Below are 55,464 nucleotides of genomic sequence, written 5' to 3' on the forward strand. Positions count from 1 at the left end.
CCCCCCCGGCCCCCCCCCCCCGGCCCCCGCCCCCCCCCGGCCCCCAAACATCAAAAAACGCCCCCCCGGGGGCGCCCCCGGGCCCCCCACCCCCCCCCGGCGGCGCCCGTCTCCTCGTCGACGGGCGCCGTCCGCGGCGCTTTCTTTTGCGGAGCGGCCTGATAGACACGCATGGCGTGTCTCTACCATCTGTCGGATAATCGGGGGTCCGGCCGCATTGCGGCGCGAACCGATGTGACCCGATGGCAATCCATTCCTCCGTACTCGAACTCATTGGCAAGACCCCGATCGTCAAGGCCCAGCGCCTGGATACGGGTGTCTGCGAGCTGTATCTGAAGCTCGAAAGCGCCAATCCCGGGGGATCCATCAAGGACCGCATCGGCCTGTCGATGATCGAAGCCGCCGAACAGCGTGGCGATCTCAAGCCGGGCGCGACCCTGGTCGAGGGCACCGCCGGCAACACCGGCCTGGGCCTGGCGCTGGTCGCCCAGCAGAAGGGCTACAAGCTGATCCTGGTCGTGCCGGACAAGATGAGCCGCGAGAAGATCTTCAATCTCAAGGCCATGGGCGCCGAAGTGCGCCTGACCCGTTCCGACGTGGCCAAGGGCCACCCGGAGTACTACCAGGACATGGCCCAGCGCGTGGCCGAGGAAACCCCGGGCGCCTACTTCATCAATCAGTTCGGCAACCCGGACAACCCCGCCGCCCACGAGTTCGGCACCGGCCCGGAGATCCTGGAGCAGATGGACGGCGACCTGGACGCCATCGTGTTCGGCTGCGGCAGCTCCGGCACCATGACCGGCCTGTCGCGCGCCTTCGCCACCCTGTCGCCGAAGACCGAGCTGGTGCTGGCCGACCCGGTCGGCTCGATCCTGGCCGAGTACATCAATGACGGCGTGCTCAACGACAAATCGGGCAGCTGGCTGGTCGAGGGCATCGGCGAAGACTTCCTGCCGTCCATCGCGGACTTCAGCCGGGTCACCAAGGCCTATGCCATCACCGACGCGGAAAGCTTCCACACCGCGCGCGAACTGCTGGGCAAGGAAGGCATCCTCGGCGGTTCCTCCACCGGCACCCTGCTGGCGGCCGCGCTGAAGTACTGCCAGGAACAGACCACCCCCAAGAAGGTGCTGGTGCTGGTCTGCGACACCGGCAACAAGTACCTGTCCAAGATGTACAACGACTACTGGATGCTGGACAACGGCTTCCTGGAGCGCCCGCAGACCGGCGACCTGCGCGACCTGATCCTGCGCCCGTACGGCCAGCGCGACACCGTGGTGATCGGTCCGAATGACCTGCTGACCACCGCCTACCAGCGCATGAAGCTGTACGACGTCTCCCAGCTGCCGGTGATGGACGGCGACCAGCTGGTCGGCATCGTGGACGAAAGCGACGTGCTGCTGCATGTCTACGGCGACGAATCGCGTTTCCGCGACAAGGTCGCCACCGCCATGGTCAGCAAGCTGGACCGGCTGGACGTGAAGTCCCCGATCGAGGCGCTGCTGCCGGTGTTCGACCGCGGCCAGGTGGCCATCATCATGGACGGCACCAGCTTCCTGGGGCTGATTACCCGGATCGATCTGTTGAATTACCTGCGCCGTCGGGTGCAGTAACCGTACTCCTTGCCGTCGACGGGCCATCCCACGGCGCGGGTGGTCCGCTGGCCTTGTGGTCGCCACGTGTCGAAGTGACGCTGTTCCCATTTCAACCGTTCTGTTGTCTGTAGAGGTCATCCATGCCTGCCACCGTTGCTGCCGTCATTCCCAGCTACAAGGTCACCCAGCACATCCTCGGCGTGATCGCGCAAATGGGGCCGGAGGTCAGCCGCATTTATGTGGTCGATGACTGCTGCCCTGATCGCAGTGGTGATTTCGTGGAGGCCAACTGCACCGATCCGCGCGTGGCCGTCCTGCGCCATGAAGTGAATCAGGGCGTCGGCGGCGCCGTGATGACCGGCTACAAGGCAGCGATCGCCGATGGCATCGAGATCATCGTCAAGGTGGATGGCGACGGGCAAATGGACCCGGGACTCATCCCGAGTTTCATCGCCCCGATCCTGGCAGGCGAGGCGGACTACACCAAAGGCAACCGCTTCTTCGACCTGGAGCGGATCGCGCAGATGCCCAAGCTGCGCCTCTTCGGCAACGCGGGACTCTCTTTCCTGACAAAGCTCTCGTCGGGTTATTGGGATCTTTTCGACCCGACCAACGGCTATACCGCGATCCACCGCGACGTGGCCTGCCATCTTCCGCTGGAGCGTATCAGCCGCCGGTATTTCTTCGAGACGGATATTCTGTTCCGGCTGAACACCCTGCGCGCGGTGGTGTTGGACGTTCCGATGCATGCCAAGTACGCCGATGAAGTCAGCAACCTGAAAATATCCCAGGTGCTGACCGAATTCTCGTTCAAGAACCTGCGCAACTTCGGCAAGCGGATTCTCTACAACTACTACCTGCGCAATATGTCGCTGGCCTCGCTGGAGTTGCCCGCAGGCATCGCGCTGTTCTCGTTCGGCGTGATCTACGGTCTTCAGCATTGGTGGGCCAGCTTCGGCAGCGGCGAAGCGGCGACCAGCGGCACGGTCATGCTCGCCGCCATGCCGGTACTGGTCGGGGTGCAGTTGCTGTTGGCGTTCTTTGGCCAGGATATTGCCTCCGTACCGCGCAGCGCGATCCATCCTCGCCTGCGCTGGTCCGCGCTGCAGGAGCGTCGGGCATGATGCGGGTTGCCGCGCAGTCCGAACGTCCCGCACCCCTGCTATGGCCTGTGTACCTGGTGGCGGTGTTGCTGGTCAGTTTGATCTTCTCGGCGATTACCCCGCCGTTCCAGGCGCCCGACGAATTCGACCACGTCAAACGCGCCTACATGCTTGGCCAAGGCCAGATTCTGCTCACCTCGGTGGACGGATCGCCCTCTGGTGGGTACCTGGACAGCGGTCTGGTCGCGTACATGGAGAAGTTCACCCCGCTGAAGGGCATCGCCGCGCGGAAGATTTCCAGCGATGAGCTGCTTGCCGCCGGCGATGTGCGCTGGACGGGAGAAGCGCAATTCCAGACGGCCGTGGGCACCGCCTACTACTTCCCCCTGATGTACGCCCCACAAGCGTTGGGGTTGGGCGTCGGCAAGGCGTTGGATCTCAGCGTAGGCAAGTCGTACCGGTTGGCACGATTGCTGGAACTCATTACCTGTGGCCTGCTGCTGATGCTGGCCTTCCGCCTGCATCGCCCCTCGGCGGCGATGCTGGTGCTGCTCGCCCTGCCCATGAACCTGTTCCTGTTCGGCACGGCGGTCCTGGATCCGATGGCCACCTCGGTAGCCATGCTGAGCATCTGTGCCTTCATGCGCTTGGCCGTTGACCGCCAAGCGGCGCCCAGCTGGGCGATGGCGGCGCTGTCCATCGGTGTGCTGCTGCTCTGTGCCTGTCGCGCCAACATGTTGCCCATGCTGCTGCTGCCGTTCCTGGCGTGGTGGATGATGCGGGAACGTCGTCAGCTCTACATCGCCATCGCCATCGCAGTATTCGTGCTGGCCTGGACGTTGTTCACGGTCAAGACAACGGTATACCCGACCGGGGGACGACAGCTGGATCACGCCGGGCGGCTCCTGCATTTCCTGTCTCACCCGGGAGAGCTGGCGTCGATCCTGTTGGCGACCTGGACAGATCGCGGCCGCATGTCGTTCTATGCGGTGTCGTTCGTAGGCGTGCTGGGTTGGTTGGACACGCCGTTCGGTCCGGCCTTCTACAAGCTCACCGGCGCGGCGTTGGTCGCCATCGTCGCGCTGTCGGTAAACATCGAGGGCTGGCGTACCCACGCGATGCCGCGCCTGGCACTCGTGCTGGTATGTGTCGGCTCCATTCTGATGACGTTCCTCGCCCTGCTGGTCCAGTGGACCGATCCGGCCTCTCCAACGGTGGACGGCGTACAGGGGCGCTACCTGATGATCCCGCTGATGTGTACGGTCATGGCATTGACCGCGGATAACCGTCCGCGCAACAGCATCCCGTTCTATCTCAGCCACGTGCTGGCGGCACTGATGCTGTGTGGCATGGCGTATGCCTCGGCAAGCCTGCTGGTCCAGCGTTACTACACCGCTCCTATGCAGGTGGTATTGGAGACGCTGGAACTCAAGCCGTCCCCGCCGCTGACGGGCGATCAGAAGGTGCAGCTGCACTTCCCGCCGGCGCAGCAGAACAATCCGGCACGGCTGGATCGTATCGGCGTACGGTTCGGCACCTACATGACCCAGCACAGCGGGAAGGCGGAGCTTCGCGTCTGGACCCAGGATGGGCAGACCACCGTTGTGCCCTTCGATCTGATGCCACTCGTGGACAACGGCTACGCGGAGTTCGCTCTCGAGGGCAAGCCCTACGTGGGCGGTGAAGTGGTGGCGCGTGATGGCATGGGCGTGAGCGTGTGGGAGAGCCACGGCGAAAAGACCGTACTCAGTTGCGTCCTGATGCACACCCAGCAGCAGTCGGCACTGCTTACCCAGGGCTGCCCCGAGCCCTAACCGGAAACTCCCCTTCGTCTACGCGGGCGAAGGGGCAACGTCGGAAGTGAAGCCGGACGCGCCTATTGCGTCTGGCCCGGGTATTGATGGCGCTGATAGAATGTCGCCAATATCGGGGAAGAACCATGAAAGAACTGCAGCCGGCGGCTGAAAAGCTTGATGTCATCCAGGCGCTGCGAGGCATTGCCGCCCTGCTCGTGGTGTTCTACCACGGCGTGGGGTATCAGCCGCGGTCCAAGGAGCCAGGCATCGAGCATGTGTTCTCGATGATTGGCGCCTCTGGCGTCGATCTGTTCTTCATGATCTCCGGCTTCATCATGGTATATGCCACCCGCAACGTGTCCGGGGGCTTCAACGATACCGGGACCTTCCTCATCAAACGTATTGCCCGGGTTTTCCCGGTGTATTTCGTCGCCACCGGGCTATACGTTCCGCTGATGCTGCTGATGGGAAACTACGTCGGTCATGTGGACATCATGACCGACGTCAATCAAATCATCCGCTCGGCGCTGATGATCCCCACCAACTTCGGCTCGCGCGCGCCTTATTTCGGGGGCTCGGTGCTGCATGTCGGCTGGACCATCAATTACGAGGTTTACTTCTACGTCCTGTTCGGCCTGTCGTTGATGTTTGGCCGGTTGCGTTGGATCGCGCTCTCCGGCATCGCCGTCGCGCTTCTCATCGCGTTGCCCATGACGGTATCGCGGCCGTCGCTGGATGCGTATGTCGACTACGGCTTCAACGGCCCGCTCAACTTCGCCACCAACCCCATGCTGTGGGAGTTCTTCGTGGGGGTGGTCATCGGGCGCATCTACCTGTCCCGGTTCCAGATGGCGGCGCTGACGGCCAACCTTCTTTCCGTCACCTCGCTGGCCATCCTTGTGTGGTTCCTGCTCAATGACGTGTCGTCGAAGTTCGGCTTCACCGGCTGGGCCCTGCCCTACGCGCTGCTGCTGTTCGCCCTGACGATCGGCAGCAAGACCATGAATATCCGGTGGCCACGCAGCCTGGTATGGACCGGCAACGTGTCCTTCTCGCTGTATCTGGTCCATCCCTTCGTCATTCACCCGGCGTACCAGCTGTTCTGGGGCGAGGCGACGGCGGAGTGGATGAACAACGTCTGGTTCATGCTGGTTCTGTGCGCGCTGTCGCTGTGCCTCGCGGCCGTTTCCTACCGTTACCTGGAATTGGGTCTGAGCGAATGGGTCCGCAAGCGGGCGCTCGCCGCCTTCCGCCGCGTACAGGATGCTGCAGCAGCGACAAAACCTGTGGGTGCAGACGCGTAAGCCTGAAGGCCGCGGCAGCCGTGCGTGTCTCCTGGTTGCAGGGGGCACGCCGGCGAAGGGTGGCGGCGAAACCTTCGCCGCCTTGGGCTCAGACCACCAGCGCCGGCGCGCGCCAGTTGACTGGTTGGCGCTCGACCACTTCCAACAGATAGTCGGTCAGTTCTTCCGCCTGTTCCTCGAACAACCGCACCATGTCCGCGTGCGGATTGCGGTACCCATCCAGTTTCGACGGCGCCTCGAGCAGGTTGCGGATCGCGGCCTGCAGTGCGCTGCCATCATCGTCGAGCGGAATGATGTTGCCGTTCTCACCGTCTACGATGTCCTCGATCACGCCGCCCGCGTCCGTGGCAATGACCCATACGTCCCGGATCAACGCCTCGCGGACGGAAAGGCCGAAGCTCTCTTTCCACTGGGTGGGGAACAGCAGCACGTCGATGCTGCCGAAGAAATCGTCGATGGTTTCCTGGGTGTAGGCAGGGACAGGCTTGAATACACCCGGAATCTTCCAGTTCGACTCGAAGATCGAGCGGCGGCCCAGGTTCAGCTCATTGTCGACCACGTGGAGTTCGTAGTTGGTATGGCTGAGTCCCTGGAGCGCCTTCTTGATCAGCGGGCTGCCCTTGATGGGGCCTTCTCCGCCGACGAAGCCGAATCGAATCTTGCGCGAACTGGGTGCCGAGCGCTGGGGCATCGCGCGCGGCTTGGCAATGCCATTTTTGTTGACGCGCAGTCGTGAAGGATCAAAGCCATTGTCGGCATAGATGCCGGCAAAGAACTTGCTGGGCGAGAGCATCAACGCCGCACCGGTAAGCACTTCGTGCAGGCGATGCTGACGATACGGGTTCATCGCAGGATGTGGCACGCAGGTCTTGCATACGTCCAGGTCGACCTTGCGCTGGTAGCAGTAACTGCCCTTGTCGTTGACCATGAACTGCCGCGCACAGATCCACCAGGCATCGTGCAGCGTAACCACGAACGGGACGCCCTCGGCCTGGCAGGCTTCGGCAATCTGGATACCAATGCCCTGGATCGAATGGATGTGCACGACATCAGGCCGCCAGGCGCGCAGCACCTCACGGAAGCAACCGGTGGGGTAGGGGTTATCGAATTGCAGAGCAGGGTCGTGCTCGTGCGGCAGACCCATGGCAAACACTTCGCCTGCGCTGGACTGGTAGCGGACGACCTTGTACGCATGCACATCAGTTGCCGGCAGCGTCGTGAATGTCGCGTACTCGGCGCGACCGTCGGCATTGATGATGCGCTCCATCTGCTCGGCGACAATGGTCGCCCCACCGAAGCTGCGTGGTTCGAAGAAGATGTTCACGCCGAGAATGCGTGGTCGCGGCTGTGGTGCGACCGACAGCGATTCAAGCCACGGCTGCAGGCGATGCACGGCCACTGCCTGCGGGGTGTAATCCTCCTCCACATGCACGCGCGCAGCCTCGCCAATCTGGCGGCGCAGACCGGGGCTTTCGATGAGCGCCATCAGGCACGTTTCCCAGTCGGCCTCGGTCTCGGCGAGCATGCCGGTGACGCCGTGTTCGATGGTCTGCTGGTACTCGATGGTCGGGGTACAGACGCTGGGAATGGTAAGGATGCCCGCTTCGAGATACTTGATGTTCGATTTTGCATCGTTGAACGCCGTGCGCTCCAACGGTGCAATATTGATCTGGCATTTGGCCAGGCGGCGCATGTAGGTCGGGTAATCCGATGGCGGCAGGCGCTCGATCTGCGCGTCCAGTTGTTTGAATTCCGGCGGCAGGTTGAGGTGGCCAATGATGGTCAGGCGAACGTCGTATCGCTTGCGCAGGACGCGCAGGATCGCAGGCGCGGCGATCCGGAAGTCGGAATCGTGGGCCTTTGAGCCGGAGCCATAGACGATCCGCAGCAGCCCATCGCCGCGCGGCGGCGCCACCGCGATTTCCTCTGCCGCACGCAGAGTCTCGATATCCAGCGCGTTCTCGACCACCCACACATTCCTGGCGCCGGCGGCGCGCATCGCGTCTGCCATGGCCGTTGTCGATGCAATGCAGCCATCGCAGGCGAGCATCGCCTTGCGATACAGCGGCACACCGGCCAGGATTCCCTTGCGCAGCTTGGGGTCGAGGTCGTTGATGTTGCTGTTGTTACGATAGTGCTCAAGATCGAAGATGAGGTCGTCGACCTCCCAGAAGGTGCGAACGCCGAGTTTCCGGGCAAGTTCGATCGATTCCAGTTGATCCGTATACCCGGGAACTCGGTAGAACACCGCGACATTGTGGGTTGCCAGCAGGTCGCGTGTGGAGACGCTGTCGCTCCAGTTGACCACGGTGCAGTCGTACCCGAGCCCCTCGATCATCTGTTGCTTCTGCAACACGCGGTACTTCAGGCATTGCGCGATGCCCATTTCGGCCACGAGCAGAACGCGCAGGCGCTGGGAGGTGCTTGCGGGTACGGCCGCAGGCAGCGGATATTCCGGACGCAGCTTCCAATGGCTGCTGCTACTCGGCCGCAGCAGCGCCGACGGCTGCTTCAGCTGGCTGCCTATCCGGCGGCCAGCCTCGCGAATGCCATTTTGTCGCGCGACGCGGACCGCTGCCCTGGCCAGGTTGAGCAGGTGGCGCACCAGCTTGCGAACCTTGATGAGTACCAGATGCAGTCCGCGCAATGGTGCGGTCACGCGCCAGGAGCGTGACCGCAGAAGCGCGCCGATCTGCCCGTTGGCGGCGTGAAGATTCTGGACAGTGGCGTGCGCCGTTACCCCCGCAGTTTCCAGCGCCCGGCGAAGCGAGGCGACTCTGCGTTCGGCACGCGCCAAGGCCTGCAGCGCCCCATCCAGGTCCGCGCGCTGGCTCCCCAGTGATTCCTGCAGTTGGGTCAGTCGCAGGCGCTGCACATTGAGCAGCGCCTGCGCATCCTCGAGGGTCGACACCTCGTCTTCCTGCTGGGCGCCTTCCGGCAGACCGCCAAGACCCAGCCGAATGCTGGCGTCGGGGGTGAACAGCCAGTGCAGACCATCGTCAAGCGGCTGACCGGCGATCACGCTGTCCCGCGGCGGCGGTCCTTCGAGAAGCACGGCGCCACGGTCACCCAGGCGTCGAATCCAATCCATCAGCTGCCAGCCGTCACTGATCCGGTCGGGTGAAAGCAGGACCAGCGCGTTGGTGGGTTCATCTCCCAGGTCTGCCGGGCCCGCTGCCTTGCGCAGCGGCAAGCCAGATGTATCCGCACCTGGCCCGCGCAGTTCCGAGAACAGCGGCGAGCGTGCCTCGCCAGCATCCACCAGTTGATCCGGGCGTAACGACTCCAGCAACCAAGCCGCCACACGCTTCGGAGAAGCTGCTTGCGGGAGGGCCGAAGGCGCGATGGGATCAAATGGATGCTTCATTAAGGTTCCGGAAAAGGTGGAGTTGATGTGGACGGCGGCCGCGGGTCAGTGGGAATTGACGAACTGCTCGTATGCGGAAACCACCTCTTCGGTGTCACCGAACATCCGGACAGATCCGTTGTCCATCCAAATTACCTTGTTGCAGACCCGTCGAATCTCTTCATTGGAATGCATGGCCAGCACCACAATGTCAGAGCGGCCGTGCAGGTCTTCAAGGCGCTGCTTTGCCTTGTGCATGAAGCCAGCATCGCCGACGCCCATCACCTCATCCAGCAACAGGATCTGCGCGTCCACTGCCGTGGAAATGGCGAATGCCAGGCGCACACGCATGCCGCTGGAGTAAGTCCGGGTGGGTAGGTCGAGGTAATCGCCAAGTTCACTGAACTCCGCGATGCTATCCTGTTTTTCGATGATTTCCTGCTTGGTCATGCCGAGCAACAAGCCGCGCAGGCGGATGTTCTGCCAGCCCGTGGAGTTGTCGTCCATTCCGAGGCTGATGTCCAGCAGCGGAACCACCTTTCCATCCAGTTTAACCGTGCCGCCCGTGGGCGCATAAATGCCTGCGAGGACGCGCAGCAGCGTCGATTTTCCCGCGCCGTTGTGGCCGATGAGACCCACGCGGTCGCCGGTCTGGAGGCGGACGCTGACGTCCTGCAATGCACGGACGACAACAACACCGTCGTTGCTGTCTGCCACGGCGTTGGAACGGCCCAGTCGCATCACCTGGCGCTTCAGCGAACGGCCATGCACCTCGTAGATGGGCAGGTCAAGACTTACGTGGTCGAGTTCAATAAATGCCATGAGAAGTCCTTACACCCAGTAGGAGATGCGCTTGTGGTACCGATTGATCATGATCAGGGCGGCGGTCCAGCCAACAATCGCCATCACGATCGCCACCGTCCACGTCAGTGCGGACGGCACCTCGCCCAGCAGGGGCTGCCGTACCGCATTAAGCAGGTAGGCCATCGGATTCAAGTTGACGATGAATGCGTACTTGGTCAACGCCTCCGGCTTGTACATGATCGGCGTCACGTAGAAGGCGACCTGCATGACGGCGGCGACGATCTGCGGGAAATCGCGGAAACGGGCCGAAAGTATGCCCGACAAGGTGGCCATCCAGGTGGCGTTCAAGATCAGCAAGACGATCCCGGGGATGACCAGCGGAATGGTGTCCCAGCGCTTCACGCCGAAAATGGCGAGCAGCAGCACGACGATGACGATGTTATGGGCCAGGATCAGCAGATTCCGCCACGGCACCTGCAGTATGTAGATGAATTTCGGCGTGGCCACTTGGCGAATGTAGGACGCGTTCGCGATGAAGGCATTGCTGCCTTCCTGAACCGTGCTGGTGAACATCCCCCACATGACCAGGCTGATGGCCAGGTAGGGAAGATATTCGCTCAGTTTCTGTCCAAACAACGTGCCGTAAACCATGCCGATGGAGGCGATGATTACGCCCATGCTGATGGTCAGCCAGAACGGCCCGACCCGTGAACGGGCGTAACGCTGACGGATTTCAAGCCAGCCAAGTAGTGTCCACAGGCGCCATGAAACCAGGCTGCGCCTAAGGTCGGATAGAGCTTCATTCATTGTTGATTCTCATGGATTTCGGAGCGATCGCGTACAGCGCGTGGCAGGGCCAACGCCGCGAGCAGTAGGGTTTCAGCGCCCGAGGGCGGTATCCAGTTCGCGACGGAGGTCGGCCAGGTCTTCAACGCCCACCGACAGCCGGATCAGGTTGTCCGTGATGCCCAGGCGCTTGCGCTGCGCCGGTGGGATTGAGGCATGGGTCATGACGGCAGGCAGCTCGATCAGGCTTTCCACGCCGCCCAGCGATTCCGCCAGCGCGAACAGTTCGCACTTCTCGAGCATCCGGCGCGCCTTTGCCTTGCCACCCTTGACCCGCATGGAGATGATGCCGCCGAAGCCATCCATCTGGCGCTTGGCCAGCGTGTGCTGCGGGTGGCTGGCAAGGCCGGGGTAGATCACCGATTCGACGCGGCTGTCGCGCTCCAGCCAGCGAGCCAGCTCAAGCGCGCTCTCATTGTGGGTGCGCATGCGAAGGTGTAGGGTCTTCAGGCCACGCAGGGCGAGGAAGGAGTCGAACGGGCCGGCGACCGAGCCGATCGAGTTCTGCAGGAAGGCCATCTGCTCGGCCAGTTCGTCGCTGCCGGCAACGACGATACCGCCCACCATGTCGGAGTGACCATTGAGATACTTGGTTGCCGAGTGCAGCACCAGGTCCGCGCCATACTCCAGCGGGCGCTGGATCATCGGCGAGCAGAACGTGTTGTCCACCACAAGCAGCAGGCCGTGCTTGCGGGCGAACGCCCCCAGCTTCTGCAGATCAACCACCTTCAGCAGAGGGTTGGTCGGCGTTTCGGCCCAGATCATACGGGTATTGGGGCGCAGTGCCGCACGCACGGCGTCCAGGTCATTCAGGTCCGCATAGGTGAACTGCAGGCCAGCGGAGCGCTGGCGGACCCGCTCGAAGAGCCGGTACGTACCGCCGTAAAGGTCGTCCATGGCAATGACGTGATCGCCGCTATCCAGCAGTTCCAGCACCGTCGAGGCAGCCCCGAGGCCCGAACCGAACGCGAAGCCCGCCTTGCCGCCTTCCAGGCTTGCCACACACGCCTCGTACGCACCCCGGGTCGGATTCTGGGTACGCGAGTACTCATAGCCCTTGTGCTTGCCCGGGCTCTCCTGGACGTAGGTCGAGGTGGCATAGATCGGCGTCATGATGGCGCCGGTGCTCGGATCCGGTTGCTGTCCGGCATGGATGGCGCGGGTGCCGAGGCCGAGCGCGTGCGGGGTCTTTGCCATTCTGGTTAACCTGGGGTCAGGGCTGGAGGGACGCCCATTCTAGGGCAAGGCGTGGCCCCGGCCTGACGGGCAGGTTCAGGATATTGAAAAGGACGTACAGGGAAAGCGGGTGATGTCAGGCGGCGGGACGCTGCCGGAATATCACCTTGGAGAACACGGCATAGTTCCAGACCGCGACCATGACCATGACGACCAGCTTGGCCAGCAGCGGATGCAGGCCGGCAGGGCCGACGAGCAGGCCAAGGGCGAGGTTGCCCAGCACAAGGTTAATGGCGGCCAGTGCCCCGTACTTTGCCAGGTCGCCACTCCATGAACCGGCGCTCTGGAATACCCATAGGCGGTTCAACAGGAAACTGACTGCGAAGCCAGCGGCGAAACTCACCGACTGGCTGAGGACCAGCGAGTCCTGGCCCGGCAACTCCTGAAGAGCGATGAAGACAAGATATTCGGTGGCGGCGGCCGAACCGCCGGAGATCAGGAAACGCAGGACGCGACTATTCATGGTGTAAGTCAGGCAACGGGCCGGTACGGCAGACGTCATCGTGACGTCTGCCGCAACCGCTGACGCCCGTCAGCTCAGAGTGCCTTCTCCAGCTCCGGCAGCAGCGTGAACAGGTCACCCACCAGCCCGATATCGGCAATCTCGAAGATCGGCGAATCCGGGTCCTTGTTGATCGCCACGATGGTGCCGGCGTCCTTGATCCCGGTCAGGTGCTGGATGGCGCCGCTGATGCCCACGGCCACATACAGTTCCGGCGAGATGATTTTGCCGGTCTGGCCCACCTGCAGGTCGCTGGGCACGTAGCCGGCGTCCACGGCGGCGCGCGAGGCACCCACGGCGGCGCCCAGCTTGTCGGCCAGCTGGAAGATCACCTTGAAGTTCTCTTCCGAGCCCACGCCACGGCCACCGGAGACCACGCGCTTGGCGCTCTGCAGGTCGGGGCGGTCGGTGGCACCGGCCGCCAGTCCGATGAAGCGGGTATGGGCGGGCAGGGCCGCGTCGACGCTGGCTGCTTCCACCGCGGCGCTGCCGCCCTTGGCCGCTTCCGGCCAGGAGGCCGCGCGCACGGTGGCGACCACGATCTGGTCGGCCGGCACGTCCACGGTGATGATCGCGTTGCCCGCATAGATCGGGCGCTTGAAGCTGTGGCTGCCTTCCACGGTCATCAGGTCCGAGACCTGGTTGACGCCCAGCAGGGCGGCCACGCAGGGCATCAGGTCCTTGCCGAAGGTGGTCGAGGGGCCGAACACGTGGCTGTAGCCGGTGGCCAGCTGCGCGATCTGCGGGGCCAGCACCTGGGCCAGCGCCTGCGCGTTGGCGGCATTGGCCACGGTCAGCACCTTGGCCACGCCGGCCAGCTCGGCGGCCTGGGCGGCCACGGCGGCCGGGTCGGCGGCCAGCACCAGCACGTCGATGCTGGCGCCGCTGATGGCAGCGGCCGCGCTCACGGTCTTGGCGGTGGCGGCGTTGAGCTTGCCGTCATGATGTTCGGCAACAACGAGGATCTTGGTCATTACAGCAACCCCTTCTGCTTGAGTGCAGCGACCAGTTCGGCCGCGTCCTTGACCATCACGCCCTTGCTGCGCTTGACCGGCGCGGCGTAGTGGGTGGTCTTGAAGGTATCGGCGGCGTCCACGCCCAGGTCGGCCAGCTGCAGGGTCTCCAGCGGCTTGGCCTTGGCCTTCATGATGTCGGGCAGCTTGATGAAGCGCGGCTCGTTCAGGCGCAGGTCGGTGGTGACCACGGCCGGCAGGTCCACTTCCAGCGTTTCCAGGCCGGCGTCGACCTCACGGGTGACCGTGGCCTTGCCCTCGGCGATGTCCAGCTTGCTGGCGAAGGTCGCCTGCGGGCGGCCCCACAGCGTGGCCAGCATCTGGCCGGTCTGGTTGGCATCGTCGTCGATGGCCTGCTTGCCCAGGATCACCAGGTCCGGCTGTTCCTTCTCGACCAGCTTGAGCAGGGTGCGCGCGGCGGTCAGCGGCTGGATGGCCTGGTCGGTGACCACGTGGATGGCACGGTTGGCACCCATGGCCAGGCCATTGCGCAGGTGCGCCTGGGCGTCGGCCGGCGCGATGGTGGCGACGATCACTTCGGTGGCGATGCCCTTGTCGCGCAGGCGCAGGGCTTCTTCCAGGGCGATTTCGTCAAAGGGGTTGGGGGACAGCTTGACGCCGTCGGTGACCACGCCGGAACCGTCCGGCTTGACCTGAATGCGGACGTTGTAGTCCACCACGCGCTTGTACGCGACGAGGATTTTCATCTGGTGCGGAATCCTTCAATAACGGGGAAACGTCCGGCGCTGACAACGCTGCCGGTTCGGGGGTGGGACATGGATTCTAACTGGCTGCGCGTCACCATGCGAATGCGTATGGTGGGGCGGGGTGGGGGCCGCCTTTCGGCCGCTTCGTGCCGGCGTGTTTCCCGGGCACCGACCCGCTGTATGCTCCGGGGTCTGTGATTCTCCCGCCAGCCAAGACCATTGCGTGGATTCCGATGGAAACCGCCGGCGACGTAAGTGCAGAGTTCCTGGATGGATTCAGTACCTAAACGGAGGCGACATGATTCAGGTAGGGGAGCAGTGCCCCGGGTGCCATCGGATGATGGCCAAGGGCTTGCAGGCGTGGCACCGCATCTGCGCGTGCGGCTACGAGGGAAGCACCTTGGCCGTGGACATCGACGTGGACGGCGGTCGTGAGGTCGTGGACGAAGAGATGCGGGAAGAGGGGCTTGGCCCGTTGCGACAGCGCAACTTCCAGACCCTGGTGGCCGATCTTGCCCAGCGGGTGAAGGGCAGCGGCGGTCGCCGCCCCAAATTGCTGGACGTGGGCTGTGCTCATGGGTGGTTCCTCGAGGCCTCACAGCCGCACTTCGACGTGACCGGTATCGAGCCGGACGCCAGGATTGCCGCCATTGCCACGCAAAAGGGCTTCGCGGTGCGGAAGGGGTTCTTCCCGGACGTGCTGGATTCCGACGAACGCTTCGATGTCATCGTCTTCAACGATGTGCTGGAACATATTCCGGATATCGATTCGGCCCTGCGCGCCTGCGCCCACCATTTGAATGACGGCGGCTGGGTGGTGGTCAACGCCCCCGCGCGGACCGGTGTGCTGTATCGCATTTCCAAGGGCATGGCCCGGGTGGGGCTGCCGGCATCGTTCGACCGCATGTGGCAGAAGGGGTTTCCCTCGCCGCATGTGCACTATCTGGACGACTCCAGCATGGCCGCCATTGCAGCCAATACCGGGCTGCGGGTTTCCGCCATCCGGCCGCTGCCGTCCATGAGTGCGCGGGGCCTCTATGCCCGTATCCGCACCGACCGCAATGTCTCATTCGCCAAGGCGGCGGGCATCGCCTCCGTCCTGACCGTGGCGAGCCCGGCGCTGAGCATGATGCCGGCCGATATCAAGGTCTGGTTCCTCCAGGCGGCACCCTGACCCGGACCCGCTGGTCCTGCCGGCGGGTAACGTCCACGCGTTCACACTTTCCACGCCCCGTGCAGCCAACGTCTGTATGCTTATCCGTTCGAGTCCGCGCCAGTTTCAGACTGGCCGGGATGGAAACATGAACAGGAGAACGGGTAGTGCCCACATGGCTTGTCACCGGCGGAGCCGGATTCATTGGCGGTAACTTTGTCCTCGAAGCCGTCGCCAAGGGCGTACGCGTCATCAATCTCGACGCGCTGACCTACGCGGGCAACCTGAAGACGCTGGCCCCGCTGGAGGGCAATCCCGACCACGTGTTCGCGCACGGCGATATCGGCGACCGTGAGCTGGTGGCGCGCCTGCTGGCCGAACACCAGCCCGATGCGGTGCTGAATTTTGCTGCCGAAAGCCACGTGGACCGCTCCATCGACGGCCCCGGCGCCTTCATCCAGACCAACGTGGTCGGCACCTTGGGCCTGCTCGAGGCGGTACGCGACTATTGGAAGGCGCTGCCGGCCGAAAAGGGTTCGGCGTTCCGCTTCCTGCACGTCTCCACCGATGAGGTGTACGGCACCCTGGGTGAGACGGGCAAGTTCAGCGAGACCACGCCTTTCGCGCCAAACTCGCCGTACTCGGCGTCCAAGGCTGCCTCGGACCATCTGGTGCGTGCGTTCCACCACACCTACGGGCTGCCGGTGCTGACCACCAACTGCTCGAACAACTACGGCCCGTACCACTTCCCGGAAAAGCTCATTCCGCTGGTGATCGCCAAGGCACTGGCCGGCGAACCGCTGCCGGTCTATGGCGATGGCAAGCAGGTGCGCGACTGGCTGTTCGTGTCCGACCACTGCGAAGCGATACGTACCGTGCTGGCCAAGGGCCAGGTGGGCGAGACCTACAACGTGGGCGGCAACTCCGAGAAGGAGAACATCGAAGTGGTGCACGCCATCTGCGCCCTGCTCGATGCACGCCGCCCGCGCGACGACGGCCAGCCGCGCAGCAGCCAGATCACATACGTGGCCGACCGCCCCGGCCATGACCGCCGCTACGCGATCGACGCAAGCAAGCTCAAGGACCAGTTGGGCTGGGAGCCGGCGTATACCTTCGATCAGGGCATCGCCTTCACCGTGGACTGGTACCTGGACAACCAGGAATGGGTCAACGGCGTGCTGGATGGCAGCTACCGCCTGCAGCGTATCGGCACTGCGGATTGAATCGAGGACCCAACATGACCCAGCGCAAAGGCATCATCCTCGCCGGTGGTTCGGGCACCCGCCTGTACCCCATCACCAAGGGCGTCAGCAAGCAGCTGCTGCCGGTGTATGACAAGCCGATGATCTATTACCCGCTCAGCGTGCTGATGCTGGCCGGCATACGCGACGTACTGATCATCAACACCCCGCATGAGCAGGCCCTGTTCCAGACACTGCTGGGCGATGGCTCGCAATGGGGCATGAACATCGAGTACGCCGTGCAGCCCAGTCCGGATGGCCTGGCGCAGGCGTACCTGATCGGCCGCGACTTCGTCGACGGCAAGCCAAGCTGCCTGGTGCTGGGTGACAACATCTTCCACGGCCATGGCCTGACCGAAGTACTGCGCAATGCCGACGAGCGCGATCACGGTGCCACCGTGTTCGGTTACTGGGTCAATGACCCCGAGCGCTACGGCGTGGCCGAGTTCGACAAGGCCGGCAAGGTGATCGACCTGGTCGAAAAGCCGGCCAACCCGCGCTCGAACTACGCAGTCACCGGCCTGTACTTCTACGACGGTAATGCCAGTCACCACGCGGCCGAACTGAAGCCGTCGCCGCGCGGCGAGCTGGAAATCACCGATCTCAACCAGCGTTACCTGCGCGAAGGCAACCTGCATCTGGAAGCCCTCGGTCGTGGCTACGCCTGGCTCGACACCGGCACGCACCAGTCGCTGCTCGAAGCATCCAACTTCATCGAAACCATCCAGACCCGTCAGGGCCTGCAGGTCTGCTGCCCAGAGGAAATCGCCTTCGGCCAGGGCTGGATCAACGCCGAACAGCTGGAAGCGCTGGCGGCACCGCTCATCAAGAATGGCTACGGCCAGTACCTGCATAAACTCGCGCTGCGCGGAGTCGTTCCATGAAAGTGATTGAAACCAAGCTGCCCGGCTGCGTGGTGATCGAGCCGGCCGTGTTCGGCGATGCCCGGGGCTACTTCTTCGAAACATGGAATGCCGAGCGCTTCGCCGCGCTGGGGCTGCCGGACCGTTTCGTGCAGAGCAACGTCTCGACCTCGGCCAAGGGCGTACTGCGCGGTCTGCATTACCAATGGCCGCGCCCGCAGGGCAAGCTTGTCAGCGTGCTGGAAGGCGAGGTCTACGACGTGGCCGTGGACATCCGCCGTGGCTCGCCGACCTTCGGCCAGTGGGAAGCCGTGGTGCTGAGCGCGGAGAACAAAAAGCAGTTCTGGATTCCGGAAGGCTTCGCGCATGGTTTCGCGGTCTTGTCCGAGCGTGCGGTGTTCAGTTACCTGTGCACGGAGGTCTATCTCAAGGACTTCGATGCCGGTGTGCGCTGGAATGACGCCGATATCGGCGTGGACTGGTCGATCAGTGCGCCCACGTTGTCTGCCAAGGACGAGAACGCGCCGTTCCTGAAGGACATTGCCGAAGACCGTCTGCCGGTCTTCGTGCCATGAGGGTCCTGCTGTTCGGCGGCAACGGCCAGCTGGGCCAGGAACTGCTGCGCGCGCTGGCGCCGCTCGGGACCGTCGTGGCGACGACCCGCAGTGGCAGCCTCGCCGACGGTAGCCCGTGCGAGGTAGCGGATTTCGATCAACCCGAAACCCTGGTGGCCGTGCTGGACCGTGTCCAACCCTACGTGGTGGTCAATGCGGCCGCGTATACGGCCGTCGACCGCGCCGAGGGTGAGCGCGACGCGGCGTGGCGGACCAACGCCGACGCGCCGGGAGTGATCGCGCGCTGGTGCGCTGCTGCCGGCGTACCTTTCGTGCACTATTCAACCGACTACGTGTTCGATGGGCAGGGCAAGCGCCCCTATGGCGAAGAAGATCCCACCGCACCGCTGGGTGTGTATGGCGAGAGCAAGCTGGCCGGTGAAGATGCCGTGCGCGCTGCAGGTGGCCGCCACCTGATCTTCCGCACCGCGTGGGTGTACGCCCCGCACAGCGCCAATTTCCTGCGCACCATGCTGCGCGTCGGGGCCGAGCGCGATGTGCTGCGCGTGGTTGCCGACCAGGTGGGCACCCCGACACCGGCAGCGCTGATCGCCGATGTTACCGTGCAGGCGCTGCAGCATCCCGCTGGCCTTTCGGGCACGTGGCACCTGACTGCGCAGGGCGAGACAAGCTGGCATGGGTTCGCCGAAGCGATCTTCGCCGAGGCCGTGGCGCAGGGGAAACTGGCCCGTGCGCCTACGGTGGAAGCGATCACCACGGCGGAATATCCGACGCCTGCAAAGCGGCCTGCGTATTCGCACCTGGACGTGGCCAGGATCCAGTCGGACTTCGGCATCGTGCTGCCAGGCTGGCAGGATGGGTTGAAGCGGGTGGTCGCACAGATCTAAACAAAAAACCCGGCAATGCCGGGTTTTTTGTTGGTTGCTACCGTGTAGGTCAGCTGCGCCCGTACGTATCCTCGAACCGCACGATGTCGTCCTCGCCGAGATAACTGCCCGACTGCACTTCAATCAGCTCCAGCGGCAGCTTGCCCGGGTTGCGCAGCCGGTGGGTCACGCCCAGCGGAATATACGTGCTCTGGTTTTCGCCCAGCAGAATCACCTCGTCACCGCGGGTGACCTCGGCGGTACCACTCACCACAACCCAGTGTTCGGCGCGGTGGTGGTGCATCTGCAGGCTGAGCGTGCCGCCGGGTTTCACCGTGATGCGCTTGACCTGGAAACGCTCGCCGTTGTCGATCGAGTCGTAGGCGCCCCACGGGCGGTACACCTTGCGGTGCCAGGTCGCTTCGGGGCGCGCCTCGGCCTTGAGCTGCGCCACCACCTGTTTGATCTCCTGCATGCGGTCGCTGCGGCCGACCATCACCGCATCGTCGGTCTCGACGACGATCACGTCATCCAGCCCCACCAGCGCAATCAGCCGCTCGCCGTAGGCGTAGGTGTTGCGGCAATCGATGGCGATGACATCGCCGTGGTGCGCGTTGCCGTCGGCATCCTGCGGCGACACATCGCGCAGCGCGGTCCACGAACCCACGTCGTTCCAGCCTGCATCCAGCGGCACCACCACGGCGTCTGCTGTCTTCTCCATCACCGCGTAGTCGATGGAGTCGGCCGGCACGGCCGCGAATGCGTCCTTGTCCAGGCGCGTGAAGTCGGTATCGCGCCTTGCCAGTTGCCAGGCATTGCGGCTGGCCGCGAGCATGGCCGGCTGGAACGTTTCCAGCTCGGCCAGGTAGCGCGAGGCCTTGAACAGGAACATGCCGCTGTTCCAGAAGTACTCGCCGGACTGCACATACTGCAGCGCAGTCTCCGCGTCCGGCTTTTCAACAAACCGGTCCACGGCGCGCACCGCGTCACCCGAGGAGGCCTTTATGTAGCCGTAGCCGGTCTCCGGCCCGGTCGGCACGATGCCGAAGGTGACCAGCTTGCCTTCCCGTGCGGCCGGCAATGCGCTGAGCACGGCGGCGCGGAAGGCGGCCTCATCGGCAATCACGTGGTCCGACGGCAGCACCAGCAGCAGCGGGTCGCCTTCCTCCAGCGTGGCTTCCAGCGCGGCCACGGCAATCGCCGGTGCCGTGTTGCGCCCGACCGGCTCCAGCAGGATGGCCTGCGGCTGCACGCCCAGCTGCTGCAGCTGTTCGGCGGCCACGAAGCGGTGTTCCTCGTTGGCCACCACCAGCGGTGCGCGCCCGGCGATGGGTGCCACGCGCTGCCAGGTGGCCTGCAGCATGGTCTGTTCGCCGGCCAGGGCCAGGAACTGCTTGGGGTAGGCCTCGCGCGACAGCGGCCACAGCCGTGTTCCGGAGCCGCCAGACAGAATGACCGGAAGAATATCGTTCATCGCGCTACGCCTCAGGATGCCTTGAGCAGCTGGGAAATCTCATCGGTGCGCTGCTGCAGCAGGGCGGCATCGCCACGCGTTTCCACGTTCAGCCGCAGCAGCGGCTCGGTGTTGGAGCTGCGCAGGTTGAAGCGCCACTGGCCGAAGTCGGCGCTGATGCCATCGGTATGGTCCAGCGCCGGTGCCTGCGCGGCATAGTGGTCCATCACGCGTGCCACGGCCGCCTTGGCGTCGGTGACCTTGAAGTTGATCTCGCCGCTGCAGGGGAACTTCTGCATGCGCGCCTCGACCAGGTCGGCCAGCGAGCGGCCGGACTCGGACACCAACGCGGCAATCAGCAGCCACGGAATCATGCCGGAGTCGGCATAGGCGAACTCGCGGAAGTAATGGTGCGCGCTCATCTCGCCGCCATACACGGCGTTCTCGCTGCGCATCTTTTCCTTGATGAAGGCATGCCCACTCTTGCACAACACCGGCTGGCCACCGGCCGCTTCAACCATTTCCACGGTGTTCCAGGTCAGGCGCGGGTCATGCACGATCTTGCCGCCGGGGTGGCGCGCCAGCGCGGCCTGTGCCAGCAGGCCAACCAGGTAATAGCCCTCGATGAAGCGGCCGGTGTGGTCGAAGAAGAAGCAGCGGTCGAAGTCGCCGTCCCACGCAATGCCGAAATCGGCCCCATGCTCGCGCACGGCCTGCGCGGTGAGCTCGCGGTTCTCCTGCAGCAGCGGGTTGGGAATGCCATTGGGGAAGCTGCCATCGGGCTCGTGCGCAATGCGCACGAACTCGAACGGCAGGTGCGGTGCCAGCAGGTCCACGATGATGCCGGCGCCGCCGTTGCCGGCGTTGACCACCAGCTTCAGCGGCTTCAGCGCGGCGCGGTCCACGTAGCTGAGCAGGTGCTCGATGTAGGCGCCCTTGTCCGGGTGCGACTGGATGCCGGCGCGCGGTTCGGCCGCAGGCGCGGTGTCGGCCTCGACCGCATCGGAGATCGCGAACAGGCCGGTGTCCGAACTGATCGGGCGCGCCTGCTGCTTGACCAGCTTCATGCCGTTGTAGTCCATCGGATTGTGGCTGGCGGTCACCATCACCCCGCCGGCGGCGTTGAGATGGTCCACCTGGAAGTAGACCTCCTCCGTACCGCACAGCCCGATGTCGAGCACCTCGCGGCCGGCGCCACGCAGGCCGGCGGCCAGTGCGTCCTGCAGCGCAGGGCTGGTCAGGCGTACGTCATGGCCGACCACGACGGTGCCCGGGTCCAGCTGCGCGGCCAGCGCCACGCCGATGCGGCGCGCCAGGTCTTCGTTCAGCTCGTCCGGCACCCGGCCGCGGATGTCGTATGCCTTGAATGCGGGGAGGGTCATCGTGAGTCCTATCCTGAGTCAGTGGGCAAGTTTAGCTGCTGTCATGTATGGGAATCGTTTTCAGCCTCGCTGGCGGTTTAGCCAGGGCTGCGTCTGGCAATGGCTACAATGGCGGCTTACATCAACGAGGTGAGGGCGTAGATGAGCAAGTCCCCAGACAACGGCGGTCGGCGCGGCAAGCGCTACGCCAGCGCCGCCGAGGCGCTGCAGGGCGTGGTGGCCGATGGCCAGACCCTGGCGGTCGGCGGCTTCGGCCTGTGCGGCATTCCCGAGGCCCTGATCGCCGCGCTGCGCGACAGCGGGGTGAAGGGCCTGACGGTGATCTCCAACAATGCCGGCGTGGACGGCTTCGGCCTGGGCCAGCTGCTGGAAACGCGGCAGATCCAGAAGATGATTTCGTCCTACGTGGGCGAGAACAAGGAATTCGAGCGGCAGTTCCTGGCCGGCGAACTCGAACTGGAATTCAATCCGCAGGGCACCCTGGCCGAGCGCCTGCGTGCCGGCGGCGCGGGCATTCCGGCCTTCTTCACCGCCACCGGCTACGGCACGGTGGTGGCGGAGGGCAAGGAAACCCGCGAATTCGACGGCAAGCACTACGTGATGGAAACCGCCCTGCGCGCCGACGTGGCGCTGGTCAAGGCGTGGAAGGCCGACGAGGCGGGCAACCTGGTGTTCCGCAAGACCGCGCGCAACTTCAACCCGGCCTGCGCCATGGCCGGCAAGCTGTGCATCGTGGAAGTGGAGCAGGTGGTGCCGGTGGGCGACATCGACCCGGACCAGGTGCACCTGCCGGGCATCTATGTGCACCGCATCGTGCACAACCCCACCCCCGAAAAACGCATCGAACAACGCACCGTGCGTGCGGAGGGCAACTGACATGGCATGGACCCGCGACGAAATGGCGCAACGCGCCGCCCGCGAGCTGACCGACGGTGCCTACGTGAACCTGGGCATCGGCCTGCCGACGCTGGTGGCCAACCACATTCCCGAGGGCGTGGACGTGTGGCTGCAGTCTGAAAACGGACTGCTCGGCATCGGCCCGTTCCCGACCGACGGCGAGGTAGACGCAGACCTGATCAACGCCGGCAAGCAGACCGTCACCGCGCGTGCGGGCGCGAGTTACTTCGGCAGCCATGACAGCTTCGCCATGATCCGCGGCGGCCACGTCAACCTGGCCATCCTCGGCGCCATGCAGGTCACCGACAACGGCGACCTGGCCAACTGGATGGTGCCCGGCAAGATGGTGAAGGGCATGGGCGGCGCGATGGACCTGGTGGCCGGCGTGCAGCGCGTGGTGGTGTTGATGGAGCACACCGCCAAGAGCGGCGAGCACAAGATCCTGCCCGAATGCACGCTGCCGCTGACCGGCGTGGGCGTGGTGGACCGGATCATCACCGACCTGGCCGTGTTCGACGTGACCGACGCCGGCCTGGTGCTGGTCGAGGCGGCGCCGGGCGTGAGCACGGACGAGTTGAAGGAAAAGACCGGGGTCAGCTTCCGCTGATTCGACCGGGTGCGGGTCCGCTCGCCTTGCTGGCGGGCGGATCAGCCGCGTTTGGCGTACGCGTAACCAGCGCCGTCCGTGGTATCCCCCAGCGTGGACACGCGGTACCCGGCTTCCACACAGATCGCGCCCAGTGCGCGCTCAAGAGCATGCGCCAGCGTGCCATCGATCTGGCCCTGTTCGGCCTCGAACGCGCTCGGCGGCAGGTGTGCATCCAGCAGCGGCCGTAGTGCATCCAGCCGCACCCAGAACATGCTGCCAGCGCTGAAGTCGGCCTCCAGCACGTCCTTGCGCAGCCCCAGCCGCACCTGCAGGCGTTGCAGTGTGGCGACATTGGCACCCGGGTAGTCGCGGACCGGCAGCAGGTGGCCGGCCGGTGCCAGCAGACCCAACTGGCGATCCGCCGCGAACATCGCCACCGCCTGCGCGCCGCGTCCTTCGTCCAGCAACTGCCGCAGCAGTTCCTGGCGCCATTGCGCCCCCTGCTGCATATGGGTGGAGCGCTTGGTATGCAGCTTGAGCACCACCGTTTCGCCCTGGTCCGCCAGCCGGTTGGCCACGTGCAGGAACGGCAGGATGTCGCGGCCGTGGTTGGCGAAGGTCATCACTTCGCCGGAAAGGCCCGAGGCCTGTAGCAGCGTCTCCACGCGGTCGCGATGCTCGCCGGCGGTGGTGATGATGAGCCGGCATTCCAGCGCGCTCGCGCGCACGTGTGCCAACAGTTCGCCCAGCTCCTCCAGGTACCACGTGTGGATCACCACGCAGGGTCGTTCAATGGGGGGCGTTATCGTCGGCGCATGCAGCGCCTGCCGCGTGGCCTCCAGGTACGCGTGGCCCAGCCGCATGTCCGGCTCCAGCACCGCGCCTTCGGCCCACTCGTTCCAGGCGTTGATGAATACCAGGCGCTGGTCCGGCGGCACCGGTGCCAGCCGTTGGTGGATCGTGGTCGAGAGCCAGTCGCGGTAGCCGCGTGGGGATGCGTGCAGGTACACGCGCCCACGCCCGGAGCGGCGGGCCTCGTTGTCCCAGCCGGGATTGACGCCGGGGTACAGCGGGTACTCCGGAAGCGCACGCGCGCCGATCTCGCTGGCCAGTTCGCGCCAGTCGCGCACGTCGCCGTGGAAGTCGGGGTTGATCAGGTACTGCTCAGCGGTGAGCGAGCGCGGGTTGCTCATGTTCGGCGGGAATTCGACCGCCGCATCGAAGTCGATATCACGCGGGTCGGGGCGCTCAAAGCCCTGCACGTAGGCCAGGTGGATCTCGCCGATATCGTGCTCGCGGCACCACTGCCGCCAGCGCTGCGCGGTGGCGCGCGCGTCGGGCAGCAGGTGCGGGCGGTACACCAGCAGCATCGGCTTGCCGTTCACCTTCAACGCACGGCGGTCGCGCAGGTAATCGGCCACATGCGCGATGAAGGCGATATCGTCTTCGGCACTGTGCTCCTGGGCGATCAGGATGTCGTCGCCGCGCCCGTCCCAGCGCCGCGCCCAGTTTTCATTGGCCCAGCACAGGCAGAACGGCAGTTCGATGCTGTCGTCGGCCAGCCACTGGCGCAGCGGCGACTCCAGCAGCGTGGTGCCGCTGAACCAGTAGTAGTAGAAGCAGAAGGCGCCGATGCCGTACTCGCGGGCCAGCGCGGCCTGGTCGCGCATCACCTGCGGGTTGCGCAGGTCGTAGAAGCCCAGATCGGCCGGCAGCCGCGGCTGCACATGGCCTTCGAACTGCGGCAATGCACGGCTCACGTTGCGCCATTCGGTGAAGCCCTTGCCCCACCACGCATCGTTCTGCGCGATGGGATGGAACTGCGGCAGGTAGAACGCAATCAGCGTGGCGGGCAGGGTCTCAGGCAGGGGCTCGGCCCGGTACGGCACATGCCCGATGGCGGCCTCATCGGCGCGTACCAGTGGGCGGCGCGCGCTGCCATCGCCTGCGGCGTCCACCCGGCCACGCGGCGGCGGTGGGATCCAGTCGGCGTGGCGGTCCATGAACCGGCCGCGCAGGCGGTCGCGCTGGCCGTCCGAGAGCGGCAGCGCCCGGAAGCCGGTGCGCAGCACCAGGTAGACCGCGGCGCGCAGCCGGTCCTTCAGCGCAGGCATGAACGGCAGGCCCCGGCCTGATCGAGCGCGGCAGCAGGCATTTAGAGCTCCGAGGTGACGTTAATAACGCCATTCTCGGGGTTTGACCGTGCGGCGGCAACCGGGCGGAAGGAGCTACCCCGTCTTGCCTGCGGAAACCGTGCCGCGACCGGTAAAGGCGTCTTCAGTACCCAGCAGGCCGAGTGGGGTGTGTGCATCCCACCGTCCGCTGCCAATGCAGTGCAGCGGGATCTGTACGCCCAGCGGGTCGAACTTCAACCCGGAAATGTCTTCGCCAAGCGCGGCACAAGCATGGTCGATGAATTCCAACGCACCTGCATGGACGTTGGCCAAGACCTCGATTCCCTCGGTGGACAGTTCAACGGGACCGAAGCGCGGCTGCAGTGGGGCGTTGTCTTCGCAGACAAACCCCTCGAATTGGCCGTGCGGCGCGGCCAGGAGGGACTCCAGCAGCAGGTCATAGGCAAGAATGCTTGAGCCGGGCTCGCCATGAGTGGTCCGTCCATCGGCATAGCGCGCATGAGCCCAGCCGCTGTCGGGCAATGCGAGCGCACCGTATCGCAGGGCCATGTAATAACCGCCCTGTGCAGCCCCTAGAATCCGTGCGAGGTTGCACTGGATACTGCCGGCATAGCCGATGTCCACCATCATTGCGGTGGAATCGCCGACGGTGGCGTGGTGATACACCTTGTAGGCCTCGCGCTGCTGGGCCGCCAGTGCCAGCAGGTCCGGCATTGCAGGAGCTAACCAATGCGCAACCTCATCGGACATCTCCGGCAAAAACACGCTCTGGTCCATGCGTTCCGGTGCATGCGCCCGCACCGCCTTCGCCGCCATATCGCCTAGTCGCGCGCGTAGAAATGCGTCGAAATCACCGTTGAAGGTTCCTTGGACCAGCCGCGAAAGATCGTGTTCGTCGAACAACGAAGGGAGCAGGGTGGCACGACGAGAGGCAAGGAAGTACCGGCCCGATATGGCCTGCGCCGTAGCGTGGGAAGGCTGCAACCGACCAAAGGCCTGCTGCAGCAGGTACCCTTCACGGCTCAGGAACAGAAGGGTAGTGACGCCGTTTTCCCGTGCCGCGTTGATCGTGGCAAGCAGGAAGTCCAGCACCAGCGGACCAAGCACCACGTAACCCAGTGTTGCGGCATCGAGTGTCGGCGGCCCCTGCAGGCGCCTGGGCGTTGTATCTGCTACGCCCGCGAATCGATTGGCGAGCAACCCGCGCCAGAGCTGTTCCGGCCAGGGCGCGCGCGCGCCCTGTGGATGCCGCAGTACCCGCAGCCCAGGCACGATGTCGAACAAGGCAGAAGGCCGCAGTATATGTGCCGGCGCGATCAGTCCTGCCTGCTGCGGTAGCTGCACGTCGGAATGTTCATTGTCACCAATATGCAGCCAGCGACCGTCCGCGCGTCCCGCTTCGTGGGCGACCTGTTTCCAGGTGGCGATACTGTCCTTGCGACGCCCGGTTTCACAGGATATCCGCCAGTGACCGATGTCCCGAACCACGGCTGCAGGCAATACCGCCTGCATGTCGTCCCGCGACAGGTACATGTCTGAAAACACGCACAGGGGGTGCGCCCCAACGCGTTGCAGCGCCGCCAGCACCCCTGTGCGCGGCTGCAGCAGGGCTTGCTCGTGTGCGCGTTCAAGGTCCGCAAGCGAGGTGGCGTCCAGGTCGGGGTGCGCAATGTGCTGTGCAAGCAGATCATGGATTTCGGCCAATGCCGGGTCGCGGCCGAGTCGCGCCCGCAGCGCGGCCTCGGCGTCATCGCGCTGGGTGGCGAATCGCTCTATGCCGAAGCGCTGGTGCAGCCGCCACGCGAGGTGTTCACGCGCGGCAGCCGGTGTCAGGAAGGCGCGGGTGACCAGCGTGTCGAACACGTCCACGGTCACCAGCTCCGCTTCCAGCGAAGCCATCTGCAGCCGCTCAAAAACATTGGCGTCCAAAGCGGATGCTGCATTGCGCTGTCCCTCTACCGGCAATGCGAGGCGGCCATCTGCTGGCAGGATGCCCAGCCTGTACCCTTGGTGGCGGGTGACGGTGCCCAACAGACGTTCGACTGCGTGCTGCAGCGTACCGTCGATCTGTCCGTACTCGACCGGGAAGTCCTCCAGGCGCAGGCGGAGGTCATATAGCGGGCGCAATGCAGGGACGCGTGCCCAGAACATCGAGCCTGCGGGGAAGTCGATGTACCGCTGCCGATCCATGACGATGCCCATGCGGTTGGCCAGCGCTTCACAGACTTCTGCGTTGCTGAGCAGGGTATGGCCCCACAGCGGCATGCCTACGTGGCTCTCGGGATAGACCATGCCAAGCTCTTCGTCGGCTTGGAACATGCCGAGGATCCACGCCAGCCGTTCGGAAGAACCGAACAGGCTGTCGAGTAGATACCGTCGCCAGTCGATCTGCTCGCTGCCGGTATAAAGCGATTTCTTGGTGTGGATATGCCCGACAAGATCCAGCGACAGGATCTCATCATGGAACGCGACCAGTAGGGGCGCGATGTCGCGACCACGGTTCTCAACGCGTTTTACGACCAGACGGGACAGGTTGGGCAGCGCGCCGAAGCTCAGCCGTGCGAGCGCTTCGGCATCCGCATCCACAACCGATACCAGGAGGTCAAACGGGACAGGTAGCAACGACAGTGCTGCTGCGAATTCTTCGATCAAATCGGGATAGTAGACGTGCGCCATCACGCCAACCCGAAGGTTGAAAGCGCCCAGAGGCACAGGGTCCATGAGCGTCGGTGCATCGAAAGGCTCGGCTACCGGGGTGTGTACCGTGCTGGCCGAACGCAAGCGGCCGACCAGACCGCTCAGACCCATGGCCCGGACGACTCGCAATGCACGCCGCAGGACCAACCACAGACCGGCGGCGCCGCCGCCATGGCGGGCAATCGAGCGCCTGGCCGTGGCCACGTAGCGACGAAAGCTCAACGCCTTGTCCCCCGGTTGTGAAACGCGTTCTGTCGTACTGCTTCACGCATGTGGGCATCGGCCATCCACATGCCGCGCAGTTTGATGCAGGGGATCATGAAGCAAGGCATCCGGTATTTTCCTCCACGCAGCGTTCGGGCTCGACGCCACACCATGCGCCCCGCGTGACAGTACCAACAGCAGTCCTTCGCTGTTGGTATGCGCATCTTCGTCGACGCCACTTATGGATATGACGTAATGGGCATTTGCGGCGCCCGAAAGGGTTGCGGGATGGGCATGCCACGAAACAACGTTGAATATGAAGCTCGGGCTGCTCTACCCGATACTGAGCCGATTGCGGCGAAGCCCGAGGTGACGGTTATGGCGTCAAGTTCGTTGTATCGCGCGGGGTGCCTGAAGCCGATAACGCCTGCGTTTGATCGGCCGCAACGCAACCGACACCGCCGGGTCGGGCATGCGCAACAGAATGGCACCCTCGTAGACTTCGACCTTCAGGCGGGTGCCCGCCGCGATCCCTGCCTCGCACAGCCACATGCCACGCAGTTTCAGGCAGGGAATGAGCAGCTCGCCGGGCTGCGGCTGTTCCGGCCCCAGACGGCCCACCAGCACGCTCTTGGGCGTGTGCCAGTGGAAGGTGACGCGGGGCGCGGTGGCGGTGGAAGCATCTTCGTCATGGGAATGCATGGTGGCGCTCTCCAGAGAATCTCCCTCGCCGGGATGGCGAGGGATGTCGGGAGGTTGAAAGCCGTTCACAAGCGCACGGTGCGACGTATTTCCGCGAGGGTGTTGTATTTCGCCACCCTCCCGACGCAGAACGCAAAGACTACTTGTGAGGAGCTTTCAAACTCCGAGTGTTCACCTTGCGTACGCTGCGACGGTAGCGGAAGTTGGTTGTATCTGTTGAAGCACGCGGGTTCGTTGATGCCATCAATAGTGGTGGCGCGATCAACTCGATCGATGCCTGGAAGCGTTACGGAGCAGTGCAACTCTCGAAGGGCGGTGGTTCCTGGTGGGAGGGGCTTTGGCTGCTCCACCTTGGAAATGAATGATGGTCGCGATGGCGTTTATGGCACTCGATGCGCGGTTTTGCGCGTGCGGCGCAAAGGCAACGGCCTGGCACGCGTCATCTGTCGTCCCGGCACGTCTGATCGAACTTTTCTATATGAGTAAGCGGAGCTACGCAGGTCTCAGTTTGTCGCGTACCGGATGCCTAAACTCAGCCCGCGCATTTCGCGCACCAATCTATGGAGAGGGCTTGAGTGAACAGGATGCTTATCGTGGGTTCGATCATGGCGGCATTGGCGGGGAGCGGTTCTGCGTCTGCGCAGGAGTCACTCTATTTGGGTGGAAGTGACAGCATTCAGCGCGGCGCGAGCGTCGGGACGTCATCTGTACCAGCAGGTGCTCAACTAGTAGATCTGGAACGCTGGTTCGGTCGAAATATCACCTTCTCGGTACGTCCTGCACCGCCGTATCAGACGCATCCGGGCAGGCGTCAAGGCGTGCTTGGCTTCATCTCCAGCACGCCCTTCCCGGGAGGCGCGACGCTTTACGGATGCATGGCGAATGACTACAGCGACCGGTTTACGTCACGCGAAGCAAACTGTGAGGGGCACTTGCCTATGCCTCAGATTCCAATTACCGGTTACGTAGCGGCGATCCAGCTTCCGGGTACTGTTCCGTTGTACCGCTGCATGCGGGTGGGTGGGCTTCCGTCGGGTCGCTGGGGAGACCATTTCGACACCACAGACGCAAACTGTGAAGGGAAGCCAGCCGTGTTCAACGGGATTTTGGGCTACATCTGGCAATAGTCGGGCTTGCCGACATCGGCGGGAACGTTTCTGAGGCCTTCCCGCCGAATTGCATGCAGCGGTCGGGGCCGTAGTCGCTCGGTAGGCACCCCCAGCTGCGTGACGTAGCGGAGCAATGTTGCTTCCAGCCACGCAGGGCGTGGCTCTACGCCAACGCCCGTATGGCGCAATGCTAGAATTTCCGGCTTGGCCTTGGTAACTCTGGAATGCTGCCGTGATAAAGCCCAGGAAGGGGAACCCCTCCGTTCTGCAACGTTGGCTGGCCGGTCTGGTGATCGGGGCGGCGCTGGTAGTGGGGCTGCGCGGCATCGCCAAAGACGTCGATTTCAGCGGATCGCTGCTGCGCCAGGCGTTTGTTGCCGACGCCGGCTGGACCGAGTCGGTGCCGCCCGAAGTGGTCGAAGCCCGCGAGCTGCTTCGGCACGAGCCTAGCGGCGAGCCGGTTGCACTGGCATCGGGCCTCTGGGAAGACCCCTTGGTGCGCGAGCGCCTCTGGGACGGGCTGTACCCGCGCCGTGTGCATTGGGCCGACAAGGGCCTGATGCTCTGGCGCGCGCCCGGGCCCCAGCAGCCCAACTGCACCGAAATCGCAAGGAGTGAGCGCATTGTTCTCGTTGACTGCCACTGACGCGGGCGCCCGCCCGGCGCTGGGCATGCTGGCCGGCGTGCTGCTCTGTTATGCCTTCGCCGCGTTCGGCTGGGTTGGGCTGCCGGCGCAGATCGCCTTCATCGCCGTGCTGCTGTGCGCGCTCTGGTCGCTGCTGGCCCTACGCGACGGCCGCGCGGCCTGGATGCTGGGCATCGTGGCCGTGCTGCTGGTCCTCGCCCTGGGCAGCCCCACCGACGAATGGGACCCGCGCTCGATCTGGATGCTGCACGCCAAGCGCATCTACCTGGAGGGCTCGCTGTACGCCCAGCTGGACGGCTATGCCATCTTCAGCCACAACGACTACCCCTCGCTGCTGCCGCTGTGGTCGGCCACGTCGGCCAAGGTAGTCGGCCACTGGAACGAGATCTTCCCCAAGGCTGCGGCCACGCTGCTGCTGTTGCCGGCGCTGCTGCTGATCGCGCGCAGCCTGCGCACGTGGTGGGCCGCCGGGCTGTTCGCGGTGGCCGTGCTGGAAGTGGGCGGCCGGTATCTGGTTGACGGGTACATGGACGCGTTCCTGGCCGTTTACGCGGTTGCGGCCTTGGCCGTGGCGATCCAGCCGCGCAGGGACGCCGCCGAACGGCCGTGGTTCAACCTCGCCGCGTATGCGGCGCTGTCGGCGGTGCTGACGCTGATCAAGAACGAAGGGGCGGTGCTGGCCATTCTGGTCGGCGTCGTCGCGGTGGCGACCCTGCTGCTGCGCGACCGCCGCATGCCTTGGGCGGTGCTGGCCGCGTTCGCCGTGTCGATGCTGCCGCTGGTCGCGTGGAAGCTGGCCGTGGCCGGCGCCGACCTGGGCAACGACCTTGCCCAGAGCGATCTGAAGGGGCAGCTCCTGGCGCGCCTGCCCGACCTCGCACCGACCCTGCTGATCCTGAAGGCCCTGCTGCGCAGTGCCGTCTGGGTACCACTGGTGCTGCTGCTGGTACTGTGGACTCGCACCTGGCGCGTGCCCGCCGCCCGGGCCGGGCTGGCTGTCGCCGCGGCCTACTTCGGCGTGCTGTTCATCGTTTACCTGAGTACCCCGCACGACCTCGCGTGGCACCTGGCCACCAGTGCCAAGCGCGTTGCGCTGCCGGTGCAGTTGCTGTTGATGTACGCAGTGGTGATGGTACTGGACCAGTGGAAACAGGCCGCCCCGCGCAATGCTGCAGGAGAACAGAATGGTTGAGTCCAGCGAGTCGTTCGTGGTGGTGACACCGGTCTATGAGGACCACGTGGCCTCCACCCGGTTGTTCACCGAGCTGGCGCGCCTGTATGGCGACCGCGTCTTCGTGGTGGCCGTGGACGACGGCTCCATCCGCGAACCGGTGCAGCCGTTCCAGCTGTCCGGTTCCGGGGTGAGCGGCGTGGTGCTGAAGCTGCGCCGCAACGTCGGCCATCAGAAGGCCATCGCGGTCGGTCTGGGCTATGTGGAAGAGAACCTGCCGGATGCCACGCGGGTGATCGTGATGGATTCCGATGGCGAGGACCTGCCCGAGACCATCGCCACGCTGCTGGACGCGGTGCGCGACGAGGCGGTCGACGTGGCGGTGGCGCGGCGCCGGAGCCGGGTGGAAACGCTGCGCTTCCGCGCGTTCTACGTGGTCTACAAATTCATCTTCCAGCTGCTCACCGGGCGCACCATCAGCTTCGGCAACTTCATGGCGATCAAGGTCAGTGCGCTGCACCGGCTAAACGCGATGCATGAGGTCTGGACCCATGTGGCCGCCGGCCTTATCGCCAGCAAACTGCGCCTGGCGGTGTGCCCGATCGACCGGGGGCCGCGCTACGCCGGGCAAAGCAAGATGAACTTCGTGGGGCTGACCCTGCATGGGTTCCGCGCGCTGATGGTGTTCGCCGAAGATGTGCTGGTGCGGGTGGGCCTGATGTGCGTGCTGGTGTCCTCGGCCTCGATCGTGCTGGCCGTGGTGGCCACCCTGCTCAAGCTGGCGGGCTACGCCACGCCGGGCTGGTTCTCGATGGCGCTCGGGGTGCTGTTCCTGGTGTTCCTGCAGACCGGCACGCTCACCCTGATGACGCTGATGCTCAGTGGCATCGTCCGCGGCACCATCCAGAAGCCGGGTGCCTACCGTGAATACCTTGCCGGTGTGATCGAGGTTCCCGCCGATGTCGCGCAGCGCTGATATCCGCCAGCTGCTGCGTTACGTCATCAATGGATTGGTGGCGACGGGCGTGCATTTTGCGGTGCTGACCCTGCTGGTCGAAGTGGTGCATGTGCCTTCAAAGGGCGTGGCCAATCTGTTGGCGGCAGCGGTGGCCATCGGTGTGTCCTTCCTGGGCAACCGGTTCTTCGTGTTCGCCGCCACGCAGGCGCGCGCCAGTGGCCAGCTGTGGCGGTTCGTGCTGCTGTATGCCGCCATCGCGCTGGTGAACGGCGGGTTGATGGCGTTATGGTCGGACCTGCTGAAGTTCGATTACCGCGTGGGCTTCGTGCTGATCAGCATCATCCAGTTCATCCTTTCGTTCCTGGGCAACCGCCTGCTGGTATTCAAACCATGAAAACCCTGCGCAACGCACTGCTGCTGACCGCCGTCTACGTGATGCTGCTGCTGGGCATCCATTTCCTGCACGTGCGTTTCTTCAGCGTGGACGTGGTGTTCTACGCAGCGATGGGCGATGCGCTGCTGGCAGCCGTGCTGACCGGGCTGTTGCTGCTGATGCCGGCGCTGCGCCGGTTCACACTGACAGAGAAAGTGCTGCTGGTGATGGTGTGGCTGCTGGGCGGCTATGGGTTCGCCATTTCAGTGCCAACGGTGATCGACCGTTCGCTGTCGTTCTACATTCTGGAAAAGCTGGACCAGCGCGGCGGTGGCATCCGCCAGGACGCCTTCCAGGATGTGTTCACGAAGGAATACATGGTGGAACACCGGCTGGTGGACGTGCGGCTGACCGAACAGGAGAGCTCGGGCACCGTGCGCATTGAGCACGGCTGCGTGCTGCTCACCGACAAAGGCCGCCGCGTGGCGGCCATGAGCCGCTTCTACCGCCAGCATTTCCTACCCAAGCAGCGCCTGCTGCTCGGCACATACTCCGACGACCTGACCGACCCGTTCCGCCACAGCCGCCAGGACGTCACCTACCACTGCCGGTGATGCCGTCACCCAAAAACCCATCAAAATACGCAATCGTCCGCCGCAACCCATCCTCCAGCTTCACCTGCGGCTCCCAGCCATCCAACCGGCTCTTGGCCAACGTGATATCCGGCTGGCGCTGCATCGGGTCGTCCTGCGGCAGCGGCTTGAACACCAGCTTGGAACCGGAGTTGGTCAATGCGATCACTGTTTCTGCCAGCTCGCGGATGGTCATCTCGGCGGGGTTGCCCAGGTTGCACGGCCCGGTGAAATCGGTGCCGGTGGCCATCAGGCGGATGAAGCCTTCAATCAGGTCGTCCACGTAGCAGAACGAACGCGTCTGCTGGCCCTCGCCGTAAATGGTGATGTTCTCGCCGCGCAGCGCCTGCACGATGAAGTTGGACACCACGCGCCCATCATTGGGGTGCATGCGTGGGCCATACGTGTTGAAGATGCGCGCCACCTTGATGTCCAGCCCATGCTGGCGGTGGTAGTCGAAGAACAACGTCTCCGCGCAGCGCTTGCCCTCGTCGTAGCACGAGCGCGGCCCGATCGGGTTGACGTTGCCCCAGTACTCCTCGCGCTGCGGGTGCACGCTCGGGTCACCGTAGACTTCGCTGGTGGAGGCCTGGAAGATCCGGCAGTTCAGCCGCTTGGCCAGCCCCAGCAGATTGATCGCGCCATGCACCGAGGTCTTGGTGGTCTGCACCGGGTCATGGCTGTAGTGGATCGGCGAGGCCGGGCAGGCCAGGTTCCAGATCTGGTCGACCTCGATGTACAGCGGGAAGGTCACGTCGTGGCGCAGGAACTCGAAGTTCGGGTTGCCCAGCAGGTGCGCGATGTTGCGCTTGCTGCCGGTGAACAGGTTGTCCGCGCAGACCACCTCGTGGCCCTGCTCAAGCAGGCGCTCGATCAGGTGCGAGCCGAGGAACCCGGCACCACCGGTGACCAGGATGCGCTTGCTGCTGTCATGACTTCTCATTGCGGGTTCTCTGCCTGTAGGCGGCGTGGTCCAAGCGGCGGGCGCAGGAACCGTGCATGCCGCTGATCATGCTGGGGGAGGGAGGATTGTAGGCCAATGGCGCCCAGTCGTAGAGCGACGCCATGCGTCGCTGCTTTCCGGGCCCGAACCGGCAGACGCTCACCGCAGGGACTGCAGCCGATAGCGCCGGCGCTTGAGCGGCCGCAGCGCGACTGACACCGCCGGATCGGGAACGCGCAGCAGAATGGCGCCGTCGTAGACCTCCACCTTCAGGCGGGTTCCGGCCGCGATGCCGGCATCGCAGAGCCACATGCCGCGCAGTTTCAGGCAGGGAATGAGCAGTTCGCCGGGTTGGGGCTGATCCCGGCCCAGCCGGCCGACCAGCACGGTCTTTGGCGTGTGCCAGTGGAGGGTGATACGCGGGGCGGTGGCGGGGGAGACTTCTTCGTCATGGGAATGCATGGTGGCGCTCTCCAGAGAATCTCCCTCGCCGGAATGGCGAGGGAGTCGGGAGGCTGAAAACCGTGCAGCAACATTCGGTGCGGCGTATTCCCACGAGGGTGTTGTATTTCGCCACCCTCCCGACGCAGAAGTCCAACTGTCGCTGCGGAGTTTTCAGACTCCAGGGCTCACCATGTGGCCACTGCAAAGGTAGCGGAAGTTGGTTGTATCTGTTGATGCATACAGTCGCCTTGACGGCATCAATAGTGGTGACGTGATTTACCCGCCACCGGTTGGAAACCGTTGGTGGGCACCGGCTCCGCAGAATGCGATGTGATTAGCAGTTTGGCGGGCTGTCCGTCATTCCGAGGCTCCCACGACGCAATCGTTGATGGCGCTTATGGCATCGACTGCGCCGTATCGCGCTCGACGGTCATTCCGACATCGCCCATTCCAGGCAGTTTTCATGCGCCGCGAGGTTTTCCCACGCCTCCTTGTCCGGCGGCGCGGTGATCCTGCCCATGAGCTCCCGGGTCTTGGGCTTGTCCAGCGCGCCACAGGCGAACATGGCGAAATTCTGCAAGTTCCAGTCCGACGGGTACTGCGCCAGTACGTCATCGATGCCGTGGCGCATCAGCGTCCAGTCGACGAACGAGTCGGTGAAGAAATCGCGCCCGTAGTAGAACTGCGACGCAACCCAATAGATGCGGGTATACAGGGCGGCACGCTCCTTGCGCGGCACCTTCTTCAGTGCGCCCTGTGCAAAGGTCTCGATGGCCTCGGCGCTGCCGCCCCATTTGGGGGTGAAGTTGCTCACTGCGGCGAAGTAGAGTGGATAGAAACGCGGATAGCGGTTGGTGGCTTCATCGAATATCGCCATGAAGGCGGCATCATCTACGCTGCTGCGTTGCGCCACCAGTAGCGAGAGCTCGTACCAGTAGGGGTCCCGCATGCCGACGGTCTTGTTTTTCTGGAGAAACTCTCCCGCCTCTGCGTTCAGGGCTTTGAACACGGCCCAGCGTTCCTGGGGCACGGTGCGGGCATATCCACTTCCACGATGGCTCCAGGCCGCGTTGACCAGCAGCTTTGCTCTCACCAGCCGCGCTGTCGGCGAGTCCGGGTACGCCTCAAGCCAGGCGTTCGACAGCTCGCTGCGGCGCTTCCAGACGTCGGGGTCCTGGTCGCGGGTGCTGAAGACGTCCGATACCCCGTCGTAGTATTGGGTCAGCTTCCAGACGCCGCTGCTCGTGCGCGCTTCCGTACGCCGGTACTCCTCAGCCAGCTGCTCCAGGCGTGCGAAATCTCTTGCGTCCATGAGGGTGCGGACGTTGTCCATGATTGCCGCGCGCTCGGCGTGCTCATCGGCGTGTACCGGCATTCCCCATAGACAGCCTGCGAGCAACACCAACAGCACACGCATGTTCCGAAACATCGACATCGCACCCTCCCTGTGATTGATCGCCACCGAGTGTAGCCGAGACCCGAACGGCCCGCGCCACGTCGCGGTCCCAGGTGATCCAACGCCATGCTAGCGTTCGGTCATGGACCTCCATCTTCCCGATGCCTCGGTGCACTGGCACCGCCACTGGTTGGCCGCTCCGGCTGCGGATGCGCTGCAGCGCCAGCTGCGCGGCGAGGTCCCGTGGGAGGTGCACAAGATCCGCATGTTCGGGCGGCAGGTGGATTCGCCCAGGCTGAGCTGCTGGATGGGCGACCCGGCCGCACGCTATCGCTATTCGGGCACCGATTTCGTGCCGCATGCCTGGCACCCGGCGCTGCTGCCCCTGCGTGATGCGCTCGCCGAGTTCTGCGGGCAGGCCTTCAACAGCGTGCTGCTCAACTGCTACCGCGACAACGACGACGGCATGGGCTGGCACAGCGACAACGAGCCGGAGCTCGGGCCTACGCCGGTGATTGCATCATTGAGCCTCGGTGAGGCGCGGCGGTTCCTGCTGCGGCGGCGTGATGACCACGCGCGCAAGGCGCAAGTGACCCTGGGCCACGGCGATCTGCTGGTGATGGGGGGGCGTACCCAGACCTTCTATCAGCACGCTTTGCCGAAAAGCGCGCGGCCGTTGGCTGAGCGTATCAACCTGACGTTCCGCTGGATCAATGGTGCTTGAAGGCCGCGGATGTCTGACGAGCGGCTTCGGTTGGGGTTCAACGTCGGTCGGCAATGGGTAGCTGGCGGTGAACGGCTTCGGGCGATTGTGCCGCGCTGCGCGCGGTTGCCACGCATGGCGTGGCACTACGTGCACCCGACATTTTCCGTAGAGCCACGCCATGCGTGGCTCACCCATCACCGCAACCGCGTCGGCGTGACCTTGGCCTGCGCGTAATCGGCCTGGCCGGTTGTCAGCGTCCAGCCCACCAGCTCGGTGGTGATCCCCTGCAGGCCCTTCTCGAAGGCCTGCGCCACGTCGCCCGTGGTCGTGCTGCCCACCGGCTGTTCCTGGCGGAACGTGCGGTCGGCGACCACGCGCTGGTCAACCACATGGATCAGCTTGGCGTTGATTTCGATGAAGGCGGTCGGCGTGGCCTGTCCGCGGTAATCGGATTCGAAGCGGCGTACATCGAGCGCCAGCTTGTAGTCGGCGCGGATGCCGGTGGTGGCGCGGGCCACACCGCCAATACGGCCGGAATCCTCGAAGGCGCGCACCAGCGCATCGTCCACCATGTCGGTGGCCGGCTGCGCCCAGCTCACGCCCTTGTAGACCTCCAGCTCACCCGGGTTGGGGCGCACGTTGATGCGCGGGCTGTCCACCACGCGTGCGGCGGTCGGTTTGACCAGCACCAGCTGCCAGTCCACCTTGGGCCAGCTTTGGTCCGGCTGGATGCGTACCACCGGCGAATAGATGGTGACCGCGCTGCGCTCGTTGCTGCCCAGCAGCGAACACGCGCCCAAGGCGACCATCAGCGCGGCCGGCAGCAGCAGGCGGGGCAGGGCGGCAGGCAGGAGAGGAATGTGGCTCATTTGGGTTCGAACTCCTTCGGCGCGTCACGGCCCAGCAGGTAGCGGGCCGGGTTGTTGTCCAGTTTGTCGCTGACCCGGCGCAGGTCGCGGATCAGCCCGCGCAGCTCGGTCAGCGTCGGGCCCAGCTGGGCCAGGCCATCGTTGGCGAAGCTGTTGATGGCCGCGCGGTTCTCGCCGAGGATCGAATCGGCATTGCCGGCCGCCGAATCGAGCTTGGTGAGCGTGGTTTCCAGCTTGTCCAGGATAGGCGGCAGCTGCTGCACCAGGTTCTTGTCCAGCCGCTCGATGGTGCCGTTGGTGGTCTTGAGCGTGACGTCCAGGCTCCGCGCGGCGTCGCGCGCGCTGAGCAGCAGCGCCTGGGTGCCCTGGTCGCGGTCGGCCAGGCCGCCGCTGATGGTTTCCAGGTTGGCCAGGGTGGCGTTGATGCTGGCCACGTTGCGGTCGCTCAGCACCTGGTCCATGCGCTCGACGATGCGGTTGGCCACGTCGGTGATGTTCTGCAGCGCCGACGGCGTGGTCGGAATGATCGGCGCCGGGTCCTTGTTGACCGCCGTCAGCGCCTGCGCCTGCGGGGTGCCGCCGCTGAGCTGGATGATCGACGGGCCGGTCAGGCTGGTGATGGCCAGCTTGGCGCGGGTGTCGGTCTTGACCGGGGTATTGGAATTGAGGCGGATGCGCGCGACCACCTGGCGCGGGTCGTCCGGCACCAGGTTGAGCTCGGTGATGGAACCGACCGCGATGCCGTTGTACTGCACCGGGCTGCCCACCGACAGGCCGGTGACGGCCTCGCGGAACACCACCCGGTATTCGGTCCAGGTGCGGTCGGAGGAGTACTTGGCCGCCCACAGGCCGAAGGCCAGCAGGGCCAGCCCCACGATCAGGGTGAACGCGCCGATCAATACGTAATTGGCTTTGGTTTCCATGGCTTACTCGCTCTCAGGCTTTGCGGCGCGCGCGGCACGTGCGCGCGGTCCGTGGAAATATTCCTGGATCCACGGATGCTCCAGTTGTTCGATCTCATGCAGCGGTGCGTTGGCGATCACCTTGTGGTCGGCCAGCACCGCCACCCGGTCGCAGATCGCATACAGCGTGTCCAGGTCGTGGGTGATCAACAGCACGGTCAGGCCCAGCGCTTCCTGCAGGGTCTTGATCAGCCGGTCGAAGGCGGCCGCGCCGATCGGGTCCAGCCCGGCGGTGGGTTCGTCCAGGAACAGCAGCGGCGGGTCCAGCGCCAACGCACGGGCCAGGCCGGCGCGCTTGCGCATGCCGCCGGACAGCTGCGAGGGCAGCTTGTTGATCGCGTCGGCCGGCAGCCCCGCCAGCTTCACCTTCAGCAGTGCCAGTTCGTAATGCCAGCGCTCGGGCAGCTCGCCGTGGTGCTCCTTCAACGGCACCTGTACGTTCTCGCCGACGGTCATCGACGAGAACAGCGCGCCGTCCTGGAACAGCACGCCGGTATTGCGCTCGATGTGCAGGCGGTCGGCGCGATTCTCCGAGCGCGCATCCACGCCTAGCACCTCGATCTGCCCGGCATCGGGCGTGCGCAGGCCCAGGATGCTGCGCATCAGCACGGATTTGCCGGTACCCGAGCCGCCGACCACGCCGAGAATCTCGCCGCGGCGTACGTCCAGGTCCAGATTGTCGTGCACGGTCTGGCTGCCGAACCGGTTGGTCAGCCCGCGCACCCGGATCGCCAGCCCGGCGTCGTCGGCCAGCGTGGTGAGGGTGTCTTCGTCGGTAGCGGTCGCAGTCGTCATCACCAATCCATGTGCATGAACCACAACGCGGCGAACGCGTCGATGATGATGACCAGCGAGATGGTCTGCACCACGCTGGAGGTGGTGCGTTCGCCCACCGACTGCGCGGTGCCTTCCACCTTCAAGCCTTCCAGGCAGCCGATCAGGCCGATCACCGCCGCGAAGACCGGCGCCTTGGACAGGCCTACCAGCATGTGCCGCACTTCAATGGTGTCGTGCAGGCGCGCCAGGTACATCTGCGGCGGAATATCCAGGTCGAACGCGCCGACGGTGACGCCACCGGCCAGGCCGGCGATCATCGCCACGAAGGTCAGCAGCGGCAGGGTGATGAGCAGGGCGATGATGCGCGGCAGCACCAGCAGGTCGACCGGGTCCAGGCCCAGGGTCCGGATCGCGTCGATTTCCTCGCGGGCCTTCATGGAGCCGATCTGCGCGGTGAACGCGCTGGCCGTGCGGCCGGCCAGCACGATGGCGGTGAGCAGCACCGCGAATTCGCGCAGGAAGGCGATGCTGACCAGTTCGACCACGTAAATTTCCGCGCCGAAGTCGCGCAGGATCGTGGAGCCCAGGAAGGCGATCACGGCGCCGACCAGGTAGGACAGCAGCGCCACCAGCGGCACCGCGTCCAGGCCCACCTGCTCCATGTGGTGCACGGTGGCGGTGAGGCGGAACCGGCGTGGCTCGCGCAGCAGGCGGCCGCCCTTGACCAGGTTTTCGCCGAGGAAGCTGGCCAGCGCCACAATGTTGTGGCCGGTGGCGTGCACGCTGACACCCAGCCGCTCCAGCGCGGCCAGCACGCCGAAGTCGCGCTTGGGCTTGGGCCGGTCGTCGGCGACCTCTTCGATGGTGCAGACCAGCGCGCGGTGCTCCTCGCGGAAGGTTAGTGCGTCCTCCGGCAGGTCGGCGCGATGGGCCACGCGCAGCACCTGCAGCACGCCGGCCGAATCGAGCTGGGTGATGCCGCTGGCATCGATCCCGGTCACTTTGTCGGGTGCCGCGCGCAGCACTTCGGCCGCGTCGAGCGCGGTACGCAACGTCCACTGTCCGGACAACCGGATCACGCCGGGGTCCTGTGGATCCTGTTCGAGTTGGGGGGCTTGGTTTGGCGTCATGGGGCGTCCTGCGCGCAGCATAACCTGTCTGCGTGGAGGCCAAGTGTGTGCACGGTGCGACATCGTTGTTCAGCCCGGGCAGGCTTCGGGTAATACTACGTCGCATGTCTGCCGACGCTCCCGCCATTGCCACCCCCCCAGCCACCTACGCACAGCGTGTGGCGTTCGTCTGTGAGATCGCCGGGCGCCTGCACAGCTACGGCACCACCGCCCAGCGCCTGGAAGCGGCCGTGGTCGCGCTGGCGCAGCGGCTGGACCTGGACTGCGAGCCGTGGTCCAACCCGACCGGGCTGATCCTGAGTTTCAGCGACCCGACCAAGGCGATCGGCTCGTCGGACATCACCCGCGTGATCCGCCTCGCACCGGGCGAGAACGACCTGCATAAACTCAGCATCGCCGACCAGATCACCGACGCGGTCGCCAACGGCACCATGAGCATTGCCCAGGGCCACACCGCCCTGCGCCAGCTCGACAAGGATCCGGGCCGGCGCGGCAAGATCCGCATGATCCTGTCCTACAGCCTCGGCGCCGCCGGCGTGGCCGGGCTGTGGAAGCTGCCGTGGCTGGATATCGCCACGGCCGGGATGATCGGGCTTCTGATCGGGCTGATGACCCTGGTGACCGACCGCCGCCCGGCCAGCCGCGAGGCCAGCGAGGCACTGGCCGCCCTGCTGGCCGGCACGGTGGCGGCGCTGGTCGCCTCGTTCATCGGGCCGCTCAACCTCAACACGGTGATCATCGCCTCGCTGGTGGTGATGCTGCCCGGTATGTCGCTGACCAACGCGGTCAACGAACTGGCCAGCCAGCATTGGGTATCGGGCACGGCACGCTTCGCCGGTGCGATCACCACCATTCTGAAACTCACCGTGGGCGCGGTGATCGCGGTGACGCTGTCGGGCATTCTCGGGCTGGACCCGTTGGTGCGTGCGTCGCGCCCGCAGGCCGACTGGGTGGAATGGAGTGCGCTGCTGCTGGCGTCGTTCGCCTTCGCGATGTTGTTCAAGGCCAACCGCCGCGATTACCCGTGGGTCATGGCGGCGTCGGTGGCGGGCTATGCCATTTCCAAATTCGCCGGCCAGGCCTGGGGGCTGCCGGCCGGTATTTTCATGTCGGCCATGGTGATGACCGCCGCCGGCAATCTGTTCGGCCGCATCGTGCAGCGCCCGGGCGCGATCATCCGGCTGCCCGGCATCATCATGCTGGTACCCGGCAGCACCAGCCTGCGCGGCGTGCTCACCCTGGTGCAGCAGCAGGACATGAGCGCCGGCCAGACCGTGCTGATGACCGTGCTGAACGTAGTAATGGCGCTGGTGGCGGGATTATTGTTCGGCAACCTGCTGGTACCGGCACGAAAGAATCTGTGAGTTATTGAGAGTTTATGAAACAAAAAAACGCCGGCATCCTGGCCGGCGTTTTGAAAACGAGCGCGAATCGCGCCTCGCTTACTTCTTGATCAGGAAATCTTCCACCTTCTTGCCCTTGCCGGTATGCGCGGCCAGCCAGCGCGGCTGCTTGCCACGGCCCGTCCAGGTTTCCTTCGGATTTGCCGGGTTGCGGTACTTCGGGGCCACCTTGCCGAGCTTGCGCACGGCCTTCTTGGCCGGCGCGGCCTTGGTGGCGCGGCCGCGGGTGGGGGCGGCAATACCGAACACTTCCTCGACGCTGTAACCGTGGGCCTTGGCCAGCTTGGTCAACTGCGCACGCACCTTGGTGACAGCGGGGCGCTTGGCGACGATGGTCTGCTGTTTCTTGGCGTTCTTGATCAGGGCGCCCAGCTCTTTGGCGGACAACCCGCTCAGGTCAATACTCATCAACTGCTCCGGAATCAAATGAAGGACGGGGGTCAGCCAGTCCTTGGCGTCACCAACAGCATACATTCTCATTTGAAGCCTGCACAGCAAGCAGAAAAAATCAATGAAAACGGGATAATAAAAAGCCGGGATATTTCACCCGGCTCTGTCATCACTTGGTCAGCGTTGCCATGAGTGCGTCGCGGTCCAGATTCTCCGCTTCGCTCGCGCGGCGCGAGCGGTACTCGTAGGTGCCCGCGGCCACGCCGCGTTCGGAGACCACCACCCGGTGCGGCACGCCGATCAGTTCCATGTCGGCGAACATCGCGCCCGGACGCAGGCCGCGATCATCCAGCGCGGCATCCAGGCCGGCGGCCTGCAGCTGCGCCAGCAGTTCGGCGGCGGCGGCGTTGACGCTTTCATCCTTCTTCGGATTGATCACGCACACCACCACCTGCCACGGCGCCATCGCGTCGGGCCAGATAATGCCGGCGTCGTCGTGGTTCTGTTCGATCGCCGCGGCGACGATGCGCGAAATGCCGATGCCATAGCAGCCCATCGCCATCACGGCGGCCTTGCCGTTCTCATCCAGCACGGTGGCATTCAGTGCCTGCGCATACACGCGGCCCAGCTGGAACACGTGGCCCACTTCAATGCCGCGCGCGACCTTCAGCTCGCCACCGTCGGCGGCGCGGTCGCCTTCCTTCGCGTTGCGGATATCGGCCACTTCCGGCTCGGGCAGATCACGGCCCCAGTTGACGCCGGCAATATGGAAGCCGGCTTCATTGGCGCCGACGACGAAATCGGCCATGGCCGCGACGTCGCGATCGGCAACGATGCGGATCGGCTGCGCCGGATTGAGCGGACCCAGGAAGCCCGGTTCGCTGCCCAGGTGGGTGGCGATCTCGGCCTCGCTGGCCATGCGGTAGCCCTGCAGGCCCTCCACCTTGCCCAGCTTGATCTCGTTGACGTCGTGGTCGCCACGCACCAGCGCCAGCACGAAGCCGGCCTCGGTCATGACCGCAATCGACTTCACGGTGCGCTCCAAGCCCAGGCCCAGCAGCGCGGCAACCGCTTCGCAGGTCTTCTGGGTGGGCGTGTCCACCTTGCGCAGCGCTTCGCTGGCGGCCGGGCGCGGGCCCGGGGCGGCGGCCACGGCCGCCTCCATGTTGGCCGCGTAATCCGAACCGGTGGAGAACACCAGCGCGTCTTCGCCGGAGTCGGCGATCACGTGGAATTCCTGCGACGCGTCGCCGCCGATGGCGCCGGAATCGGCCTGCACCATGCGGAAGTCCAGGCCCAGGCGGGTGAACACGCGGGCGTAGGCGGTCTTCATGTTCTCGTATTCGCGGACCAGGCAGGCCTCGTCCAGATGGAAGGAATAGGCATCCTTCATCAGGAACTCGCGCGCGCGCATCACGCCGAAGCGCGGGCGGATCTCATCGCGGAACTTGGTCTGGATCTGGAAGAAGTTGACCGGCAGCTGCTTGTAGCTGGACAGCTCCTGGCGCGCGAAATCAGCCGCAGCCTCTTCGGCGGTCGGGCTGTAGCAGAACACCTGCTCCTTGCGGTCCTTGATCTTGAGCAGCTGCGGGCCGAACTTCTCCCAGCGCCCGGTAATCTCCCACAGTTCCTTGGGCTGGATGGTCGGCACCTGGAACTCCACCGCACCGGCGCGCTCCATTTCCTCGCGCACGATGCGCTCGACCTTGCGCAGCACCCGCAGCCCCAGCGGCGACCAGATGTACAGCCCCGAGGCCAGCTTGCGGATCATGCCCGCGCGCAGCATCAGGCGGTGGCTGGTGAGCTCCGCGTCGCTGGGGGTTTCCTTGGTGGTATGCAGGTGGAACTGGGAGAGGCGCATCGTCGGCTTCGCTGAACGGCGGAAAGCCTACATTCTGCCAGCCCAGCCCCAATCGACCAACGGTCGATACCTACCGCCTCCCCTGACGGGCACACGACCGTTGGTCGTGTACCCGTCAGGGCCCTCAGGCCGCCGGCTTGCAATACGCCTTGATGGCCGCCTCGGCCAGGCCCTTCTGGCTCTGGCGCTGGGTGTCGTCCAGCGGGGTGTCCGGCTTGCCGTCGCCGTTGGTGTCCTGCATTACCGCGCCCTTGCCGTTGAGCAGGGCCAGGTTGTTGCGGGCGGTGGTGCAGTCGGCCGATTCGGCTGGCGCGGCGGCCGCCGCGGGGCGGGGGGCCGGATCACGGCTCTGGATCTGGCGCTCTTCGGCCTTCTGGCCGGTGGGCGGCTTCTCCGAATACTGGGTCACGCCGTTGGCATCCTTCCACTTGTAGACGGTACCGGCGCTGGCCGAAGCGCTGGCGAGCAGCAGCAGGCAGCACACGAGGGGCAGGGCACGCATGGCAACTCCGGGCAACGGGGGATTGGAGCGCGATTGCAGCATTCCCGCCCCGCGCTGGCAAGCCTCCCCCCAAAAGGGGGCCGCAGCCACTAAACTGGCCGGCATGGATCAGATGAAACCCCCGCCGCGCTCGCGCAGCATTTACCTGCTGCCCAACCTGTTCACCACCGCCGGCCTGTTCGCCGGGTTCTACGCGATCATCGCGGCGGCCAACGGCGACTTCGTCAATGCCGCCATTGCGGTGTTCGTGGCCGCGGTCATGGACGGGCTGGACGGCCGGGTGGCGCGGCTGACCGGCACCAGCAGCGAATTCGGCGTGCAGTACGACTCGCTGGCCGACCTGGTCAGCTTCGGCATGGCCCCGGCGCTGGTGATGTACCACTGGTCGCTGTCCTGGCTGAAGTTCGACGACCCGGTGATGGGCCGCGTCGGCTGGGCCGTGGCCTTCCTGTATGCCGCCTGCGCCGCGCTGCGCCTGGCGCGCTTCAATACCCAGGTCAGCGTGGTCGACAAGCGCTGGTTCATCGGCCTGGCCAGCCCGGCCGCCGCCGGCCTGATGATGTCCTTCGTCTGGGCCTTCGCCGACGGCAACCTGGGCTGGGACGGCAACCAGCTGCGCTACGTGGCGCTGGGCGTGACCCTGGTGGCGGCGCTGCTGATGGTCAGCCGGATCCGCTTCTGGAGCTTCAAGGGCAGCGGCGAGAAGGGTCCGCGCGCAGACCGCGTGCCGTTCCTGGCGCTGGCCCTGGTACCGATCGCGATCGCGATCATGGTCATCGACCTGCCGCGCGTGCTGTTCGCGGTGGGCATCGTCTATGCGCTGTCGGGCCCGGGCTACTGGCTGTGGCAGCGCACCCGCAAGACGGCCGAGCCTGGCGCGTGAGCATCCCGGCCGACCCGCCGCTGTGGTCCGCTGCGCAGCAGTCCTGGCTGCAGGCGATGGGGTACACGGTGTTCGTGGACGGCAACGTGGAAGCGGCCGTGCCCGACCCCGGGATCGAGCTGGGTGTGGCCGCTGCTGCGGCTGCGACGCCGCCGGCACCGGCGCGGGAACGCGCGGTGCAGGCACCACGGTCGGTCGACGCTGACGCGCCGCCGGTGGCGCCGCGCAGTGAACCCGCACCTGCGCGTCGCACGGCCCCTGCCAACACCGACGATCCGATGGCCGCCGCGCCGCGCGAGCGCGCCGCCGGTGGCCGCCGTGCGACGGTACGCATGCCGGACCGGCTGCAGATCGCCTTGTTGCGGGCGTCCGGCTGCAACCCGGCCGCTGCGGAGACGCAGGCACTGATGGCCAGCTGGAACCTGGACGCGCTGCGCGCCGATCCGGCCGCCAAGCGCGCCCTGTGGCCGCAGCTGAGGGCACTGCGCAAGCGGGGCCAGGCGTGAGCGCGGTCAGCTCGCCGCGCCCGCTGTCGCTGCGCGCGCTGCGCGAGGGCGACCTGGATGCGGTGATGGAGATCGAGCTGCGCGGCTACCCGTTCCCGTGGACGCGCGGCATCTTCGTGGACTGCCTGCGTGCGGGGTATCCGGCGCTGGCGCTGGAAGACGATGGCGTGCTGGTCGGTTACGGGGTGTTGAGCATCGCCGCCGATGAGGCGCATGTGCTGAATGTCTGCGTGGACCCGAGCTGCCAGACCCGGGGCCTGGGCCGCATGCTGTTCCGCGCGCTGGTGTCGCTGGCGCGCGAGCACGGCGCGCAGCGGGTGTTTCTGGAAGTACGCCCGTCCAATACCCCGGCGGTGGCGCTGTACCACAGCGAGGGGTTCAACGAGATCGGCCGACGGCCGCGCTATTACCCGGCGCGTGATGGCCGCGAGGATGCGCTGGTGATGGCGATCGAGCTGGTGGACGACGACATCCAGACGATGCCGCCGTTGTAGGACGAAAAGCGGCCGGGCAGAGCCCGGCGCTACGGCGACCAACGTTGTTGGTCGCCTGCCCGGAAGCCGACCGACAGTCGGCGTTACAGCTTCCCGCGCTGCGCGACCAAACCATCGAGCTGGGCGGTCCATTCGACCAGGCGCACGCGCTCCTGTTCGATCACGGCCGGCGGCACCTTGTCGGTGAACTTCGACAGCTTGGTGGCGCTCTTCTCCTTCTCCGCCTCCACCCGCGCGATTTCCTTGTCCAGGCGCGCACGCTCGGCGTCCAGATCAACCAGGCCTTCCAGCGGCACCAGCAGCTTCAGCTCGCCGACGATCGCAGTAGCGGCCGGCGGGGTTTCCGCATCGGCTGCCAGCCACTCGATGCGCTCCAGCTTGAGCAGGAACGACAACGACGAGGTGAAGCGGGCAACCCGGTTGCGGTCGTCCTCGCTGCCGCCCTGCAGCAGCAGGCTTACCTGCTTGGCCGGCGGCACGTTCAGTTCACTGCGCACGCGGCGCAGGGCGCTGACCATCGACTTCAGCCATTCCACGTCGGCTTCGGCGCGCACGTAGTCGCCGGCGAATTCCTCGGCGGTCGGGTAGGCGCGCAGCGAAATGGTGTCGCCGGCGATCCCAAGACGCGGTGCCACCTGGCGCCACAGCTGTTCGGTCACGAACGGGGTGAGCGGGTGCAGCAGGCGCAGCAGCGCCTCCAGCACGTACAGCAGGGTGTGGCGGGTGCTGGCGGCATCCTCGGCGTTGTCGCCGTTGAGCGCCGGCTTGGTCAGTTCCAGGAACCAGTCGCAGAATTCATTCCACGCGAATTCGTACAGCGCCTGCGCCAGCAGGTCGAACCGGTAGTTGGCGTAATGCGTCTGCGCCTCGGCCGACACCGCCGCCAGCCGCGCCAGGATCCAGCGCTCGGCATCGGTACGCGGCTGCGGCACGCCGTCGAACTGCGCGCCCTCGGTGTTCATCAGGGTGAAGCGGCTGGCGTTCCACAGCTTGTTGCAGAAGTTCTTGTAGCCCTCGGCGCGGCTCATGTCGAACTTGATGTCGCGGCCATGGGTGGCCAGCGCGGCGATGGTGAAGCGCAGCGCGTCGGCACCGTGGGCGATGATGCCGTCGGGGAAGTCCTTGCGCGTGGCCTTCTCGATCTTCGGCGCGTCCTTGGGCTTCATCAGCCCGGTGGTGCGCTTGGCGACCAGGTCGTCGATGGAGATGCCGTCGATGATGTCCAACGGGTCGAGCACGTTGCCCTTGGACTTGGACATCTTCTGGCCCTGCGCATCGCGGATCAGGCCAGTGATGTAGACGTCCTTGAACGGAATCTTCCCGGTGAAGCTGTCGGTGGCCATGATCATGCGGGCCACCCAGAAGAAGATGATGTCGAAGCCGGTGATCAGCACCGACGACGGCAGGTAGCGCTCGAAACCGCGCTCGGCCATGGCGGCCTCGTTCGGCCAGCCCAGCGTGGAGAACGGCCACAGCTGCGAGGAGAACCAGGTCTCCAGAACGTCGCTGTCCTGGCGCAGCACCACGTCGGCGCCCAGGTGGGCGCGCGCGCGCGCGTCGGCCTCGTCGCGGCCGACGTAGCAGGTGCCGGCGTCGTCGAACCACGCCGGAATGCGGTGGCCCCACCACAGCTGGCGGCTGATGCACCAGTCCTGGATGTTCTCCATCCAGTGGCGATAGGTGTTGATCCAGTTGGCCGGAACGAACTGGATCGAACCGTTCTCGACCAGCTCCAGGCCACGCTTGGCCAGCACGTCCATCTTCACGAACCACTGGTCGGTCAGGTACGGCTCGATCACCTGCTGGGTACGGTCGCCGCGCGGCACCTGCAGCTTGTGCGCCTTGGTCTCGACCAGGATGCCCAGTTCTTCCAGCTCGGCCAGGATCACCTTGCGCGCTTCGTAACGGTCCAGCCCGCGGTACTTTTCCGGGGCGTTGTCGTTGATCGCCGCCACCGGAGTGAACAGGTTGATCATCGGCAGATTGTGGCGCAGGCCGACCTGGTAGTCGTTGAAGTCGTGCGCCGGGGTGACCTTGACCACGCCGGTGCCGAACGCGCGGTCGACGTAATCGTCGGCGATCACCGGCACGCTGCGGCCCGTCAGCGGCAGGGTCACGCTACGGCCGATGAGGTGCGCGTAACGCGCGTCTTCCGGGTGCACCATGACCGCGGTATCGCCGAGCAGGGTCTCCGGGCGCGTGGTGGCGACCACCAGGTAGGGGCGGGTCTCGCGAAGCGTCTCGTTGCCGTCGGCATCGGTTTCGACGTGCTCGTAGCTGGCGCCGTCTTCCAGCGCGTAGGCGATCGACCACAGGAAGCCGTCTTCTTCCACGCTCTCCACTTCCAGGTCGGAAATGGCGGTCTTCAGCACCGGGTCCCAGTTGACCAGGCGCTGGCCACGGTAGATCAGGCCCTGCTCATGCCAGCGCAGGAATGCCTCGAGCACCGCCTCGGACGGCTGCGGGTCCATGGTGAAGGTGCTGCGCGACCAGTCGGCCGAGGTGCCCATGCGGCGCATCTGGCGCTCGATGATGTCGCCCGACTGCCCCTTCCACTCCCAGACCTTTTCGATGAAGCCGTCGCGGCCCAGCGAATCGCGGCTCTCGCCGTTGCCGGCCAGCGCCAGGTTGCGCGACACCACCATTTCGGTGGCGATGCCGGCGTGGTCGGTACCCACCTGCCACAACGTGTCGTAGCCGCGCATGCGGTGGTAACGCACCAGCGCGTCCATCAGCGTCTGCTGGAACGCATGGCCCATGTGCAGCGTGCCGGTCACGTTCGGCGGCGGCAGCAGGATGGTGTACGGCTCGCCCTTGCCGGACGGCTTGAAGTGCCCGGCCTTCTCCCAGGAGTCGTACAGCTCCGTTTCGAAGGTCTTGGGGTCGTAGCTGGAGGCAAGTTGGGTCATGCGGGGGAACCAGGAGGCTATCGGTAAAGAATCAGGGTGGCGGCACCGGCGATCAAGGGTGCCGCCACGCGCTTACATGTCGTACTTGTTCAGGTCGAAGCCCAGCGCCTTGTACTGGCGCCAGCGCTCGCGCAGCGGTTCGCGCGCTTCCGGGTCGGCCGGCACCACTTCCAGCACGCGGTCGCAGCTGGCCAGGTACGGGTCGTCGCGCAGGTTGATCACCAGCGGGCGGGCCGGGGCCTCGGTGCCGGGCACGGCGATGAGCACCAGCGCCTCTTCCTCGTCCATGTCCTCACCGGCGATCTGGTGCGGAATATAGGCGTCGGCGTCGAACGACCACAGCAGCTCGTCCAGCTCCTCGGCCTGGGCCTGGTCGCGCGCCAGCACCAGGGTGAACAGCCCGGCGTCGTTGGCCTTGCGGGCCAGTTCGCAGACCAGGCGCAGCGGTTCGGTGAGGAACCGCGGCTTGGCGATCAGATAGAAATCAGCTCGCGACATGGGTGCGGCCGACCTGGTCCAGCAGCCACTGGCTCAGCAGCCCGACCGGACGGCCGGTGGCCATGCCGCGCTTGCCTTCGTCGCTGGCCACGCCGGCGATGTCCAGGTGCGCCCAGCGCTGGCCTTCGGTGAAGCGCGACAGGAAGCAGCCGGCGGTGATGGCACCGGCCCAGCGGCCGCCGATGTTGTAGACGTCGGCGAAGCTGGAATCCAGCATCGGCTGGTACTCGTCCCACAGCGGCAGGCGCCAGGCGCGGTCGAACACGTGCTCACCGGCGGCCAGCAGCTCATTGGCCAGGTCGTCGTGCTTGGTCATCAGGCCGGCGGTCTGGTGGCCCAGCGCGACCACGCAGGCGCCGGTCAGGGTCGCCACGTCGACCAGCGCGGCCGGCTCGAAGCGCTGCGCGTAGGTGAGGGCGTCGCACAGGATCAGGCGGCCTTCGGCGTCGGTGTTGCCCACTTCGATGGTCTTGCCCGACATCGCGGTGATCACGTCGGACGGGCGGTAGGCATTGCCGTCGATGGCGTTTTCAACCGCCGGCACCACCACCACCAGGTTCAGCGGCAGCTTGGCGGTGACTGCGGCGACGAAGGTGCCGATGACGTTGGCGCCACCGCACATGTCGTACTTCATCTCTTCGATGCCGCCCTGGGTCTTCAGGTTGACGCCACCGGTGTCGAAGGTGATGCCCTTGCCGACCAGCACATAGGGCTTGGCGCTGCCGCCGTTGTTCCACTTCAGTACCACCAGGCGCGGGCGGTTGGCCGAGCCGCGGGCCACGGCCAGCAGCGAGCCCATGCCGAGCGCTTCCATCTGGGTCTCGTCCAGGATCTCCGCTTCAGCGCCGGCGTGGGCCTGGGCGAAGGCCACCGAAGACTCGGCCAGATAAGCCGGGGTGCACAGGTTCGGCGGCAGGTTGCCCAGCTCGCGGGCATGCTGCACGCCGGCCGCGATGGCCTGGCCCTGGGTCAGGGCCAGGGTGTCGGTGCCGGCGATGGCCAGGGTGAGCAGGCCGGCGGCCTCGGGCTTCTTGGTGCCCAGGGTCGCGGTGTAGCGGTAGCTGGCGTGGTCGGCGGTGATCACGGCCTGGCGGATGTTCCAGGCGGCGTCGCGGCCCTTGACCTCGATCTCGGACAGGGTGAGCAGCGCGTGGCGGTTGATCCCGCTCTTGAGTGCGCGGCTGGCATCGCCCACGGCCTTGAGGTACTGCGGCACGCCGAACTTGGCCGGCTCGCCCAGCCCGACAACCAGCACGCGCGGGGCGGCGACGCCGGGAACGTCATGCAGCAGGGTGGTGGCGCCGGTCTTGCCGCCGACGTCGCCGCGGGCGACCAGGGCGCCCAGGCGGCCGCCCGAAGCGGCATCCAGGGCCTGTGCCGCCGGGCTCAGGGTCTGGTCGGCGTAGGCGCCGACAATGATGCAGTCGACCTCGGCCGAGGCCGGGGTTGCGTGGTTCAGGGTGAATTCCAGGGCCATTGATCAGATTCCGTTGGCAAATCCGTACAATCGCGAGCTGTTTACGTCCCGTCAGTAGACTGGGCAGCACCGCGAACGAATCCGAGAGTTTAAACCACCACCCCATGTCGAAGCTCGATCGCTATCTCCTGCGTGATTTCGTCCAGAGTTTCCTGGCCACCCTCATTGTCCTGCTGGTGGTGAGCGTCGGCGGTGTGCTGGTGGACATCCTCGGCAACATCGCCGATGGCCGCCTGCCCGCCCGCCTGCTGTTCTCCCAGCTGGGCCTGCAGTTCATCGTCTACATGCCGCTGATCCTGCCGCTGGCGCTGATGCTGGGGCTGCTGCTGGCCACGGCCCGGCTGTACCGGGACTCGGAAATGGCGGTGCTGACCGCCATCGGGGTCGGGCCCAAGCGCCTGCTGCGCCCGGTGCTGATGCTGGTGCTGCCGGTGGTGGGGCTGATCGCCCTGTGCTCGCTGTGGCTGGGCCCCTGGGCCGACCGCACCAGCGAACGGCTCATCCAGGAGGCCAACCGCAGCCTGGTCATGGCCGGGCTGGAGTCGGGCAAGTTCACCGCGCTGCCCAACGGCGGGGTGGTCTACCTCTCCTCGGTATCGGCCGATGGCAGCGGGCTGGGGCGGATCTTCCTGCAGCGCCTGCGTGGCGACCGGCTCGAGGTGGTATCGGCCGAGAGCGGCAAGATGTTCTTCGAAGGCGACCGCCAGCGCTACCTGCAGCTGCAGGACGGCCACCAGATCGAAGGTCCGGTGGACGGCGCGCTCGACTACCGGCTGATGACCTTCGCCCGCAACGACGTGGCCCTGCCCGACGGCGCCGATACCCGCGACAGGAACGACCCGGAGCTGATGCCGACCACGCAGCTGTTCGGCGACGAGCGGCCGGAGGCGCAGGCGCAGCTGCATTCGCGCATCACGCCGCCGCTGATCGCGCTGGCGTTCGCGCTGATGACCCTGCCGCTGGCCCGCAGTTCGCCGCGTCAGCAGCGCTACGGGCGGATGATGTTCGCGTTCCTGGCCTACATGGTCGGCATGAACCTGATGTTCATTGGTACCCGGTGGATCGCCGACGGCAAGGTGTCGGGGACCCTGGGTTTGTGGTGGTTGAGCCTGCCGTTGCTGGCGCTGGCCATCTGGATGTACCTGCGTGACGGCAAGCTGTCGCGCCCGCGGAGGACCGCATGAAGTTTCACCCGATGCGGTTCGATTTCTATCTGGGCCGGGCGGTGTTCGGCACCGTCCTGCTCACCTGGGCCGTGCTGGTTGGCCTGGACGTGGTCATGGCGTTCTCCGGCGAGTTCAAGGACGTCGGCAAGGGCTCCTACACCCTGGGCCATGCGGCGGCCTCGGTGCTCTACACCGTGCCGCGCCGTGCCTACACGTTCTTCCCGACGGCGGCCGTGATCGGCTCCCTGATGGGCCTGGGCCAGCTGGCGGCCACCTCGGAACTGACCGCGCTGCGCGCGCTGGGGCTGTCGCGCAAGCGGCTCAGCGCCTCGGTGGCCATTGCGCTGTCGCTGATGACCGCGGTGATGGTGATCAACGGCGAGACCCTGGCGCCGTGGGCGCAGGACCGGTCGGACAATATCCGGGCCAGTGCCAAGTCGGGTCAGAGCTTGGCCTCGTCACGCTACTCGGGCATCTGGGTGCGCGAGGGCGACACCTTCCTCAGTGCGGGCAGTGGCGACGAACAGCTGCTGCCGGGCGGCGGTACGCGGTTGGTGCTGAATGACGTGCGCCTGTACCAGATCGCCGAAGACGGGCATGTGGCTTCGCTGACCCACGCGGGCACGGTCGAGCACGGGGCAGACGGCTGGATGCTGCACAAGGTGCGCCGCGATACGTTCGGTGAGCGCTCGGCCACGCGCACGACGGCCGAATCGGAAAAGTGGGATTCACGGCTGGACGCGGGCGCACTGGCCGCCGGCATGTCCAAGCCGCGCAACCTTGCCGCGCGCGACCTGCGCACCAGCATCGAATACCGCAAGCGCAATGGGCTGGACGCCCGCGATTACGAAGACATCTACTGGAGCCGCTGGTTCTACCCGGTCAACGTGCTGGCGCTGTGCCTGGCGGCGGTGCCGTTCGCGTTCGGTTCGCTGCGCAGTGGCGGCATGGGCAAGCGCCTGTTCCTGGGCATCCTGTTCGCGCTGGGCTTCTGGCTGCTGCAGCTGTTCTTCGGGCGCATGGCCGGCGCGTTGAAGTTCGATTACCGCATCGCGTATGCGTTGCCACCGATCGTGATGCTGGTGGTGTCGGGCATGTTGTTCCGGCGCAAATCGGGCTGACCCGGGAACCGGGTCAACCCGACCCGGCCTACCGTTTCGGCAACCGTTGTAGACGGGTGTTGGACGCCCGGTCATGCCACGTCAGGCGTTGGCGGTCGATCAATGCCCACCACAGGCCCAGGCCGCCGAGCAGGATGGACAGCGTGCCCACCGCGTAACGCAGCCACAGCTGGCGCCGGGTGGGCGCGGTGCCCTCGGCACCCACCACCTGCAACCGCCATGGCCGCATGCCCAGGGTCTGGCCGCCCCGCCGCCAGCTCTCGACGGCGTACAACCCGGTCACCGCCCAGCAGCACCCCCACAACAGCCACTGCAGGGCACTGAACGGGTGGATGTTGTCGCGCGCGGCGTGGCCGGCCGCGTAGCCGGCGGTGAACAGCGCACCGACCAGCATCCACAGCGCCAGCGCGGGGAAGAAGTCGTACACCAGCGCCAGCAGGCGCCACAGCAGCAGCGTGGCGGGGCGGGCGGTGTCGGTAACGGCGGCAGTGGGCGTGCTCATGCGCCGAGCATACCTGCGCCGGCGCGCGTTGGATGGCCGCCGCCGCCCCGGCTCCGTATCCTGTGGGCATGTCCGAAACGCCCACCCCCGCCGCGCGCCGCCAGCTGGTGCAGCACCTGCCCGAGCTGCGCGATGACGACAATGCGCTGATCCAACGTTTCCTGGACGCCATCTGGGCCGAACAGGGCCTGGCCCGGGCCAGCCTGGACAGCTACCGGCGCGACCTGGAAGGGCTGGCCCGCTGGCGCGATGGCGCGGCGGGCGGCCTGGGCGGCATCGACCGGGCCGGCTTGTTCGACTACCTGGCATGGCGCACCCGGCATGGCTGGTCGCAGCGCAGCAACGCGCGGCTGCTCTCCGCACTGCGCGCCTTCTTCGCCGACGCGCTGCGCCGTGGCCAGCGCACCGAAGACCCCAGCGCGCTGCTGGACCCGCCGCGTCTGCCGCGCCTGCTGCCCAAGGCGTTGGCCGAAAGCCAGATTGACGCGCTGCTGGCCGCCCCCGATGTGGAGCAACCGCTGGGGCTGCGCGACCGCGCCATGCTGGAGCTGATGTATGCCGCCGGGCTGCGCGTGAGCGAGCTGGTCGACCTGCCGGCCAATGCGGTCAACCTGCGCCAAGGCGTGT

At 65.6% G+C, this 55,464-nt stretch carries 50 protein-coding genes and 1 pseudogene (1 of these 51 running past the window's edge); 25 read left to right on the forward strand and 26 right to left on the reverse strand.

The genetic code is table 11. The annotated features are described in order from the left end of the window. Positions 1–242: 242 nt before the first annotated feature. The 4 genes from ACOZHM_RS10090 to ACOZHM_RS10105 all read left to right on the forward strand — a co-directional run bounded on the left by ACOZHM_RS10090 (position 243) and on the right by ACOZHM_RS10105 (position 5,798). Positions 243–1,613: a pyridoxal-phosphate dependent enzyme gene (locus ACOZHM_RS10090; protein WP_421569118.1), complete on the forward strand. Its 1,371-nt coding sequence runs from the start codon at positions 243–245 to the stop codon at positions 1,611–1,613. 122 nt (positions 1,614–1,735) lie between these two features. Then, complete coding sequence (locus tag ACOZHM_RS10095; RefSeq protein ID WP_421569119.1) at positions 1,736–2,719, forward strand: glycosyltransferase family 2 protein; 984 nt, start codon at positions 1,736–1,738, stop codon at positions 2,717–2,719. Next, complete coding sequence (locus ACOZHM_RS10100; protein ID WP_421569120.1) at positions 2,716–4,512, forward strand: DUF2142 domain-containing protein; 1,797 nt, start codon at positions 2,716–2,718, stop codon at positions 4,510–4,512. The genes ACOZHM_RS10095 and ACOZHM_RS10100 overlap by 4 nt, the downstream gene beginning before the upstream one ends. 125 nt (positions 4,513–4,637) lie before the next feature. Beyond that, a complete protein-coding gene (locus tag ACOZHM_RS10105; RefSeq protein ID WP_421569121.1) occupies positions 4,638–5,798 on the forward strand; it encodes an acyltransferase family protein in 1,161 nt (386 codons plus the stop codon). Between the two features lie 88 nt (positions 5,799–5,886). Here ACOZHM_RS10105 and ACOZHM_RS10110 read toward each other — a convergent pair whose 3' ends face one another. From ACOZHM_RS10110 to ACOZHM_RS10140, 7 genes are all read right to left on the reverse strand, one after another. Further along, complete coding sequence (locus ACOZHM_RS10110; protein ID WP_421569122.1) at positions 5,887–9,165, reverse strand: glycosyltransferase; 3,279 nt, start codon at positions 9,163–9,165, stop codon at positions 5,887–5,889. A gap of 45 nt (positions 9,166–9,210) precedes the next feature. Then, the gene (locus tag ACOZHM_RS10115) at positions 9,211–9,966 is read right to left on the reverse strand and encodes an ABC transporter ATP-binding protein (protein ID WP_421569123.1); all 756 of its coding nucleotides are present in this window, start codon (positions 9,964–9,966) and stop codon (positions 9,211–9,213) included. A gap of 9 nt (positions 9,967–9,975) precedes the next feature. Then, entirely contained in the window at positions 9,976–10,755 is a 780-nt protein-coding gene (locus tag ACOZHM_RS10120) for an ABC transporter permease (RefSeq protein WP_421569124.1), read from the reverse strand. A 72-nt stretch (positions 10,756–10,827) separates the two neighbouring features. Beyond that, entirely contained in the window at positions 10,828–11,991 is a 1,164-nt protein-coding gene (locus ACOZHM_RS10125; protein ID WP_421569125.1) for a trans-sulfuration enzyme family protein, read from the reverse strand. A 115-nt stretch (positions 11,992–12,106) separates the two neighbouring features. Next, positions 12,107–12,493 carry a GtrA family protein gene (locus ACOZHM_RS10130; protein WP_421569126.1) on the reverse strand — a complete coding sequence of 129 codons (387 nt, stop codon included), beginning with the start codon at positions 12,491–12,493 and terminating at the stop codon, positions 12,107–12,109. A gap of 74 nt (positions 12,494–12,567) precedes the next feature. Continuing rightward, positions 12,568–13,506 carry an electron transfer flavoprotein subunit alpha/FixB family protein gene (locus ACOZHM_RS10135; protein WP_421569127.1) on the reverse strand — a complete coding sequence of 313 codons (939 nt, stop codon included), beginning with the start codon at positions 13,504–13,506 and terminating at the stop codon, positions 12,568–12,570. After that, positions 13,506–14,252 carry an electron transfer flavoprotein subunit beta/FixA family protein gene (locus ACOZHM_RS10140; protein WP_421569128.1) on the reverse strand — a complete coding sequence of 249 codons (747 nt, stop codon included), beginning with the start codon at positions 14,250–14,252 and terminating at the stop codon, positions 13,506–13,508. The genes ACOZHM_RS10135 and ACOZHM_RS10140 overlap by 1 nt, the downstream gene beginning before the upstream one ends. 337 nt (positions 14,253–14,589) lie before the next feature. On the opposite strand from ACOZHM_RS10140, the gene ACOZHM_RS10145 reads away from it, so the two are divergent. The 5 genes from ACOZHM_RS10145 to rfbD all read left to right on the forward strand — a co-directional run bounded on the left by ACOZHM_RS10145 (position 14,590) and on the right by rfbD (position 18,971). Next, positions 14,590–15,426, forward strand: coding sequence for a class I SAM-dependent methyltransferase (locus tag ACOZHM_RS10145; protein WP_421569129.1), 837 nt, complete (start codon positions 14,590–14,592; stop codon positions 15,424–15,426). A 146-nt stretch (positions 15,427–15,572) separates the two neighbouring features. Beyond that, positions 15,573–16,628 (forward strand): dTDP-glucose 4,6-dehydratase, encoded by a 1,056-nt coding sequence (rfbB, locus tag ACOZHM_RS10150; RefSeq protein ID WP_421569130.1) that lies wholly within the window; start codon positions 15,573–15,575, stop codon positions 16,626–16,628. Between the two features lie 14 nt (positions 16,629–16,642). After that, positions 16,643–17,530: a glucose-1-phosphate thymidylyltransferase RfbA gene (rfbA, locus tag ACOZHM_RS10155; protein ID WP_421569131.1), complete on the forward strand. Its 888-nt coding sequence runs from the start codon at positions 16,643–16,645 to the stop codon at positions 17,528–17,530. Continuing rightward, positions 17,527–18,084, forward strand: coding sequence for a dTDP-4-dehydrorhamnose 3,5-epimerase (gene rfbC / locus ACOZHM_RS10160; RefSeq protein ID WP_421569132.1), 558 nt, complete (start codon positions 17,527–17,529; stop codon positions 18,082–18,084). The genes rfbA and rfbC overlap by 4 nt, the downstream gene beginning before the upstream one ends. Continuing rightward, the gene (gene rfbD / locus ACOZHM_RS10165) at positions 18,081–18,971 is read left to right on the forward strand and encodes a dTDP-4-dehydrorhamnose reductase (protein ID WP_421569133.1); all 891 of its coding nucleotides are present in this window, start codon (positions 18,081–18,083) and stop codon (positions 18,969–18,971) included. Before rfbC ends, rfbD begins: the two co-directional genes overlap by 4 nt. A 49-nt stretch (positions 18,972–19,020) precedes the next feature. Here rfbD and ACOZHM_RS10170 read toward each other — a convergent pair whose 3' ends face one another. Next, on the reverse strand, positions 19,021–20,424 hold the full coding sequence (locus ACOZHM_RS10170) for a mannose-1-phosphate guanylyltransferase/mannose-6-phosphate isomerase (protein ID WP_421569134.1): 1,404 nt from the start codon (positions 20,422–20,424) through the stop codon (positions 19,021–19,023). A gap of 11 nt (positions 20,425–20,435) precedes the next feature. Next, the gene (locus ACOZHM_RS10175) at positions 20,436–21,785 is read right to left on the reverse strand and encodes a phosphomannomutase (RefSeq protein WP_421569135.1); all 1,350 of its coding nucleotides are present in this window, start codon (positions 21,783–21,785) and stop codon (positions 20,436–20,438) included. A gap of 141 nt (positions 21,786–21,926) precedes the next feature. Between ACOZHM_RS10175 and ACOZHM_RS10180 the strand changes: the two genes are divergently transcribed. Then, positions 21,927–22,661: a CoA transferase subunit A gene (locus ACOZHM_RS10180; RefSeq protein WP_421569136.1), complete on the forward strand. Its 735-nt coding sequence runs from the start codon at positions 21,927–21,929 to the stop codon at positions 22,659–22,661. A 1-nt stretch (position 22,662) separates the two neighbouring features. Then, positions 22,663–23,289: a CoA transferase subunit B gene (locus tag ACOZHM_RS10185; protein WP_421569137.1), complete on the forward strand. Its 627-nt coding sequence runs from the start codon at positions 22,663–22,665 to the stop codon at positions 23,287–23,289. A 41-nt stretch (positions 23,290–23,330) separates the two neighbouring features. Here the strand turns inward: ACOZHM_RS10185 and ACOZHM_RS10190 are convergent, their stop codons facing one another. The 3 genes from ACOZHM_RS10190 to ACOZHM_RS10200 form a co-directional block, all read right to left on the reverse strand. Further along, complete coding sequence (locus ACOZHM_RS10190) at positions 23,331–25,385, reverse strand: glycoside hydrolase family 99-like domain-containing protein (RefSeq protein WP_421569138.1); 2,055 nt, start codon at positions 25,383–25,385, stop codon at positions 23,331–23,333. Between the two features lie 114 nt (positions 25,386–25,499). Beyond that, a complete protein-coding gene (locus tag ACOZHM_RS10195) occupies positions 25,500–28,325 on the reverse strand; it encodes a rhamnan synthesis F family protein (RefSeq protein ID WP_421569139.1) in 2,826 nt (941 codons plus the stop codon). A 366-nt stretch (positions 28,326–28,691) separates the two neighbouring features. Then, entirely contained in the window at positions 28,692–29,009 is a 318-nt protein-coding gene (locus ACOZHM_RS10200; protein ID WP_421569140.1) for a hypothetical protein, read from the reverse strand. Between the two features lie 575 nt (positions 29,010–29,584). On the opposite strand from ACOZHM_RS10200, the gene ACOZHM_RS10205 reads away from it, so the two are divergent. From ACOZHM_RS10205 to ACOZHM_RS10230, 6 genes are all read left to right on the forward strand, one after another. Further along, entirely contained in the window at positions 29,585–30,136 is a 552-nt protein-coding gene (locus tag ACOZHM_RS10205; protein WP_421569141.1) for a hypothetical protein, read from the forward strand. A 214-nt stretch (positions 30,137–30,350) separates the two neighbouring features. Next, a complete protein-coding gene (locus ACOZHM_RS10210) occupies positions 30,351–30,764 on the forward strand; it encodes a hypothetical protein (RefSeq protein ID WP_421569142.1) in 414 nt (137 codons plus the stop codon). Continuing rightward, the gene (locus ACOZHM_RS10215; protein ID WP_421569143.1) at positions 30,742–31,956 is read left to right on the forward strand and encodes a hypothetical protein; all 1,215 of its coding nucleotides are present in this window, start codon (positions 30,742–30,744) and stop codon (positions 31,954–31,956) included. Before ACOZHM_RS10210 ends, ACOZHM_RS10215 begins: the two co-directional genes overlap by 23 nt. After that, entirely contained in the window at positions 31,949–32,911 is a 963-nt protein-coding gene (locus ACOZHM_RS10220; protein WP_421569144.1) for a glycosyltransferase, read from the forward strand. Before ACOZHM_RS10215 ends, ACOZHM_RS10220 begins: the two co-directional genes overlap by 8 nt. Beyond that, entirely contained in the window at positions 32,895–33,287 is a 393-nt protein-coding gene (locus tag ACOZHM_RS10225; protein ID WP_421569145.1) for a GtrA family protein, read from the forward strand. The genes ACOZHM_RS10220 and ACOZHM_RS10225 overlap by 17 nt, the downstream gene beginning before the upstream one ends. Further along, positions 33,284–33,880 carry a hypothetical protein gene (locus ACOZHM_RS10230; RefSeq protein ID WP_421569146.1) on the forward strand — a complete coding sequence of 199 codons (597 nt, stop codon included), beginning with the start codon at positions 33,284–33,286 and terminating at the stop codon, positions 33,878–33,880. Before ACOZHM_RS10225 ends, ACOZHM_RS10230 begins: the two co-directional genes overlap by 4 nt. On the opposite strand, the gene ACOZHM_RS10235 is transcribed toward ACOZHM_RS10230, so the two are convergent. From ACOZHM_RS10235 to ACOZHM_RS10245, 3 genes are all read right to left on the reverse strand, one after another. After that, on the reverse strand, positions 33,861–34,841 hold the full coding sequence (locus tag ACOZHM_RS10235; protein WP_421569147.1) for a UDP-glucuronic acid decarboxylase family protein: 981 nt from the start codon (positions 34,839–34,841) through the stop codon (positions 33,861–33,863). The two genes, ACOZHM_RS10230 and ACOZHM_RS10235, sit on opposite strands and share 20 nt — an antisense overlap. A gap of 159 nt (positions 34,842–35,000) precedes the next feature. Next, the gene (locus tag ACOZHM_RS10240) at positions 35,001–35,303 is read right to left on the reverse strand and encodes a hypothetical protein (RefSeq protein ID WP_421569148.1); all 303 of its coding nucleotides are present in this window, start codon (positions 35,301–35,303) and stop codon (positions 35,001–35,003) included. Positions 35,304–35,715: 412 nt separating this feature from the next. Further along, the gene (locus ACOZHM_RS10245) at positions 35,716–36,702 is read right to left on the reverse strand and encodes a DUF4034 domain-containing protein (protein ID WP_421569149.1); all 987 of its coding nucleotides are present in this window, start codon (positions 36,700–36,702) and stop codon (positions 35,716–35,718) included. Positions 36,703–36,823: 121 nt separating this feature from the next. Here ACOZHM_RS10245 and ACOZHM_RS10250 point away from each other — a divergent pair, with 121 nt between their 5' ends. After that, positions 36,824–37,405: an alpha-ketoglutarate-dependent dioxygenase AlkB family protein gene (locus tag ACOZHM_RS10250; protein WP_421569150.1), complete on the forward strand. Its 582-nt coding sequence runs from the start codon at positions 36,824–36,826 to the stop codon at positions 37,403–37,405. A gap of 176 nt (positions 37,406–37,581) precedes the next feature. On the opposite strand, the gene ACOZHM_RS10255 is transcribed toward ACOZHM_RS10250, so the two are convergent. From ACOZHM_RS10255 to ACOZHM_RS10270, 4 genes are read right to left on the reverse strand one after another with little or no spacing between them, the layout of a single operon-like run. After that, on the reverse strand, positions 37,582–38,256 hold the full coding sequence (locus ACOZHM_RS10255) for an ABC-type transport auxiliary lipoprotein family protein (protein ID WP_421569151.1): 675 nt from the start codon (positions 38,254–38,256) through the stop codon (positions 37,582–37,584). Continuing rightward, on the reverse strand, positions 38,253–39,179 hold the full coding sequence (locus tag ACOZHM_RS10260; protein ID WP_421569152.1) for an MlaD family protein: 927 nt from the start codon (positions 39,177–39,179) through the stop codon (positions 38,253–38,255). Before ACOZHM_RS10260 ends, ACOZHM_RS10255 begins: the two co-directional genes overlap by 4 nt. Positions 39,180–39,182: 3 nt before the next feature. Continuing rightward, on the reverse strand, positions 39,183–40,013 hold the full coding sequence (locus ACOZHM_RS10265) for an ABC transporter ATP-binding protein (RefSeq protein WP_421569153.1): 831 nt from the start codon (positions 40,011–40,013) through the stop codon (positions 39,183–39,185). Further along, on the reverse strand, positions 40,013–41,125 hold the full coding sequence (locus ACOZHM_RS10270; RefSeq protein WP_421569154.1) for an MlaE family lipid ABC transporter permease subunit: 1,113 nt from the start codon (positions 41,123–41,125) through the stop codon (positions 40,013–40,015). Before ACOZHM_RS10270 ends, ACOZHM_RS10265 begins: the two co-directional genes overlap by 1 nt. A gap of 104 nt (positions 41,126–41,229) precedes the next feature. Here ACOZHM_RS10270 and ACOZHM_RS10275 point away from each other — a divergent pair, with 104 nt between their 5' ends. Further along, positions 41,230–42,489 carry a threonine/serine ThrE exporter family protein gene (locus ACOZHM_RS10275; protein ID WP_421569155.1) on the forward strand — a complete coding sequence of 420 codons (1,260 nt, stop codon included), beginning with the start codon at positions 41,230–41,232 and terminating at the stop codon, positions 42,487–42,489. Between the two features lie 81 nt (positions 42,490–42,570). Here ACOZHM_RS10275 and ACOZHM_RS10280 read toward each other — a convergent pair. From ACOZHM_RS10280 to ACOZHM_RS10290, 3 genes and pseudogenes are all read right to left on the reverse strand, one after another. Next, positions 42,571–42,936: pseudogene (locus tag ACOZHM_RS10280) on the reverse strand (H-NS family nucleoid-associated regulatory protein); the annotation flags it as partial. A 151-nt stretch (positions 42,937–43,087) separates the two neighbouring features. After that, on the reverse strand, positions 43,088–44,779 hold the full coding sequence (locus ACOZHM_RS10285; protein ID WP_421569156.1) for a proline--tRNA ligase: 1,692 nt from the start codon (positions 44,777–44,779) through the stop codon (positions 43,088–43,090). Positions 44,780–44,903: 124 nt separating this feature from the next. Continuing rightward, the gene (locus ACOZHM_RS10290) at positions 44,904–45,281 is read right to left on the reverse strand and encodes a DUF4124 domain-containing protein (protein ID WP_421569157.1); all 378 of its coding nucleotides are present in this window, start codon (positions 45,279–45,281) and stop codon (positions 44,904–44,906) included. A 103-nt stretch (positions 45,282–45,384) separates the two neighbouring features. Between ACOZHM_RS10290 and pssA the strand changes: the two genes are divergently transcribed. Genes pssA through rimI form a run of 3 tightly spaced genes read left to right on the forward strand, consistent with a single transcriptional unit; the run spans position 45,385 to position 47,164 of the window. Further along, the gene (gene pssA, locus ACOZHM_RS10295; protein WP_421569158.1) at positions 45,385–46,164 is read left to right on the forward strand and encodes a CDP-diacylglycerol--serine O-phosphatidyltransferase; all 780 of its coding nucleotides are present in this window, start codon (positions 45,385–45,387) and stop codon (positions 46,162–46,164) included. 56 nt (positions 46,165–46,220) lie between these two features. Further along, positions 46,221–46,670 (forward strand): hypothetical protein, encoded by a 450-nt coding sequence (locus ACOZHM_RS10300; RefSeq protein WP_421569202.1) that lies wholly within the window; start codon positions 46,221–46,223, stop codon positions 46,668–46,670. Beyond that, positions 46,667–47,164 carry a ribosomal protein S18-alanine N-acetyltransferase gene (rimI, locus tag ACOZHM_RS10305; protein ID WP_421569159.1) on the forward strand — a complete coding sequence of 166 codons (498 nt, stop codon included), beginning with the start codon at positions 46,667–46,669 and terminating at the stop codon, positions 47,162–47,164. The genes ACOZHM_RS10300 and rimI overlap by 4 nt, the downstream gene beginning before the upstream one ends. Before the next feature lie 83 nt (positions 47,165–47,247). Here the strand turns inward: rimI and ACOZHM_RS10310 are convergent, their stop codons facing one another. The 3 genes from ACOZHM_RS10310 to ACOZHM_RS10320 all read right to left on the reverse strand — a co-directional run bounded on the left by ACOZHM_RS10310 (position 47,248) and on the right by ACOZHM_RS10320 (position 52,048). Next, positions 47,248–50,073 carry a valine--tRNA ligase gene (locus tag ACOZHM_RS10310; RefSeq protein ID WP_421569160.1) on the reverse strand — a complete coding sequence of 942 codons (2,826 nt, stop codon included), beginning with the start codon at positions 50,071–50,073 and terminating at the stop codon, positions 47,248–47,250. Positions 50,074–50,145: 72 nt separating this feature from the next. Next, positions 50,146–50,571 (reverse strand): DNA polymerase III subunit chi, encoded by a 426-nt coding sequence (locus ACOZHM_RS10315; RefSeq protein WP_313347853.1) that lies wholly within the window; start codon positions 50,569–50,571, stop codon positions 50,146–50,148. Further along, complete coding sequence (locus ACOZHM_RS10320) at positions 50,558–52,048, reverse strand: leucyl aminopeptidase (protein ID WP_421569161.1); 1,491 nt, start codon at positions 52,046–52,048, stop codon at positions 50,558–50,560. The genes ACOZHM_RS10315 and ACOZHM_RS10320 overlap by 14 nt, the downstream gene beginning before the upstream one ends. A gap of 104 nt (positions 52,049–52,152) precedes the next feature. Here ACOZHM_RS10320 and lptF point away from each other — a divergent pair, with 104 nt between their 5' ends. After that, positions 52,153–53,232: an LPS export ABC transporter permease LptF gene (gene lptF / locus ACOZHM_RS10325; RefSeq protein ID WP_421569162.1), complete on the forward strand. Its 1,080-nt coding sequence runs from the start codon at positions 52,153–52,155 to the stop codon at positions 53,230–53,232. Next, positions 53,229–54,335: an LPS export ABC transporter permease LptG gene (lptG, locus tag ACOZHM_RS10330; RefSeq protein ID WP_421569163.1), complete on the forward strand. Its 1,107-nt coding sequence runs from the start codon at positions 53,229–53,231 to the stop codon at positions 54,333–54,335. Before lptF ends, lptG begins: the two co-directional genes overlap by 4 nt. A gap of 28 nt (positions 54,336–54,363) precedes the next feature. Here lptG and ACOZHM_RS10335 read toward each other — a convergent pair whose 3' ends face one another. Then, positions 54,364–54,837: an RDD family protein gene (locus tag ACOZHM_RS10335; RefSeq protein ID WP_421569164.1), complete on the reverse strand. Its 474-nt coding sequence runs from the start codon at positions 54,835–54,837 to the stop codon at positions 54,364–54,366. A 68-nt stretch (positions 54,838–54,905) separates the two neighbouring features. Here ACOZHM_RS10335 and xerD point away from each other — a divergent pair, with 68 nt between their 5' ends. Beyond that, positions 54,906–55,464, forward strand: partial view of a site-specific tyrosine recombinase XerD gene (gene xerD / locus ACOZHM_RS10340; protein WP_421569165.1) — the 5' portion only. It continues 419 nt past the right edge of the window; the window shows 559 of its 978 coding nt (coding positions 1–559); it begins with the start codon at positions 54,906–54,908; its stop codon lies off the right edge, out of view.

Origin of the sequence: Stenotrophomonas sp. PD6 (genome assembly GCF_049199305.1) — a bacterium.
Classification (GTDB): domain Bacteria; phylum Pseudomonadota; class Gammaproteobacteria; order Xanthomonadales; family Xanthomonadaceae; genus Stenotrophomonas.

Bases quoted from the DNA above. Each gene is read 5' to 3' on its own strand.
- ACOZHM_RS10090 (WP_421569118.1), top strand. From the start codon at position 243: ATGGCAATCCATTCCTCCGTACTCGAACTCATTGGCAAGACCCCGATC.
- ACOZHM_RS10095 (WP_421569119.1), top strand. From the start codon at position 1,736: ATGCCTGCCACCGTTGCTGCCGTCATTCCCAGCTACAAGGTCACCCAG.
- ACOZHM_RS10100 (WP_421569120.1), top strand. From the start codon at position 2,716: ATGATGCGGGTTGCCGCGCAGTCCGAACGTCCCGCACCCCTGCTATGG.
- ACOZHM_RS10105 (WP_421569121.1), top strand. From the start codon at position 4,638: ATGAAAGAACTGCAGCCGGCGGCTGAAAAGCTTGATGTCATCCAGGCG.
- ACOZHM_RS10110 (WP_421569122.1), bottom strand. From the start codon at position 9,165: ATGAAGCATCCATTTGATCCCATCGCGCCTTCGGCCCTCCCGCAAGCA.
- ACOZHM_RS10115 (WP_421569123.1), bottom strand. From the start codon at position 9,966: ATGGCATTTATTGAACTCGACCACGTAAGTCTTGACCTGCCCATCTAC.
- ACOZHM_RS10120 (WP_421569124.1), bottom strand. From the start codon at position 10,755: ATGAATGAAGCTCTATCCGACCTTAGGCGCAGCCTGGTTTCATGGCGC.
- ACOZHM_RS10125 (WP_421569125.1), bottom strand. From the start codon at position 11,991: ATGGCAAAGACCCCGCACGCGCTCGGCCTCGGCACCCGCGCCATCCAT.
- ACOZHM_RS10130 (WP_421569126.1), bottom strand. From the start codon at position 12,493: ATGAATAGTCGCGTCCTGCGTTTCCTGATCTCCGGCGGTTCGGCCGCC.
- ACOZHM_RS10135 (WP_421569127.1), bottom strand. From the start codon at position 13,506: ATGACCAAGATCCTCGTTGTTGCCGAACATCATGACGGCAAGCTCAAC.
- ACOZHM_RS10140 (WP_421569128.1), bottom strand. From the start codon at position 14,252: ATGAAAATCCTCGTCGCGTACAAGCGCGTGGTGGACTACAACGTCCGC.
- ACOZHM_RS10145 (WP_421569129.1), top strand. From the start codon at position 14,590: ATGATGGCCAAGGGCTTGCAGGCGTGGCACCGCATCTGCGCGTGCGGC.
- rfbA (WP_421569131.1), top strand. From the start codon at position 16,643: ATGACCCAGCGCAAAGGCATCATCCTCGCCGGTGGTTCGGGCACCCGC.
- rfbC (WP_421569132.1), top strand. From the start codon at position 17,527: ATGAAAGTGATTGAAACCAAGCTGCCCGGCTGCGTGGTGATCGAGCCG.
- rfbD (WP_421569133.1), top strand. From the start codon at position 18,081: ATGAGGGTCCTGCTGTTCGGCGGCAACGGCCAGCTGGGCCAGGAACTG.
- ACOZHM_RS10170 (WP_421569134.1), bottom strand. From the start codon at position 20,424: ATGAACGATATTCTTCCGGTCATTCTGTCTGGCGGCTCCGGAACACGG.
- ACOZHM_RS10175 (WP_421569135.1), bottom strand. From the start codon at position 21,785: ATGACCCTCCCCGCATTCAAGGCATACGACATCCGCGGCCGGGTGCCG.
- ACOZHM_RS10180 (WP_421569136.1), top strand. From the start codon at position 21,927: ATGAGCAAGTCCCCAGACAACGGCGGTCGGCGCGGCAAGCGCTACGCC.
- ACOZHM_RS10185 (WP_421569137.1), top strand. From the start codon at position 22,663: ATGGCATGGACCCGCGACGAAATGGCGCAACGCGCCGCCCGCGAGCTG.
- ACOZHM_RS10190 (WP_421569138.1), bottom strand. From the start codon at position 25,385: ATGCCTGCGCTGAAGGACCGGCTGCGCGCCGCGGTCTACCTGGTGCTG.
- ACOZHM_RS10200 (WP_421569140.1), bottom strand. From the start codon at position 29,009: ATGCATTCCCATGACGAAGATGCTTCCACCGCCACCGCGCCCCGCGTC.
- ACOZHM_RS10220 (WP_421569144.1), top strand. From the start codon at position 31,949: ATGGTTGAGTCCAGCGAGTCGTTCGTGGTGGTGACACCGGTCTATGAG.
- ACOZHM_RS10225 (WP_421569145.1), top strand. From the start codon at position 32,895: ATGTCGCGCAGCGCTGATATCCGCCAGCTGCTGCGTTACGTCATCAAT.
- ACOZHM_RS10230 (WP_421569146.1), top strand. From the start codon at position 33,284: ATGAAAACCCTGCGCAACGCACTGCTGCTGACCGCCGTCTACGTGATG.
- ACOZHM_RS10235 (WP_421569147.1), bottom strand. From the start codon at position 34,841: ATGAGAAGTCATGACAGCAGCAAGCGCATCCTGGTCACCGGTGGTGCC.
- ACOZHM_RS10240 (WP_421569148.1), bottom strand. From the start codon at position 35,303: ATGCATTCCCATGACGAAGAAGTCTCCCCCGCCACCGCCCCGCGTATC.
- ACOZHM_RS10245 (WP_421569149.1), bottom strand. From the start codon at position 36,702: ATGCGTGTGCTGTTGGTGTTGCTCGCAGGCTGTCTATGGGGAATGCCG.
- ACOZHM_RS10250 (WP_421569150.1), top strand. From the start codon at position 36,824: ATGGACCTCCATCTTCCCGATGCCTCGGTGCACTGGCACCGCCACTGG.
- ACOZHM_RS10255 (WP_421569151.1), bottom strand. From the start codon at position 38,256: ATGAGCCACATTCCTCTCCTGCCTGCCGCCCTGCCCCGCCTGCTGCTG.
- ACOZHM_RS10260 (WP_421569152.1), bottom strand. From the start codon at position 39,179: ATGGAAACCAAAGCCAATTACGTATTGATCGGCGCGTTCACCCTGATC.
- ACOZHM_RS10265 (WP_421569153.1), bottom strand. From the start codon at position 40,013: ATGACGACTGCGACCGCTACCGACGAAGACACCCTCACCACGCTGGCC.
- ACOZHM_RS10270 (WP_421569154.1), bottom strand. From the start codon at position 41,125: ATGACGCCAAACCAAGCCCCCCAACTCGAACAGGATCCACAGGACCCC.
- ACOZHM_RS10275 (WP_421569155.1), top strand. From the start codon at position 41,230: ATGTCTGCCGACGCTCCCGCCATTGCCACCCCCCCAGCCACCTACGCA.
- ACOZHM_RS10285 (WP_421569156.1), bottom strand. From the start codon at position 44,779: ATGCGCCTCTCCCAGTTCCACCTGCATACCACCAAGGAAACCCCCAGC.
- ACOZHM_RS10290 (WP_421569157.1), bottom strand. From the start codon at position 45,281: ATGCGTGCCCTGCCCCTCGTGTGCTGCCTGCTGCTGCTCGCCAGCGCT.
- pssA (WP_421569158.1), top strand. From the start codon at position 45,385: ATGGATCAGATGAAACCCCCGCCGCGCTCGCGCAGCATTTACCTGCTG.
- ACOZHM_RS10300 (WP_421569202.1), top strand. From the start codon at position 46,221: ATGGGGTACACGGTGTTCGTGGACGGCAACGTGGAAGCGGCCGTGCCC.
- ACOZHM_RS10310 (WP_421569160.1), bottom strand. From the start codon at position 50,073: ATGACCCAACTTGCCTCCAGCTACGACCCCAAGACCTTCGAAACGGAG.
- ACOZHM_RS10315 (WP_313347853.1), bottom strand. From the start codon at position 50,571: ATGTCGCGAGCTGATTTCTATCTGATCGCCAAGCCGCGGTTCCTCACC.
- ACOZHM_RS10320 (WP_421569161.1), bottom strand. From the start codon at position 52,048: ATGGCCCTGGAATTCACCCTGAACCACGCAACCCCGGCCTCGGCCGAG.
- lptF (WP_421569162.1), top strand. From the start codon at position 52,153: ATGTCGAAGCTCGATCGCTATCTCCTGCGTGATTTCGTCCAGAGTTTC.
- lptG (WP_421569163.1), top strand. From the start codon at position 53,229: ATGAAGTTTCACCCGATGCGGTTCGATTTCTATCTGGGCCGGGCGGTG.
- ACOZHM_RS10335 (WP_421569164.1), bottom strand. From the start codon at position 54,837: ATGAGCACGCCCACTGCCGCCGTTACCGACACCGCCCGCCCCGCCACG.